Origin of the sequence: Sphingobium limneticum, assembly GCF_008710155.1 — a bacterium.
GTDB lineage: Bacteria > Pseudomonadota > Alphaproteobacteria > Sphingomonadales > Sphingomonadaceae > Sphingobium > Sphingobium limneticum.
Map to the genome: position 1 here is coordinate 1 of NZ_VYPZ01000015.1, position 54,320 is coordinate 54,320.

Annotated in this window: 61 protein-coding genes and 1 tRNA gene (1 of these 62 running past the window's edge); 20 read left to right on the forward strand and 42 right to left on the reverse strand. The window is 64.3% G+C overall.

The features are described from left to right. Positions 1-78 precede the first annotated feature (78 nt). From F4U94_RS16190 to truB, 5 genes are all read right to left on the reverse strand, one after another. Positions 79-867 (reverse strand): outer membrane protein assembly factor BamD, encoded by a 789-nt coding sequence (locus F4U94_RS16190; RefSeq protein WP_120250477.1) that lies wholly within the window; start codon positions 865-867, stop codon positions 79-81. Positions 868-933: 66 nt separating this feature from the next. Next, on the reverse strand, positions 934-1,947 hold the full coding sequence (locus F4U94_RS16195; protein WP_120252102.1) for a sensor histidine kinase: 1,014 nt from the start codon (positions 1,945-1,947) through the stop codon (positions 934-936). Positions 1,948-2,105: 158 nt separating this feature from the next. After that, positions 2,106-4,454: a polyribonucleotide nucleotidyltransferase gene (gene pnp / locus F4U94_RS16200; RefSeq protein WP_120250478.1), complete on the reverse strand. Its 2,349-nt coding sequence runs from the start codon at positions 4,452-4,454 to the stop codon at positions 2,106-2,108. Positions 4,455-4,724: 270 nt separating this feature from the next. Next, positions 4,725-4,994 (reverse strand): 30S ribosomal protein S15, encoded by a 270-nt coding sequence (rpsO, locus tag F4U94_RS16205; RefSeq protein WP_120250479.1) that lies wholly within the window; start codon positions 4,992-4,994, stop codon positions 4,725-4,727. Then, the gene (gene truB, locus F4U94_RS16210; protein ID WP_120250480.1) at positions 4,995-5,969 is read right to left on the reverse strand and encodes a tRNA pseudouridine(55) synthase TruB; all 975 of its coding nucleotides are present in this window, start codon (positions 5,967-5,969) and stop codon (positions 4,995-4,997) included. A gap of 62 nt (positions 5,970-6,031) precedes the next feature. Between truB and F4U94_RS16215 the strand changes: the two genes are divergently transcribed. Then, on the forward strand, positions 6,032-6,727 hold the full coding sequence (locus tag F4U94_RS16215) for an HAD family hydrolase (RefSeq protein WP_120250481.1): 696 nt from the start codon (positions 6,032-6,034) through the stop codon (positions 6,725-6,727). 50 nt (positions 6,728-6,777) lie between these two features. On the opposite strand, the gene F4U94_RS16220 is transcribed toward F4U94_RS16215, so the two are convergent. The 10 genes from F4U94_RS16220 to rimP form a co-directional block, all read right to left on the reverse strand. Beyond that, on the reverse strand, positions 6,778-7,326 hold the full coding sequence (locus tag F4U94_RS16220) for a GNAT family N-acetyltransferase (protein WP_172598768.1): 549 nt from the start codon (positions 7,324-7,326) through the stop codon (positions 6,778-6,780). Next, positions 7,323-7,901 carry a thymidine kinase gene (locus F4U94_RS16225; RefSeq protein WP_120250482.1) on the reverse strand — a complete coding sequence of 193 codons (579 nt, stop codon included), beginning with the start codon at positions 7,899-7,901 and terminating at the stop codon, positions 7,323-7,325. Before F4U94_RS16225 ends, F4U94_RS16220 begins: the two co-directional genes overlap by 4 nt. A 217-nt stretch (positions 7,902-8,118) precedes the next feature. Next, positions 8,119-9,015, reverse strand: a complete 897-nt coding sequence (locus F4U94_RS16230; RefSeq protein ID WP_120252104.1) for an alpha/beta hydrolase family protein — start codon at positions 9,013-9,015, stop codon at positions 8,119-8,121. Further along, positions 9,015-9,401 (reverse strand): type II toxin-antitoxin system VapC family toxin, encoded by a 387-nt coding sequence (locus F4U94_RS16235; protein WP_120250483.1) that lies wholly within the window; start codon positions 9,399-9,401, stop codon positions 9,015-9,017. The genes F4U94_RS16230 and F4U94_RS16235 overlap by 1 nt, the downstream gene beginning before the upstream one ends. After that, positions 9,398-9,679: an AbrB/MazE/SpoVT family DNA-binding domain-containing protein gene (locus F4U94_RS16240; RefSeq protein WP_120250484.1), complete on the reverse strand. Its 282-nt coding sequence runs from the start codon at positions 9,677-9,679 to the stop codon at positions 9,398-9,400. Before F4U94_RS16240 ends, F4U94_RS16235 begins: the two co-directional genes overlap by 4 nt. 31 nt (positions 9,680-9,710) lie before the next feature. Further along, the gene (gene rbfA / locus F4U94_RS16245; RefSeq protein WP_120250485.1) at positions 9,711-10,112 is read right to left on the reverse strand and encodes a 30S ribosome-binding factor RbfA; all 402 of its coding nucleotides are present in this window, start codon (positions 10,110-10,112) and stop codon (positions 9,711-9,713) included. A gap of 100 nt (positions 10,113-10,212) precedes the next feature. Then, positions 10,213-12,846, reverse strand: coding sequence for a translation initiation factor IF-2 (gene infB, locus F4U94_RS16250; RefSeq protein ID WP_120250486.1), 2,634 nt, complete (start codon positions 12,844-12,846; stop codon positions 10,213-10,215). 97 nt (positions 12,847-12,943) lie between these two features. Then, positions 12,944-13,606, reverse strand: coding sequence for a DUF448 domain-containing protein (locus tag F4U94_RS16255; RefSeq protein WP_120250487.1), 663 nt, complete (start codon positions 13,604-13,606; stop codon positions 12,944-12,946). A 198-nt stretch (positions 13,607-13,804) separates the two neighbouring features. After that, a complete protein-coding gene (gene nusA, locus F4U94_RS16260) occupies positions 13,805-15,376 on the reverse strand; it encodes a transcription termination factor NusA (RefSeq protein WP_120250488.1) in 1,572 nt (523 codons plus the stop codon). Positions 15,377-15,389: 13 nt separating this feature from the next. Next, entirely contained in the window at positions 15,390-15,914 is a 525-nt protein-coding gene (rimP, locus tag F4U94_RS16265; RefSeq protein ID WP_120250489.1) for a ribosome maturation protein RimP, read from the reverse strand. Between the two features lie 264 nt (positions 15,915-16,178). On the opposite strand from rimP, the gene F4U94_RS16270 reads away from it, so the two are divergent. From F4U94_RS16270 to F4U94_RS16280, 3 genes are all read left to right on the forward strand, one after another. Beyond that, positions 16,179-17,309: a PQQ-dependent sugar dehydrogenase gene (locus F4U94_RS16270; RefSeq protein ID WP_120252105.1), complete on the forward strand. Its 1,131-nt coding sequence runs from the start codon at positions 16,179-16,181 to the stop codon at positions 17,307-17,309. Positions 17,310-17,437: 128 nt separating this feature from the next. Continuing rightward, positions 17,438-18,550: an NADH:flavin oxidoreductase/NADH oxidase gene (locus F4U94_RS16275; RefSeq protein ID WP_120250490.1), complete on the forward strand. Its 1,113-nt coding sequence runs from the start codon at positions 17,438-17,440 to the stop codon at positions 18,548-18,550. Between the two features lie 114 nt (positions 18,551-18,664). Further along, on the forward strand, positions 18,665-19,408 hold the full coding sequence (locus tag F4U94_RS16280; protein WP_120250491.1) for a hypothetical protein: 744 nt from the start codon (positions 18,665-18,667) through the stop codon (positions 19,406-19,408). A gap of 34 nt (positions 19,409-19,442) precedes the next feature. Here the strand turns inward: F4U94_RS16280 and pyrG are convergent, their stop codons facing one another. From pyrG to tpiA, 3 genes are all read right to left on the reverse strand, one after another. Beyond that, positions 19,443-21,074, reverse strand: a complete 1,632-nt coding sequence (gene pyrG, locus F4U94_RS16285) for a CTP synthase (RefSeq protein WP_120250492.1) — start codon at positions 21,072-21,074, stop codon at positions 19,443-19,445. Positions 21,075-21,164: 90 nt separating this feature from the next. After that, entirely contained in the window at positions 21,165-21,551 is a 387-nt protein-coding gene (secG, locus tag F4U94_RS16290; protein ID WP_120252106.1) for a preprotein translocase subunit SecG, read from the reverse strand. A gap of 209 nt (positions 21,552-21,760) precedes the next feature. Beyond that, on the reverse strand, positions 21,761-22,522 hold the full coding sequence (gene tpiA, locus F4U94_RS16295; RefSeq protein ID WP_120250493.1) for a triose-phosphate isomerase: 762 nt from the start codon (positions 22,520-22,522) through the stop codon (positions 21,761-21,763). A gap of 201 nt (positions 22,523-22,723) precedes the next feature. Between tpiA and F4U94_RS16300 the strand changes: the two genes are divergently transcribed. Continuing rightward, a complete protein-coding gene (locus tag F4U94_RS16300; protein ID WP_120250494.1) occupies positions 22,724-24,673 on the forward strand; it encodes a SurA N-terminal domain-containing protein in 1,950 nt (649 codons plus the stop codon). A gap of 1 nt (position 24,674) precedes the next feature. Next, positions 24,675-26,198 (forward strand): anthranilate synthase component I, encoded by a 1,524-nt coding sequence (gene trpE / locus F4U94_RS16305; RefSeq protein ID WP_120250495.1) that lies wholly within the window; start codon positions 24,675-24,677, stop codon positions 26,196-26,198. Between the two features lie 47 nt (positions 26,199-26,245). Here the strand turns inward: trpE and F4U94_RS16310 are convergent, their stop codons facing one another. The 3 genes from F4U94_RS16310 to F4U94_RS16320 form a co-directional block, all read right to left on the reverse strand. Continuing rightward, positions 26,246-26,971: an extensin-like domain-containing protein gene (locus F4U94_RS16310; protein ID WP_120250496.1), complete on the reverse strand. Its 726-nt coding sequence runs from the start codon at positions 26,969-26,971 to the stop codon at positions 26,246-26,248. A 3-nt stretch (positions 26,972-26,974) separates the two neighbouring features. Continuing rightward, entirely contained in the window at positions 26,975-27,757 is a 783-nt protein-coding gene (locus F4U94_RS16315) for an NUDIX hydrolase (protein ID WP_120250497.1), read from the reverse strand. 66 nt (positions 27,758-27,823) lie between these two features. Beyond that, a tRNA-Ala gene (locus F4U94_RS16320) sits at positions 27,824-27,899 on the reverse strand. 235 nt (positions 27,900-28,134) lie between these two features. On the opposite strand from F4U94_RS16320, the gene F4U94_RS16325 reads away from it, so the two are divergent. Both F4U94_RS16325 and F4U94_RS16330 read left to right on the forward strand, forming a co-directional pair. Then, on the forward strand, positions 28,135-29,067 hold the full coding sequence (locus F4U94_RS16325; RefSeq protein ID WP_120250498.1) for a DUF2171 domain-containing protein: 933 nt from the start codon (positions 28,135-28,137) through the stop codon (positions 29,065-29,067). A gap of 121 nt (positions 29,068-29,188) precedes the next feature. Then, entirely contained in the window at positions 29,189-29,527 is a 339-nt protein-coding gene (locus F4U94_RS16330) for a DMT family protein (protein ID WP_120250499.1), read from the forward strand. Positions 29,528-29,530: 3 nt separating this feature from the next. Here F4U94_RS16330 and F4U94_RS16335 read toward each other — a convergent pair whose 3' ends face one another. Further along, positions 29,531-29,785 (reverse strand): hypothetical protein, encoded by a 255-nt coding sequence (locus tag F4U94_RS16335; RefSeq protein WP_120250500.1) that lies wholly within the window; start codon positions 29,783-29,785, stop codon positions 29,531-29,533. Positions 29,786-29,927: 142 nt separating this feature from the next. Between F4U94_RS16335 and F4U94_RS16340 the strand changes: the two genes are divergently transcribed. Further along, positions 29,928-30,113, forward strand: coding sequence for a hypothetical protein (locus tag F4U94_RS16340; RefSeq protein ID WP_120250501.1), 186 nt, complete (start codon positions 29,928-29,930; stop codon positions 30,111-30,113). Between the two features lie 157 nt (positions 30,114-30,270). On the opposite strand, the gene queA is transcribed toward F4U94_RS16340, so the two are convergent. From queA to F4U94_RS16365, 5 genes are all read right to left on the reverse strand, one after another. Then, positions 30,271-31,311 carry a tRNA preQ1(34) S-adenosylmethionine ribosyltransferase-isomerase QueA gene (gene queA, locus F4U94_RS16345; protein WP_120250502.1) on the reverse strand — a complete coding sequence of 347 codons (1,041 nt, stop codon included), beginning with the start codon at positions 31,309-31,311 and terminating at the stop codon, positions 30,271-30,273. A 93-nt stretch (positions 31,312-31,404) separates the two neighbouring features. Next, positions 31,405-32,190, reverse strand: a complete 786-nt coding sequence (locus F4U94_RS16350) for a peptidylprolyl isomerase (RefSeq protein ID WP_120250503.1) — start codon at positions 32,188-32,190, stop codon at positions 31,405-31,407. Between the two features lie 157 nt (positions 32,191-32,347). Continuing rightward, the gene (gene coaD / locus F4U94_RS16355) at positions 32,348-32,866 is read right to left on the reverse strand and encodes a pantetheine-phosphate adenylyltransferase (RefSeq protein WP_120250504.1); all 519 of its coding nucleotides are present in this window, start codon (positions 32,864-32,866) and stop codon (positions 32,348-32,350) included. A 5-nt stretch (positions 32,867-32,871) separates the two neighbouring features. Then, the gene (locus tag F4U94_RS16360) at positions 32,872-33,789 is read right to left on the reverse strand and encodes a polyprenyl synthetase family protein (protein WP_120250505.1); all 918 of its coding nucleotides are present in this window, start codon (positions 33,787-33,789) and stop codon (positions 32,872-32,874) included. Between the two features lie 5 nt (positions 33,790-33,794). Then, positions 33,795-34,049: an exodeoxyribonuclease VII small subunit gene (locus F4U94_RS16365; RefSeq protein ID WP_120252107.1), complete on the reverse strand. Its 255-nt coding sequence runs from the start codon at positions 34,047-34,049 to the stop codon at positions 33,795-33,797. Positions 34,050-34,217: 168 nt separating this feature from the next. Between F4U94_RS16365 and F4U94_RS16370 the strand changes: the two genes are divergently transcribed. Continuing rightward, complete coding sequence (locus F4U94_RS16370) at positions 34,218-34,601, forward strand: hypothetical protein (protein WP_120250506.1); 384 nt, start codon at positions 34,218-34,220, stop codon at positions 34,599-34,601. 213 nt (positions 34,602-34,814) lie between these two features. On the opposite strand, the gene F4U94_RS24405 is transcribed toward F4U94_RS16370, so the two are convergent. Then, on the reverse strand, positions 34,815-34,970 hold the full coding sequence (locus F4U94_RS24405; protein ID WP_161600394.1) for a hypothetical protein: 156 nt from the start codon (positions 34,968-34,970) through the stop codon (positions 34,815-34,817). Between the two features lie 437 nt (positions 34,971-35,407). On the opposite strand from F4U94_RS24405, the gene F4U94_RS16380 reads away from it, so the two are divergent. From F4U94_RS16380 to purT, 3 genes are all read left to right on the forward strand, one after another. Next, entirely contained in the window at positions 35,408-35,935 is a 528-nt protein-coding gene (locus F4U94_RS16380) for a DUF6683 family protein (RefSeq protein WP_331852621.1), read from the forward strand. A 65-nt stretch (positions 35,936-36,000) separates the two neighbouring features. Next, positions 36,001-38,178: a phosphoribosylformylglycinamidine synthase subunit PurL gene (gene purL, locus F4U94_RS16385; RefSeq protein WP_120250508.1), complete on the forward strand. Its 2,178-nt coding sequence runs from the start codon at positions 36,001-36,003 to the stop codon at positions 38,176-38,178. A 157-nt stretch (positions 38,179-38,335) separates the two neighbouring features. Then, complete coding sequence (purT, locus tag F4U94_RS16390; RefSeq protein ID WP_120250509.1) at positions 38,336-39,505, forward strand: formate-dependent phosphoribosylglycinamide formyltransferase; 1,170 nt, start codon at positions 38,336-38,338, stop codon at positions 39,503-39,505. 99 nt (positions 39,506-39,604) lie between these two features. Here the strand turns inward: purT and F4U94_RS16395 are convergent, their stop codons facing one another. Further along, a complete protein-coding gene (locus F4U94_RS16395) occupies positions 39,605-40,156 on the reverse strand; it encodes a GNAT family N-acetyltransferase (protein WP_120250510.1) in 552 nt (183 codons plus the stop codon). Positions 40,157-40,250: 94 nt separating this feature from the next. Continuing rightward, entirely contained in the window at positions 40,251-41,018 is a 768-nt protein-coding gene (locus F4U94_RS16400) for a methyltransferase domain-containing protein (protein ID WP_120250511.1), read from the reverse strand. A 171-nt stretch (positions 41,019-41,189) separates the two neighbouring features. Between F4U94_RS16400 and F4U94_RS16405 the strand changes: the two genes are divergently transcribed. From F4U94_RS16405 to bfr, 3 genes are all read left to right on the forward strand, one after another. Continuing rightward, positions 41,190-42,446: a DUF418 domain-containing protein gene (locus F4U94_RS16405; protein ID WP_120250512.1), complete on the forward strand. Its 1,257-nt coding sequence runs from the start codon at positions 41,190-41,192 to the stop codon at positions 42,444-42,446. A 59-nt stretch (positions 42,447-42,505) separates the two neighbouring features. Further along, entirely contained in the window at positions 42,506-42,676 is a 171-nt protein-coding gene (locus F4U94_RS16410) for a (2Fe-2S)-binding protein (RefSeq protein WP_120250513.1), read from the forward strand. Between the two features lie 159 nt (positions 42,677-42,835). Then, positions 42,836-43,315 carry a bacterioferritin gene (gene bfr / locus F4U94_RS16415; protein ID WP_120250514.1) on the forward strand — a complete coding sequence of 160 codons (480 nt, stop codon included), beginning with the start codon at positions 42,836-42,838 and terminating at the stop codon, positions 43,313-43,315. An 88-nt stretch (positions 43,316-43,403) separates the two neighbouring features. On the opposite strand, the gene F4U94_RS16420 is transcribed toward bfr, so the two are convergent. Beyond that, a complete protein-coding gene (locus F4U94_RS16420) occupies positions 43,404-43,811 on the reverse strand; it encodes a (deoxy)nucleoside triphosphate pyrophosphohydrolase (RefSeq protein ID WP_120250515.1) in 408 nt (135 codons plus the stop codon). An 82-nt stretch (positions 43,812-43,893) separates the two neighbouring features. Between F4U94_RS16420 and F4U94_RS16425 the strand changes: the two genes are divergently transcribed. Both F4U94_RS16425 and F4U94_RS16430 read left to right on the forward strand, forming a co-directional pair. Continuing rightward, a complete protein-coding gene (locus F4U94_RS16425; RefSeq protein ID WP_120250516.1) occupies positions 43,894-44,079 on the forward strand; it encodes a Flp family type IVb pilin in 186 nt (61 codons plus the stop codon). 139 nt (positions 44,080-44,218) lie between these two features. Further along, positions 44,219-44,380, forward strand: coding sequence for a Flp family type IVb pilin (locus F4U94_RS16430; protein WP_120250517.1), 162 nt, complete (start codon positions 44,219-44,221; stop codon positions 44,378-44,380). Between the two features lie 71 nt (positions 44,381-44,451). On the opposite strand, the gene F4U94_RS16435 is transcribed toward F4U94_RS16430, so the two are convergent. The 5 genes from F4U94_RS16435 to F4U94_RS16455 form a co-directional block, all read right to left on the reverse strand. Next, positions 44,452-45,930 carry a M48 family metalloprotease gene (locus tag F4U94_RS16435; protein WP_120250518.1) on the reverse strand — a complete coding sequence of 493 codons (1,479 nt, stop codon included), beginning with the start codon at positions 45,928-45,930 and terminating at the stop codon, positions 44,452-44,454. A gap of 127 nt (positions 45,931-46,057) precedes the next feature. Continuing rightward, complete coding sequence (locus tag F4U94_RS16440) at positions 46,058-47,002, reverse strand: acetyl-CoA carboxylase carboxyltransferase subunit alpha (RefSeq protein ID WP_120250519.1); 945 nt, start codon at positions 47,000-47,002, stop codon at positions 46,058-46,060. A gap of 10 nt (positions 47,003-47,012) precedes the next feature. Beyond that, the gene (locus F4U94_RS16445) at positions 47,013-47,945 is read right to left on the reverse strand and encodes a tyrosine recombinase (RefSeq protein ID WP_120250520.1); all 933 of its coding nucleotides are present in this window, start codon (positions 47,943-47,945) and stop codon (positions 47,013-47,015) included. Between the two features lie 2 nt (positions 47,946-47,947). Continuing rightward, the gene (locus F4U94_RS16450) at positions 47,948-49,783 is read right to left on the reverse strand and encodes a hypothetical protein (protein ID WP_120250521.1); all 1,836 of its coding nucleotides are present in this window, start codon (positions 49,781-49,783) and stop codon (positions 47,948-47,950) included. Between the two features lie 5 nt (positions 49,784-49,788). Then, positions 49,789-49,977, reverse strand: coding sequence for a hypothetical protein (locus F4U94_RS16455; RefSeq protein WP_120250522.1), 189 nt, complete (start codon positions 49,975-49,977; stop codon positions 49,789-49,791). Between the two features lie 95 nt (positions 49,978-50,072). On the opposite strand from F4U94_RS16455, the gene F4U94_RS16460 reads away from it, so the two are divergent. Beyond that, positions 50,073-50,621: a shikimate kinase gene (locus F4U94_RS16460; protein ID WP_120250523.1), complete on the forward strand. Its 549-nt coding sequence runs from the start codon at positions 50,073-50,075 to the stop codon at positions 50,619-50,621. Beyond that, positions 50,612-51,715, forward strand: coding sequence for a 3-dehydroquinate synthase (aroB, locus tag F4U94_RS16465; RefSeq protein WP_120250524.1), 1,104 nt, complete (start codon positions 50,612-50,614; stop codon positions 51,713-51,715). Before F4U94_RS16460 ends, aroB begins: the two co-directional genes overlap by 10 nt. 162 nt (positions 51,716-51,877) lie before the next feature. On the opposite strand, the gene F4U94_RS16470 is transcribed toward aroB, so the two are convergent. From F4U94_RS16470 to fabZ, 6 genes are all read right to left on the reverse strand, one after another. Then, positions 51,878-52,192 carry a hypothetical protein gene (locus F4U94_RS16470; RefSeq protein ID WP_172598825.1) on the reverse strand — a complete coding sequence of 105 codons (315 nt, stop codon included), beginning with the start codon at positions 52,190-52,192 and terminating at the stop codon, positions 51,878-51,880. A 70-nt stretch (positions 52,193-52,262) separates the two neighbouring features. Next, entirely contained in the window at positions 52,263-52,586 is a 324-nt protein-coding gene (locus F4U94_RS16475; protein WP_120252109.1) for a YnfA family protein, read from the reverse strand. 304 nt (positions 52,587-52,890) lie between these two features. Then, positions 52,891-53,115: a 50S ribosomal protein L31 gene (gene rpmE, locus F4U94_RS16480; protein WP_120250525.1), complete on the reverse strand. Its 225-nt coding sequence runs from the start codon at positions 53,113-53,115 to the stop codon at positions 52,891-52,893. A gap of 165 nt (positions 53,116-53,280) precedes the next feature. Beyond that, positions 53,281-53,550, reverse strand: coding sequence for a BrnA antitoxin family protein (locus tag F4U94_RS16485; protein WP_120250526.1), 270 nt, complete (start codon positions 53,548-53,550; stop codon positions 53,281-53,283). After that, on the reverse strand, positions 53,543-53,791 hold the full coding sequence (locus F4U94_RS16490; RefSeq protein WP_120250527.1) for a BrnT family toxin: 249 nt from the start codon (positions 53,789-53,791) through the stop codon (positions 53,543-53,545). The genes F4U94_RS16485 and F4U94_RS16490 overlap by 8 nt, the downstream gene beginning before the upstream one ends. 145 nt (positions 53,792-53,936) lie before the next feature. Beyond that, positions 53,937-54,320, reverse strand: the 3' portion of a protein-coding gene (gene fabZ, locus F4U94_RS16495) for a 3-hydroxyacyl-ACP dehydratase FabZ (protein ID WP_120250528.1). 93 nt of this gene lie beyond the right edge of the window; only the last 384 of its 477 coding nucleotides appear in the window; its start codon lies beyond the right edge, outside the window; it ends in the stop codon at positions 53,937-53,939.

The following is a 54,320-nucleotide window of genomic DNA, read 5'->3' on the forward strand; positions in this document are numbered from 1 at the left end:
GAAGGCCGGGGTCCAGTTGCCATGACGCCTGGACCCCGGCCTTCGCCGGGGAACAGATCAAGCCATGCCAGTGCTGAATTAAGCCTTGCCGCCATGTTGCTGCATCAGCTTGTAGCTGCGTTCATACCATTTGGTGCCGGGATAGTTGCGGCCCAGCACGGCGGCGGCCTTCTGCGCTTCGGCGGGGATGCCGAGCGAGAGGTAGGATTCCACCAGACGCTCCAGCGCTTCGGGCGCGTGGGTCGTGGTCTGATATTTGTCCACCACCGAACGGAAACGCAGCGTGGCGGCGAGCCACTGGCCACGGCGCTGATAGAAACGGCCGACTTCCATTTCCTTGCCGGCCAGATGGTCGTTGACCAGATCGACCTTCAACCGCGCATCGGCGGCGTAGCGCGTGTCGGGATAGCGGCGGATCAGCTCGCCCAGCGCGTCCAGGCCCTGCTGCGTGATCTTCTGGTCGCGGGTGACGTCGGCAATCTGCTCATAATAGCACAGCGCGATCAGATAATAAGCGTAGGGCGCGTCCTTGTTGCCGGTATGGATCGACAGGAAACGCTGCGACGCGGCGATGGACTCATTATAGTCCTGGTTCATATAATAGCTGAATGCGGACATGAGCTGCGCCCGGCGCGCCCAGGGCGAATAGGGATGCTGGCGCTCCACCTCGTCGAACAGGGCGGCGGCGAGCTTGTACTGACCACGATCGAGCCGGTCCTTACCGCTGTTATACAGGGTCGAAACGTCGCGGGCGACATATTGGGTGTCGGCCTTATTCTTCGATGTGGAGCAGCCGGTGAGCACGGGCGAGGCGATCAGGACCAAGGCGGTGGCCGCGCCGATGCGCGTCAGGGTTTTCGTCAGCATGGCCGGGTCATAGCCGAGCGGATCGCCGCCGCCAAGCGGCAGAATGCGCCTTCGTCAACAGGCCCTTCAACAGGCGATCGTGGCGGGCAGGTCGAGCCGGGCGATCGCCCCGCCCTGGGGCGCGGCGGACAGGGCGAAACGCCCGCCCAGCTGGGCCGCGAGCGCATGGGCGATGCGCAGGCCCAGCGATTGCCCCCCATCCCCGCCGGACGTCAGACCATGGCCGTCGTCGGCGACTTCCAGCGCCAGCGCGCCATCCGCCTGCGCCAAACTGACATGGATATGGCCGGCGCGATCGGGCAGGCCATGTTCGATCGCATTGCTGACCGATTCCGCCACGACCAGCGCCAGCGGCACGGTGATATTGGGGTCGAGCCGCAGGCCCACCGGCACCGCCACGGTCAGGGCAACGTCCTGCCGCCCGCTGGCGTCCATGATGTCGGTGGTCAGTTCCGTCAGGAAGCCGTGCATGTCCTGTCCCGCCCCCGACGGATCGTAGAGCGCCCGGCTGATCCGCCCGACCAGCGCCAGCCGTTCCGACGCATCGTCCAGCGCGCGGCGGGCGACCTCATGGTCGACATGGCGGCGCTGGAGCGAGAGCATGGCCGCCACGACCTGAAGATTGTTGGACACGCGATGCTGCAATTCCTGGAACAGCAATTCGCGATTGTCGGCCAGCGTGCGGCTACGTTCCCGCTCTACGGCCAGATTGAAATTGGCCCGCTGCATGAAATGAATGAGCGCGATGTCGACCACCACCACGCCGCTGTAGAACAGCATGGCGACGACCACCGCCGGATTGATCGCAAAGCCGTTATGCGGCGGGATGAAGACATACCAGGAGATGATCCCGCACAGCAGGCCCGCGAAGATGCCGGGCCGCACGCCGAACAGGAAAGACGCGAGGATGACCGCCGGGAAGAAGGTGACGAAGGGATAGCCAACGGGCAGCAACGGGTCCGCCGCGATGCGCAGCAGTAGCGCCGACGCGCAGAAGATGGTCGTGAGCACATAGGCGTAAAGCGGCCGATCGAGCACGAGCGGCAGCCGTTCGACAAAGCGCTCATTTCCTCGCTGCACCATCAACCCCCATCAGACCGTCATTACACTATCAGAACTTTGCCCCGGTTCTTTGATCGAAATTAACATATGGAAAGGCAAACGCAAAAACGGGGCGCCCGGCTGACCGGACACCCCGTTTTCATTCCATCATCCAGCCTTTCGGCTGAATAGACGCTTTAGTCCTGGGTCAGGAAGTCGGGCAGACCGCCCGGTGCCGGGCCGTCATCATTGCCGCCTTCGCTGCGTTCGCGACGCGGGCCACGATCACCGCCATCACGGCGCGGACCACGATCGCCACGGCCTTCGCCGCGACCGCCACGGTCGCCGCCGTCACGGCGCGGGCCACGGCCACGATCGCCACGGCCTTCACCACCACGGTCGCTGCGCGGTTCACGCGGTTCGCGGGCGGGACGGGTGTCCTCCAGTTCTTCGCCGGTTTCCTGATCGACGACGCGCATGGACAGGCGAACCTTGCCGCGCGGGTCGATTTCGAGAACCTTGACCTTCACTTCCTGGCCTTCCGACACGACGTCGGTCGGCTTTTCGACGCGCTCATTCTTCATTTCGGAAACGTGGACGAGGCCGTCCTTGCCACCCATGAAGTTCACGAACGCACCGAAGTCAACGATGTTGACGACCTTGCCGGTGTAGACCTTGCCGACTTCCGCTTCCTCGACGATGCCCAGAATCCACTTCTTGGCGGCTTCGATCTGGGCGGTGTCGGACGACGAAATCTTGATGATGCCTTCGTCGTCGATGTCGACCTTCGCGCCGGTTTCGGCGACGATTTCGCGGATGACCTTGCCACCGGTGCCGATGACGTCACGGATCTTCGACTTGTCGATCTGGATCGTCTCGATGCGCGGGGCATGGGCCGACAGCTCGGTGCGGGTCGAGGACAGCGCCTTGCTCATCTCACCCAGAATGTGGGCGCGGCCTTCCTTGGCCTGGGTCAGAGCGGCTTCGAAGATTTCGCGCGTGATGCCCGCAATCTTGATGTCCATCTGCATCGTGGTGATGCCGACTTCGGTACCCGCGACCTTGAAGTCCATGTCGCCGAGGTGATCTTCGTCACCCAGGATGTCGGACAGGACGGCGAAGTCCTTGCCTTCCAGGATCAGGCCCATGGCGATGCCCGACACGGGGCGCTTCAGGGGCACACCGGCGTCCATCATCGACAGCGAACCGCCGCAAACAGTCGCCATCGACGACGAGCCGTTGGACTCGGTGATGTCGGACAGAACGCGGATGGTGTAGGGGAACTCGTCCTTGCTGGGCAGCACGGGGTGCAGCGCACGCCATGCGAGCTTGCCATGACCCACTTCACGACGACCCGGCGCACCGAAGCGACCGACTTCACCGACCGAATAGGGCGGGAAGTTATAGTGCAGCATGAAGTTTTCATAATGCAGGCCGGTCAGGCCGTCGATCATCTGCTCGGCGTCCTTGGTGCCCAGCGTGGTGGTGCAGATCGACTGCGTTTCACCGCGCGTGAACAGGGCCGAACCATGGGTGCGGGGCAGGAAGCCGACCATCGCTTCGATCGGGCGGATCTGCGTGGTTGTACGACCGTCGATGCGCTTGCCGTCCTTCAGGATGGCGCCGCGCACGATTTCCGCTTCCAGCTTCTTGGTCAGCTTGATGCCGGCCATCACGGTCTGGGCGTCCAGACCTTCGGCTGCGAAGGAAGCCTTCGCCTTGGCGCGGGCTTCGTTCAGCGCGTTCGAGCGGGCCGACTTGTCGGTCAGCTTGTAGGCGGCCGTGATGTCCTTGCCGATCAGCTTCTTCAGCTTCTTCTTCAGGTCTTCGACATTGTCGCCCTTGGCGATGTCCCACGGATCCTTGGCGGCCTTTTCGGCCAGGTCGATGATCGCGTTGGCGATCTTCTTGCTGGCTTCATGGGCGAACAGGACCGCGCCCAGCATGATCTCTTCCGACAGTTCCTTGGCTTCGGATTCGACCATCATCACCGCGTTGCCGGTGGCGGCGACGACCAGGTCGAGTTCGCCCGTCTTCACTTCTTCCAGGCTCGGGTTCAGCTGATATTCGCCGTCCTTGTAACCGACGCGCGCGGCGCCGATCGGGCCCATGAAGGGCACGCCCGACAGGGTCAGCGCGGCCGACGCGGCGATCATCGCCACGATATCGGGCTCGCTTTCGCCGTCGAACGACAGAACCTGCGCGATCACGTTGATTTCGTTATAGAAACCTTCGGGGAACAGCGGGCGGATCGGGCGGTCGATCAGGCGGGAAACCAGCGTTTCCTTTTCCGTCGCGCCACGTTCACGCTTGAAGAAGCCACCCGGAATGCGACCGGCGGCCGAATATTTTTCCTGATAGTGGACGGTCAGCGGGAAGAAGTCCTGGCCTTCCTTCACGCTCTTGGCGGCGGTCACGGCGCACAGCACCACGGTTTCGCCATAGGTCGCCAGCACGGCGGCGTCGGCCTGGCGCGCGATACGGCCGGTTTCGAGGGTCAGCGTCTTGCCGGCCAGCTCGATCGAAACTTTCTTTACATCGAACATAGAGTTTTCCTTCGCCCACCTGGCCCTATTGCCGGGCGGGGCCTGTCATGCGGACTAAACCGGCCCGCATCGGTTTTGGGACATCATCTGGTCCCTGGGTCGGATCGGGATCACCGGATTGCGATCCCTTCCCTTCGTTCCCCGGCATGAAGGCCGGGGTTCAGTTGCGCCTTGTCGGGCCTGGGCATCGTGCCCTTCCCGCTGGACCCCGACCTTCGTCGGCGTAACCCAATACGTAATCGGCCCGCCGAAGCGGGCCGAACGACTGGGTTACTTGCGCAGGCCCAGCTTACCGATCAGGTCGACATAGCGAGCCTGATCCTTCTTCTTGAGATAGTCCAGAAGCGAACGACGCTTGTTGACCATCATCAGGAGACCACGGCGGCTATGATTGTCCTTGTGGTGACCCTTGAAATGCTCGGTCAGGTTGGTGATGCGTTCCGTCAGGATCGCAACCTGGACTTCCGGCGAACCGGTGTCACCCTCGACGCGGGCATGTTCCTTGATAAGCGCTTCCTTGCGCTCGGCAGTGATCGTCATCTAGTCTTCTTCCTTCGGCATCAGGTTAAATCCGCGCACGACCCGGATCTCTCCGTCCAGCATTTCAACCAGCGCCACGGGAATGACCCCGTCGAACGCCAGATGAAGGCCGGTGGCAATGTCGGACCCCGACAGCACCTTCCCCTGACGGAGAGCGAGCGCTTGATCGGGAGAGACTGCGAGAGCCGGGATGTCGTCCAGCCCCGCCATCAACGGGAGCATAAGCCCACCGATGGTGCCGCCCCTAGCAGCTTCATCCAATTTGTCCAGCGAAATTGCCGATTCCAGCGCGAACGGCCCCGCCTTGATCCGGCGCAACATGGTGACATGGCCGACCGTGCCAAGCGCGATCGCGATGTCGCGGGCAAGGCTGCGGATATAGGTGCCCTTGGACACATGGGCGGTCAGGGTAATCGAAGCCAGTCTCCTATCTTCCGTTCGGTTCGAGCTTGTCGAGAACCCTTCCACGTCGTTCTCGACAAGCTCGAACCGAACGGGGGTCAGTGCGCGAATAGTGACGCTTCGCAGCTTCATCTCCACCGCCTCCCCCTTGCGGGCGAGGTCGTAGGCGCGCTGGCCGTCGATCAGGATGGCGCTATAGGCAGGCGGCGCCTGCTCGATCGGTCCAGTAAAGCCCGGCAGCACCGCCTCCACCTGCGCCAACGTGGGCAGATGATCGCTCTGCGCAATCACTTTCCCTTCCAGATCCAGCGTATCGGTCTGGCTGCCGAACCGAACCGTGAAGTCGTAAATCTTGTCGCTGTCGAGCATCCGCCCGGCCAGTTTCGTCGCCTCCCCCACCGCGATCGGCAGCACGCCTGTCGCCAGCGGATCGAGCGTGCCGCCATGGCCGACCTTCCACTTTTCCGTGCCGCCCAGCAATTCCCGCTGGGTCCACAATGCGCGCTTGACCGCGCTGACCGCCTGCGTGGAACCCAGGCCATGGGGTTTGTCGAGAATGATCCAACCGTGCATGGCGGCGGGCCTTATATGTCCCGTCTTGGCCTGTCAGCCTTTAATGCGCTATCCGGGCGCCCATGACCATCAAGCTCATCTGCCTCGATGCCGACGATACGCTCTGGCACAATATGCGTCATTTCCATGAGACGGAGGACGCGCTGATCGACATGCTGCGCCCCTTTGCGCAGGTTGACATCACCCGCGAACGCATGATCGCGTGCGAGATCCGCAACCTGCCGCTCTATGGCTATGGCGCCAAGGGCTTCACCCTCTCCATGATCGAGACGGCGGTGGAGGTGGCGGGCGAGAGGCTGTCTGCCGGGATGATCGCGGGGATATTGGCGGCGGGCCGCGCGCTGCTGGCGCATCCGGTCCTGCTGTTCGACGGGGTGCAGGATACGCTGGAGCGGCTGGCCCATATCGCGCCGCTGGTGCTGGTGACGAAGGGCGACCTGCTGCATCAGGAAAGCAAGCTGGCCGCATCGGGCCTGGGCGAGCTGTTTTCCGGCATCGAAATCGTCAGCGACAAGAAGGCGGACACATTCCGCGCACTCTTTTCACGTATGAATATCGACCCACAAGAGGCTGTAATGGCGGGCGATTCCATGCGGTCCGACATTTTGCCCGCGCTGGAGGCCGGCGCCTGGGCGGCCTTCATCCCGCAGGAGGGCGCCTGGGTCCATGAAAGCGCCGCCGCGCCGTGGGACCATCCCTGCTTCACGCAATTGCAACGCCTAGCCGACCTGCCGGACTGGATTACGACGATCGACTGACCTGAACGGAGGGCATGTTCCCCGGCGCAGGCCGGGGCCCAGCCCCACGCTCAGACCTTCCCTCGCCACTCATCGGTCAGGATCGAATAGATCACCGTGTCGCGCACATGCCCGGTCCAGGTGATGCGCTGCTTGCGCAGCACGCCCTCGCGCACCGCCCCCAATTTCTCCACCGCCTTTTGCGACCGGACATTGCGCTGGTCGATGCAGAATTCGATCCGGGTGAAGCCACAGTCCAGCGCCCGGCCGATCAGCAGCGGCTTGATCCGGCCATTGAGGCCCGTGCCACGCGCAGCCGGCGTCATATAGGTGCCGCCCAGTTCCAGCCAATTGTCGGCGGCCGCCACCCGCAGAAAGCCGGACATGCCGACCGCCACGCCATCCGCGACGATCAGGAAGGGGAAGCGGTCCGCATTGGCGATGGTCGCGTCGAAAATGGCGTCGAAATGGTCGCCCGACCAGTTGGCCGGGAAAATCTCCCACACCGGATCATCCACCGGGCACAACGCGCGCAGCGTTTCGCGATGGCCTTCCTGCAGTTGCTCCAGATACAGGCCCGGCGCATCGATCGGCGCCAGCAATCGTTCCATCCGGGTCATCGCTGCATCTGCTCCACAAAATGGCGGCGGCACAGCGCCACATAACGGTCGTTGCCGCCAATTTCCGTCTGGTCGCCCTGCCGGATCGCCCTGCCCTGCTCATCCATGCGCAGGTTCATGATTGCCTTGCGCCCGCATTCGCAGATCGTCTTGATCTCGCTCAGCGAATCGGCCAGCCCCAGCAAGGCGGCACTACCGGGAAACAGCTGCCCCTGAAAATCGGTGCGGATGCCGTAGCACAGGACCGGGATGCCGAGGCGATCGCACACCGCGCCCAATTGCCATACCTGCGCCTCGGTCAGGAACTGCGCTTCGTCCAGCAGCACGCAGGATAGCGGCGTCGCCTGATGCTGCGCGGCGATGGCGGCGAAGATATCGACTTGCGGATCGAACAGATGCGTCTGCGCCTCCAGCCCGATGCGCGACACGATCCGGCCATGGCCATAGCGATCGTCCAGCGCGGCGGTCCACAACATCGTGTCCATGCCGCGCTCGCGATAGTTGAAGTCCGATTGCAGCAGGGTCGTCGATTTCCCCGCATTCATCGAGCTATAATAGAAATAGAGTTTCGCCATGCTCCTGCGCATAGAGCGATTTCACGACGGATGGAAATAGGTGCTGGCGGAGTGGTGCCCGCGCCCTCCCCACCGTTCGCTTCGAGCCCTTCGACTGCCCGCTTGCAGCGGGCGCTCAGGATAAACTTCATCGCCCAAGGCGATGAAGTCGAGAAGCACGTAGCCCCGCATTCCCGTTTCTCGACATACTCGAAACGAACGGGTCTTGTCTTGAGCCTTACCGGATGCTCGGCGCCACACCCGCCAGGAACCGCACCAGCGCATCGGCCAGCGCGATCCGGCTGTCGGAAAAACTATGATCGGTCGGCCACACCATCAGCCGCGAATCCGGGTTGGCGCCCTGTGCATCGGCGGCAACCTTGCGCGCCATCGCGCCGATCCCGCGCTCCGCACCGATGATCGTCAGCGGCCGGCGCGCATAGGCCGCCAGACGCCGGCCAAGATCGAATTTCTGCCCGTCCGCCTTGATCTCGCCGGTCAGGCTTTCATAGGTCGCGCCGTTCAGCGGCGGCAGGTCGCTCGCCACTTCCGCTTTCCACCCGGCCTCACCCTGCGCACTCGCCAGCGACGCGACGGTCTGCGCCGGATCCCACGGGTCGATCAGAAAAAGCCCCGCGACGCGCGGATCGGCGGCGGCGGCATCGGCGGCCATGAATCCGCCCATGCTGTGCCCCGCGACCACGATCGCGCTGGTGTCGATCCGATATTTGGCGACCACCGAAGCCTGTTGCAGATATTGGAGCGCAGCAAAGCCGTCCTCCGACGCATGGCCGAAGGAGAAGGTGCCGGGGCTACCCCAACTGCCGCGATAATGGAGCGTCAGCACATTCCACCCCGCCCGTCGCGCGGCCTGCGCCAGATCCAGATTCTGCTCATTGCCCGGAAAGCCATGGAGCAGCAGCAGCGTGGGATGCAGGCCCGATCCGGCAGCCGTGTACATCACCGCATTCATCGCTCCATCCTCAACCGGAATGACGAAGGCAGCCATGCTGGCGGGATTGGCGGCGTCGGGCTTCGGGTCGGCAATGACGGCGTGATGGATGGCGGGCTCTTTGGCGATGGCGGACGTCGTGACCATGCCACAGAGAAAAATGCTGACCCAAATAGCACGCATCATTTCAGGACCTCGATCGGCAAGGGAGGATCGCTGAGTTTTCTGGAAACTCCACGATCAAAAGTAACGAAGCTTTCCGCCCGAACTGACGCGACGATATGGAGTGCATCGGCAATATCGCCCCCCGTCCGAAAGCAGTCGATCGCCCAGCAGACCGTATCTGCTTCTTCGACGGAGACATTAGGCAAATCCAGTATGTCCATCAGCGTATCCGCTACGACGGATCGAGGCTGTCGATAACGACTGGTCAGCAGCCATGCCGTTTCCAGAAACACCGTCAAAGGCACATAAGCGCCGCTCGCCAAAACCGCGTCCGCAACGCTAGCCTGGCCGGCATCGTCTCTTATCATCGCCCGGGCGAGAATATTGGTATCGACGGCTTTCACCAGTCGCCTTGGTTCCCACTACGTGCCCAATGTTCGGCGATGGTTTCGTTCATTTCTTCGATACTGACGGGCGGGCCCTTATAGTCGATACGCGCCCGGATACCCGCCATGATCTCGTCGAAACTGCGGCCGGATTTCTTGTGCTGCGGCTTGAGCAATACCCCGCCACCCATCGGCACCACGTCCAACACCTGCCCCGGCGCAAAGCCAAGCTGGTCGCGCACATCCTTGGGGATGACGACCTGTCCTTTTGCCGACAATGTGGTCTTGGCGTTCATGGCGGTAAGATGCGTCTTACCGCAGGCCGAGTCAATCCTCGCCCTCATCCTTGACCAGATCCTGCGCAACCTTGGGATCGCGCAGCAGCTTGTCGATATGGCTGCCCTCGTCGAAACTCTCGTCGGCCAGGAATTTCAGCTTCGCGGCATATTTGAGCGCGATGCGATGGGCGACTTCGCGTTGCAGATAGGCGGTGTTGGTGCGCAGCGCCTTCAGCACCGCTTCCTCATCCTGCCCCAGCAGCGACTTGATGAAGACGGTCGCGTGGCGCAGGTCGGGCGACATGCGCACTTCGGTGACGCTCACCACATGCTTGGCCAGCACATCATCATGCACGTCGCCGCGCTGAAGAATGTCCGACAGGACATGGCGCACCTGTTCACCCACGCGCAGCAGGCGGACGGAGGGGCCTTCGGATTGTTGTTGAGCCATAATTAATCCTCGTCACCCCAGCGCAGGCTGGAGTCTCAAGCGACGGCAGAGCCAGGATCGCACGAGACCCCAGCTTTCGCTGGGGTGACGCACTTTCCTGTTACAGCGTGCGCTGACGCTCTTCGACCTCGAACAGTTCCAGCGTATCGCCGGCCTTGATGTCGTTCGTGTCCTGCAACACCGCACCGCACTCCATGCCGGCGCGCACTTCGGACACATCGTCCTTGAAGCGACGCAGCGAGTGGATGACCGTCTTCGACACGATGACGTCCGACCGGGTGAGGCGCGCATTGAGCCCCTTGCGGATGATACCGTCCAGAACCAGCAGACCGGCCGCCTTGTCCTTCTTGCCCGCCGGGAACACCTGAAGCACTTCGGCCCGACCCACGATCGTTTCGATGCGCTCGGGCGCCAACTGGCCCGCCATTTCGCCACGGACTTCCTCAAGAAGGTCGTAGATCACGTCATAATAACGCAGCGAGATCTTCTCGCGGATCGCCATCGGACGCGCCTTGGCATTGGGGCGGACGTTGAAGCCGATCAGCGGCGCGCGGCTGGCGGCTGCCAGCGTAACGTCGCTTTCGGTGATCGCGCCGACGCCGGAGCTGAGGATCCGCACCTTGATCTCGTCGGTCGAGATACGGTTCAGCGCCGTGACGATCGCTTCGACAGACCCCTGCACGTCGCCACGGATGACGACCGGATATTCGATCATCGTCGTGTTGAGTGCCGAGAACATGCTCTCGAAATTGGTCGGCACCGACGCCGTCCGCTTGAGCGTGATCTGCTCCTGGCGATAGGCGGCGACTTCGCGCGCACGGGCTTCGTTTTCGACGACGGTGAGCTGATCGCCCGCCTTCGGCACGCCCGACAGACCCAGCACCTCGACCGGGGTCGATGGACCGGCAACCTTCACCTGCTGCCCCTTGTCATTGACGAGCGCGCGCACCTTGCCGCTTTCCGCGCCGATGACGAAGGTATCGCCGATCTTGAGCGTACCCTTGCGCACCAGCACGGTGGCAACGGCGCCACGGCCCTTGTCCAGCTGCGCCTCGATCACATTGCCTTCGGCAGCGCGATCGGGGTTGGCGGTCAGTTCCATGACTTCGGCCTGAAGCAGGATCTTCTCGATCAGTTCGTCGAGGCCGGTCTTCTTGAGAGCCGAAACCTCCACGTCCTGCACGTCGCCGCCCATATCCTCGACGACGATTTCCTCGCTCAACAGGCGCTCGCGCACCTTTTGCGGGTTCGCATCGGGCTTGTCGCACTTGTTGATCGCAACGATCATCGGCACGCCGGCCGCCTTGGTATGGTTGATGGCTTCGATCGTCTGCGGCATCAGGCCGTCGTCCGCCGCCACCACCAGGATGACGATGTCAGTGACGTTGGCACCACGGGCACGCATTTCGGAGAAAGCTTCATGGCCCGGCGTGTCGAGGAAGGTGATGACATCGCCCTTCTTCGTCGTCACCTGATAGGCGCCGATATGCTGGGTGATGCCGCCGCTTTCGCCGGCAACCACGTCGGTTCCGCGCAGCGCGTCGAGCAGCGAGGTCTTGCCGTGGTCGACATGGCCCATGATCGTGACGACGGGCGCCCGCGGCTTGAGCGTTTCGACCGCGTCGACATCGCCTTCGATACCGATTTCAACGTCGGCGTCGGACACGCGCTGGATGCGGTGGCCGAATTCCTCGACCAGCAGTTCGGCCGTATCCTGATCGATCGGCTGGTTGAGCGTAACCGCCTGCCCCATCTTGAACAGCGACTTGACCAAGTCCGCGCCCTTTTCGGCCATACGGTTGGCCAGTTCCTGCACGGTGATGACTTCAGGCACCACGACATCGCGAACCTGCTTGTCACGCGGCTGGGCACCGCCGGCATAATGGGCGCGACGTTCCTTTTCACGCGCACGCTTGAGCGCGGCCAGGCTGCGGGCGCGGGCGCTGTCGTCATCGGCCAGGGCCTTGGTGACGGTCAGCTTGCCGGACTGGCGACGATTATCTTCGCCCTTCTTGGCGCGATCGGGCTTGGCCGGCTCGGGGCGCTTGACCGGCGTGACCGGGGTGAAGCGACGCGGCGGCGGCGTGGCAGCAGCCGGGGCGGCCGTGGTCGCAGCAGGGCGTTCCTGTGCGTTGGCCGGCGCAGCGGCCGCAGCAGCGACCTCCGCCTTGGCGGGTTCAGCCGCAGGCGCGACAGGTGCTTCCGCAACCGGCTGCGGCGCAGGCTCTTCCGCCGGCGCAGGCGCAGCGGCAGCCGCTTCGGCGGCTAGGCGATTTTCCTCGGCGCGGCGCTTTTCTTCCTCGCTGGCGGCGAGACGAGCGGCATCCTCACGACGGCGCGCATCTTCCAGCGCGGTCATGCGGGCTTCTTCCGCCTCGCGCAGCAGCTTGGCCTGCAATTCCTGACGCGACATCAGGCTTTGCGGCGGCGACTGACGCACCGGCGCGGGCTGCGGCGCGCGGGTCTGCTGCGGCGCAGGGGCCGGGGCGGCCGGACGCGGCGCAGGGGCCTGCGCAACGGGTGCCGGCGCGGGTTCGGCCTGGGGCGCAGCCGCAGGGGCGCCACCGGTCGTCTCACCGGGCTTGCCCAGGACGCGGCGCCGCTTCACCTCAACCACGACCGTATTCTTGCGGCCATGGCTGAACTGCTGCTGCACCTGACCGGATTCCACGGTCCGCTTGATGCCCAGCGGCTTGCGACCCAGAACCGGCTTGTCTTCCTTGCTGTCACTCATAAGTTCGAACTTAACCCTTCACTTCCGCTTCGGCCGGATAGGCCCGCCGACGCCTTTATTCTTCGATGCTTCCGGCCTGCACCCGCACGAACAATGCCTAATCGGGAACGCCCGGCGCATCAGCGGAGACATGCTCCCCATGCACGGACGCCCCGTTAGCGCAACCCAGATAGCTTTCCAAGCGGCCTATGGCCGCGCGCAGGCGCGAAGCTGCCCGCGAGTCGGTCACCGCGATATGGACGACATTATCGCGCCCCATTGCCATAGATAGGGCGTCGCGGTCCACAGGCAAGGTGATGCCTGCCAAATCCGTGCCTTCCGCTTCCTGCCCGACGCGCAGCGCCTGGTCCAGCTTGCGGTTGCCGTCCGCCGCCGCATCGGCGGCATGGAGCAGCAATTGCACCTGCCCCTTGCGACAGGCGACGTCGATTTTTTCAGAGCCGGTCAGCAACATGGACGCCCGCGCCTCCAGCCCCAGCCGGTCGAGCAGCGTCTTGCGCAGCCCCGACTCGATCATGGCGGGCAGGTCGGCGGGAATATCCAGCGTGCCGTCCTTGAAGGAACGGGCGAGCGCGGCTTTCAGCTTGCCCTTGGCCAGCGCGACGTCGAGTTCGGCGCGCGACACGCCGATCCACGCGCCCCGCCCCGGCGCCTTGGCGCGGATGTCGGGCAGCACCTGACCCTCCGGGCCGATCGCCAGACGGATCAGCGTTTCGGGATCGGCGCGTTCGCCGTTCAATATGCATTTGCGTTCGGTCATGCGCGCCCCTCCGCCAAAACGGATGAAAGGGCAAGTCCAACGCTGTCGAGAAGCGCTATTCTCTCATCGGGGAGTGTCCGCAACATTGGCGTCCTCCCTTGTTAGAGACATAGAAACGACAGCCGTCAGCATGCCCGGCCGCTGCATGCGCGACCGGGTGCAATATGCTGACAGGATGCCGTCAAAAGTCATGGAGACTTACGCTTCCTCTTCGAACCAGTGGGCGCGCGCGGCCATGATGATCTCATTGCCCTGCTCGTCGCTCAGACCATAGGCCGCCAGGATGCCGCCCTTGTCGTCGCTGTTGCTGTCCGTCTTGCGACGGCGCTGGTCGATGCGCTTCTTCTGCACCAGCTCGTCGGTGGCGAGGTCGGCCAGATCGTCCAGCGTCTTGATGCCCGCCTTGCCCAGCGTGACCAGCATCGCTTCGGTCAGATGCGGGATGTCGGCCAGCGCGTCCTCGACGCCCAGATTGGTACGCTCTTCACGCGCAGCCTGTTCGCGACGCTCCAGCGCCTCGAGCGCACGATTCTGCAATTCGCCGGCCAGCTCCTCGTCGAACCCTTCGATCGCGGCCAGCTCGTCGATTTCGACATAGGCGACTTCTTCCAGCTCGCCAAAGCCTTCGGCGACCAGCAGCTGCGACAGCGTCTCGTCCACGTCCAGTTCGTTCTGGAACAGTTCGGAGCGGGCGACGAATTCCTTCTGGCGCTTCTCGCTGGCGTCGGCTTCGGTCATGATGTCGATCGCCTTGCCGGTCAGCTGGCTGGCGAGGCGGACATTCTGACCGCGACGACCGATGGCGAGCGACAGCTGGTCGTCGGGAACGACGACTTCGATACGCTCTTCTTCTTCATCGATGACCACGCGGGCGACCTGGGCCGGCTGCAACGCGTTGACCACGAAGGTCGCGGTATCTTCCGACCAGGGGATGATGTCGATCTTTTCGCCCTGCATTTCCTGCACGACGGCCTGTACGCGGCTGCCCTTCATGCCGACGCAGGCGCCGACCGGATCGATGCTGCCGTCACGGCTGATGACGCCGATCTTGGCGCGACTGCCCGGATCGCGGGCGGCGGCCATGATGGTGATGACGCCGTCGTAGATTTCCGGGACTTCCTGCGCGAACAGCTTCTTCATGAATTCGGGGTGCGCGCGGCTCAGGAAAATCTGCGGACCGCGATTTTCGCGGCGCACGTTCAGCACGACCGAACGAATGCGATCGCCGACGCGAACGACTTCGCGCGGGATCTGCTGATCGCGGCGGATCACGCCTTCGGCGCGGCCGAGATTGACGACGACATGGCCGAATTCGACCGACTTGACGACGCCGGTGATGATCTCACCCACGCGGTCCTTATATTCTTCATGCTGGCGCTCGCGCTCGGCGTCGCGGACCTTCTGGAAGATCACCTGCTTGGCCGACTGGGCGTCGATGCGGCCCAGGTCGATCGCGGGCAGCGGATCGACGATGAAGTCGCCGACCACGGCGTCCTTCTTCAGCTTCTGGCCCTGCTTGAGGTCCACCTGCTTGAAATAATCTTCGACGACCTCGACCACTTCGACGACGCGCCACAGGCGCAGGTCGCCGCTGTCCGGGTCCAGCTTGGCACGGATATCATTCTCGGCGCCGTAGCGGGCACGCGCCGCGCGCTGGATCGCGTCTTCCATCGCCTCGATGACGATGGCCTTGTCGATCATCTTTTCGCTGGCCACCGAATTGGCGATGGCGATCAGTTCGGCCCGATTGGCGGAAATGGCGTTGGCCATGACTTATGAACCCTTATTCTTCGGTTTCAAATTCATCCGCCCCATCGGAGGAAAGCGGCATGCTAGCAGAAATCAGCCTGTCGGTCAGCACCAGCTTGGCGTCACTGACGAGCGAAAACGGAATGACGACGTCGCCGGCCTTGGCGTCGGTGAAGAGGATATCCTCCCCCTCCACGCCATTGAGGACGCCGCGAAAACTCTTGCGACCCTCGACGATTTCGGTCGCGCTGATCTTGGCCTCATGGCTGGCCCATTCCATGAAGTCGGACAGGCGGGTCAGCGGCCGGTCGATGCCGGGCGAGCTGACTTCCAGCCGATAGGCTTCCTCGATCGGATCGACCTCATCCATCACGTCCGAAATGCGGCGCGAAATGGCAGCGCAATCTTCGATCACGAGCTGCTTGGTCTTGGGATTTTCGGCCATGATCTGGAGCGTATATTCGTCGCCCGACCCGAAAAGCTTGATGCGCACAAGGTCGAAGCCCAAAGCCTTCACCTCAGGTTCGATCAGCGCGGTCAGTTCGGCGATGTCCGCCATGCAGTCTCCGACAATAAAATATCCGTGCTTCCGCCCATGCGGCATTTGCCGCCGCGAGCAATCTGCCCGCGACCCTGACATGTTTGACGATGTAAGGAAGCAAGAGCGATATAGGCATGGTGCGGGAAATCTGCAACATTATTCGTGCCCGATCATTCTATCGGAAATTTTCACATTCCCCGTTCGCCCTGCGCTTGTCGAAGGGCCGCTCTTTCTTCCAAGAAGGACGGGGCCTCGACCAGCGCAGCCCGAATGGAGGATAATATGTCCCGCACCTTGATTTCCGCCCTGCCCCTCCTCCTGATCGCCTGCTCGGGCGAAGGCGCCAATAGCCAGACGACGACCACGGCCGACAAGCCGTTCAAGACCTCCGTCATCGCCGATTTCGATTCGCCCTGGGCGATGACCTTCCTGCCCGACGGCCGCGCGCTGGTGACGGAAAAGGCGGGCGACATGATCCTGTTCGATCCGAAGAACGGCACCAAGATCCCGGTTGCCGGCATCCCCAAGGTCGATAGCGCGGGGCAAGGCGCGCTGATGGACGTCGTCCTTTCGCCCCGCTTCGCAAAGGACAAGGCGGTCTATTTCAGTTTTTCCGAAGAACGCGATGGCCTCAAGGGCGTGGCGCTGGCCAAGGGCGCGTTCAACCAGGCGAGCGACGGCACCACGAAGCTGGACGGCGTGACCATCCTCTTCCGCGCCAGCCCCTATGTCGAGGGCGACGGCCATTATTCCGGCCGCATCGCCTTCTCGCCCGACGGCAAATATCTCTTCTTCACCAATGGCGAGCGGCAGAAGTTCGATCCGGCCCAAGATCCCAAGTCCACGCTGGGCAAGGTGCTGCGCCTCAACCTCGACGGCACGCCCGCCGCGAATAACCCGCTCAGCGCCAAGGGCTTCAACCCCGCCATCTGGTCCTATGGCCATCGCAACCTGCTAGGCATCGCCTTCGACAAGGACGGGCGCCTGTGGGAACAGGAAATGGGGCCGAAGGGCGGGGACGAGGTGAATCTCATCAAGCCCGGCCTCAATTATGGATATCCCAAAGTGTCGAACGGCAGCCATTATGACGGCCGCGACATTCCCGACCATGCGCCGGGCGACGGCTTCGAAGCGCCGAAGGTCTGGTGGAACCCGGTCATCTCGCCGGGCGGCCTGCTTTATTATTCGGGCGACCTCTTCCCGCAGTGGAAAAACTCGCTGTTCATCGGCGGCCTGTCCAGCCAGAGCCTAGTCCGCGTAAAGCTGAACGGCGAAAAGGCGGAAAAGGCCGATCAATGGGACATGGGCGCCCGCATCCGCGAAGTGGAACAGGGGCCGGACGGCGCGCTGTGGCTGCTGGAGGATGGCGGCAAATCGCAGGGCCGGATGCTCAAACTGACGCCCGCAGGCTGATCGGACGCCTTTCAGGACATGGACGGCGCCCTATATAGGGCGCTTATCGTTCCCCGGCGAAGGCCGGGGCCCAGTTCGACGCACGAAACTGGCCCCCGCTTTCGTCTCCATAAAAAGCCGGAGATATCATGAGCGGACCCAAGCTGTTCGAGCCTTTCCACGTCGGCGACCTGAGCCTCGATAATCGCATCGTCATCGCCCCCATGTGCCAATATTCGGCGGTCGATGGCGAAATGACCGACTGGCACCTCATCCATCTGGGCCAGCTTGCCCTGTCCGGCGCAGCCTTGCTGACGATCGAGGCGAGCGCCGTCCTCCCCGACGGCCGGATCAGTCATGCCGATGTCGGCCTGTGGGACGACCGGACCGAAGCCGCGATGAAGCGGGTGCTGGACGGCGTGCGCGCCCATAGCGACATGCCCATCGCGATCCAGCTCGGCCATGCCGGGCGCAAGGCATCGACCCATGTTCCATGGGAAGGCGGGGCGCAGATCGCCCCCGATTCGCCCAATGGCTGGCAGACGGTCGCCCCATCCGCCCTGCCCTTCACGCCGGGCACTCATGCGCCGACGGCGCTGGACAAGGCCGGTATCGACCGGCTGCGCGATGCCTGCGTCGCGGCGGCCAAGCGCGCCGATAATCTGGGCATCGACGCGGTCCAGCTCCATGGCGCGCATGGCTATCTGCTGCACCAGTTCCTCTCCCCCCTCTCCAACCGGCGCGACGATGATTATGGCGGCAGCCTGGAAAAGCGGATGCGCCTGCCGCTGGAGATTTTCGACGCGGTGCGGGCGGCCTTCCCCGCGGACAAGCCGGTGACGATGCGCGTATCGGGCACCGACTGGGTCGACGGCGGCTGGGATATCGACCAGACGATCGCCTTCGCTCAGGCACTGGAGGCGCGCGGTTGCAGCGCCATCCATGTGTCGAGCGGTGGCCTCGACCCGCGGCAGGACATCCCCGTCGGCCCCAGCTATCAGGTGCCACTGGCCCGCGCGGTGAAGCAGGCGGTATCGATCCCGGTGATCGCCGTCGGCCTCATCACCGACTATGAACAGGCCGAAGCCATCGTGGGCACGGGCGACGCGGACCTGATCGCGATCGCGCGCACCATCCTCTACGATCCGCGCTGGCCCTGGCACGCAGCCGCCCATCTGGGCGCATCGGTAAAGGCCGCGCCGCAATATCTGCGCTGTCAGCCACGCCAATATCGGCATCTGTTCGATCAAACCGGCAAGTAAATCGCCGTGTCGTTCCGTCTCAGAGAATGGGACGGAACGATACAACAGCATTTCAAGAACTGTTAACGCCTGTCTTCTACATCTCCCGGCAGTAAAATCTGGGGGAAATCATCGATGTGGAAACTGTTGGTGCCAGTCGGCCTGATCGCGGCCGCCGTAATATATTTCAGTGGCGCATTTAATTCAGGCTATTCGCGCGACGTCGAGCGTCCGGTCGCTGACGTCATGGCGACACTCGAAGGACTGGACGTGCGCAACGAGCCGGGATCGCCGGGCACCGATCCGTCGCGGTCGGGCGGCGTGCTGCCGGACTTCAAGCTGGAACGGGAGCCGGGCAAGATGACATGGCTGGTCATGGCGGGTGACAAGGTCGCGACCCGCATGATCGCCACGCTGGAGCCGATCAAGGATGGCGCGGCGACCCGGATCAAGGCGTCGGTCGAGCGGGGCGACGCACCCGACGATATCACCTCGCCCGCCTTCCGATCGGAAAAGATCACGCTCGGGCTGTTCGCCGCCGCGCTGGAAACGCAGGTCAACAAGCTGACGATGGCCTGGGGGCCGCATTGCGACGAACTGGCGGAGCAGTTGTTGAGCGGAGGCCCTGCCCCCGGATCGGACGACCGCAGTTCGCTGGGCGCCGCCATCGGATCGACCTCACGCGATATCATGCGTCTGGGCGCGATGGATACGAAGATGCGCGCAGCGGGCTGCGACCCGTCGCAACGCCCTGCCGGCTCTGCCCCGCTCCAGGTCATGCCTTCGCTGCCGGAACCCACCATGCAGGACGGACCGCCCGCGCCGGACGCGCCGCGCTTCGAACCGGGCAAGCCGATGCTCGATCCCACCGTGCGCTGAAACGAAAAACGGGGCCATCTGGCCCCGTTTTCTTTTATACCAACCGGCTCTGCTTCACCGCCGCCGCGATGAAGCTGGCGAAGAGCGGATGCGGATCGAAGGGCTTGGACTTCAATTCCGGGTGGAACTGCACGCCCACGAACCAGGGATGGTCGGGCCGCTCGACGATTTCGGGCAGCGTGCCGTCCGGCGACATGCCCGAGAAGATCAGGCCGCCCTTTTCCAGCGGTTCGCGATAACCGGCATTGACCTCATAGCGATGGCGGTGCCGCTCGCTGATGTCGTTGCTGCCGTAAATGCCCGCGACCACGCTGTTGCCGTCCAGCTTCGCCGGATAGGCGCCGAGACGCATCGTGCCGCCCAGATCGGTGTCGGCCGTGCGCTTCTGCAGGCCTTCCTTGCCCATCCATTCGGTGATGAGGCCGACGACCGGCTCGGACGTCTCCCCAAATTCCGTGGTGGAGGCTTCGGCGATGCCCGCCGTATTCCGCGCGCCTTCGATGCAGGCCATCTGCATGCCAAGGCAGATGCCGAAGAAGGGCACATTGCGTTCGCGCGCGAACTTGACCGATTCGATCTTGCCTTCCGACCCGCGTACGCCAAAGCCGCCGGGGACCAAGATGCCGTGCATCGGTTCCAGACTGGCGACGATATCGTCCCCCTTCTCGAACAGCTCCGCGTCGATCCACTTGACGTTGACCTTCACCCGGTTCGCCAGGCCACCATGGCTGAGCGCTTCGAAGAGCGACTTGTAGGCGTCGAGCAAGCCGACATATTTGCCGACCACGCCGATCGTCACTTCGCCTTCCGGGTTCTGGCGACGATCCATGATGTCGTCCCAGCGATCCATCTGGGGCGCGGGCGCATCGCTGATGCCGAATGCGCGCAGCACTTCCTTGTCCAGCCCTTCGGCATGGTACTGATGCGGCACGGCATAGATGCTGCTGGCGTCGAGCGCGGGGATGACCGCTTCGGGGCGCACGTTGCAGAACAGGGCTATCTTCTTGCGCTCGCTGTCGGGCAATGGATGCTCGCAGCGGCACAGAAGAATGTCGGGCTGGATGCCGAGCGAGGTCAGGTCGCGCACGCTGCGCTGGGTCGGCTTGGTCTTCAGCTCGCCGGCCGCCGCGATGTACGGCACCAGCGTCACATGGACGAAGATCGACTGGCCGCGATCCAGATCATTATGCAGCTGGCGAATCGCTTCCATGAAGGGCAGCGATTCGATGTCGCCCACCGTGCCGCCGATTTCGCACAGCACGAAGTCCAGGTCTTCGGTATCGGCGGTGGCGAACGCCTTGATCTCGTCGGTGACGTGCGGAATGACCTGCACCGTCGCGCCCAGATAATCGCCGCGCCGTTCGCGCTGGATGATCGTCTGGTAGACGCGGCCCTGCGTCACATTGTCCGACTGGCGCGCAGAAACGCCGGTAAACCGCTCATAATGGCCAAGGTCGAGGTCGGTTTCCGCCCCGTCGTCCGTCACATAGACTTCGCCATGCTGATAGGGCGACATCGTGCCCGGATCGACGTTGAGATAGGGGTCGAATTTCCGGATTCGCACACGGAAACCTCGCGCTTGCAGCAGCGCTGCGAGCGAAGCGGCCATAAGGCCCTTGCCAAGCGAGGAGACCACGCCGCCGGTGATGAAAATATACCGCGTCATGGGAAGAGAGGCTTAGCCTTTCGGAACAACAAAGGGCAAGCGCGCGAATCCACGCGCGCTTGAAAAAAGATCGAAAGATCGACGGAAAGTTTAGTTGGCGAGCGGAACCGCGCCATTGGCGGCCGCAGCCGGCGGCGTTGCGGACGCCGCATTGCTCGCCGCACCGGCCAGCGGATCGGCATTGGGGGCCGCCGGGGCGCCCTGCGTGGCCGGGGCCTGCTTCACCAGAGAGGTGTCGATGTCGCTCGGCGCATGACGCACGGCGGCGATCACTGCCATCACGACCGACAGCAGCACGAAGATGCTGGCCAGTACCGTGGTCGAACGGGTCAGGAAATCCGCCGCGCCGCGCGCCGACATCAGGCCCGCCGGGCTGCCGCCCACGCCCAGACCGCCGCCTTCCGACTTCTGCATCAGGATGACGGTAACCAGCAGGGCGGCGACGATCGCCTGAACGACGAGGAGGAAGGTGAACATGGCGACGATGGTCCGGTACAATAGGGTGCGTTGGCGCGCACATAGCGACGATGGCGCGCGGGGGCAACCGCGCCTTTGCTCCCCTCCCTCCCAGGGAGGGGTCGGGGGTGGGTCGCGAGCGCAGCGAGCGCTGAAACGGAGACAGGCTTGTAAGCGATTGCTTTCGCAATCGCACCCACCCCCCCCTGGGAGGGACGGGCTTTTCTATATCAAGCCGCAGCCGCCAGCTTGCTGTCGGCCGCCTCGATGATCGGCGCGAATTTCGCGGCGGTCAGGCTTGCGCCGCCCACCAGCCCGCCGTCGACGTCCGCGATCCCCATCAGGTCGGCCGCATTGTCGCCATTCATCGACCCGCCATAGAGCATGCGCACCTTGTCCGCTTCCGCGCCGATCCGGCTGGCCAGCGCCGCGCGCAGGGCCGCGTGCATGGTGGCCACCGCCTCGATCGTCGGGATGCGGCCGGTGCCGATCGCCCAGATGGGTTCGTAGGCGACCGCCAGCCAATCGGCCGCAGCCCCTTCGGGCAGGGATGCGAGCAACTGGTCGGCCACCACCTGTTCCGCCCGCCCGGCATCGCGCACGGCCAGCGTTTCGCCCACGCACAGGATCACATTGATGCCCGCATTATGCGCGGCGACCGATTTGGCGGCGATGTCGGCATTGGTTTCGCCCCGCGCCTCGCGCCGTTCGCTATGGCCGGTGATGACCCAGCTGGCGCCGGCTTCGGCCAGCATCTCGGCCGACAGCGATCCGGTATAGGCACCGCTGAAATCCATGTGGCAATTTTGCGCGCCGATGAAGGCGGCGCCCCGCCGTTCGAACCCTGCCATGATGAGCGTCGCGGGCAGGCACAGACCCACCTCCACGTCCGGATGCGCCGCCGCGACCGCGCCGATCGCCTCGACCTCGTCCAGATGCGCGCGCATCCCGTTCATCTTCCAATTGCCGACAACCAGCTTGCGCCTGCCCATCAAAGCGTTCCTTGTGATTATTGCTGCACGTCGCCCCCTGCCCCTTCGCCGCCGGGTCTTTACCCGCACGTCTCCTCGAAGAAAGCCGGATGCTGCCACAGCCGATGAACGGCGCTCACGCATTTGTCCAGTCCAAGCCTTGCCGCCGCGCGCATCCGCCCTTAAAGCGGGCCGCCACACAGCCGCAGTTCCGGAACCCCCATGCTTTCTGTCTTTCGCAGCTTCATCCGCTCCAAGTTCGGCGCGCTCTTCGCCATCCTCTTCCTGGGGGTGATCGCCGCAGCCTTCATCATGGGGGACATTTCGAGCGGCAAGTTCGGCGGTTCCATCGGTGGCGGCGGGACCGCGGCCAAGGCGGGCGGCTATAAATTGTCCGAATCCGAATTGCAGGATCGCGTCCAGCGCGTGTTCGAAAATGCGCGCCGGTCCAATCCGGGCCTCCAGATCGGCGACTTCTTCGCGCAGGGCGGCGGCAAGCAGGTCTATGACCAGTTGGTAGCCTCGCTGACGCTGCGCGCCTTTGCCGACGATCAGGGCGTGCATATCTCCAAGCGGCTGGTCGATGCGCAGATCGCGCAGATCCCCGCCTTCCAGGATGCGGCCGGCAATTTCAGCAACGACAGTTTCCGCGCCCTGCTGGCCCGCGAACGGCTGACCGAACAGGCGCTACGCGACGATATCAGCCGCGAAATCCTCCAGCGTCAGCTGCTCGCGCCCGTGGGCCTTGGCGTCAAGCTGACCGACAGCCTGGTCCTGCCCTATGCCTCGCTGCTGCTGGAAGCGCGCCAAGGCACGGTCGCAGCCATCCCGGCCTTCGCTTTCCTCGAAGAAAAGAACCCGACCGACGCGCAGCTGGCCGATTTCTACAAGAAGAACGCCAGCCGCTACACCATCCCCGAACAGCGTCGCATCCGCTATGCCGTGATCGACGCCGAACGCTTCGCCCAGGCCGCGCAGCCGACCGATGCGGAGATCGGCACTTATTATAACCAGAACAAGGCCGCCTACGCCGCCAAGCAGACGCGCAGCATCGAACAGCTGGTGCTGCCCACGCAGGCAGGCGCCAAGGCGATCGACGATCAGGTAAAGGCCGGCAAGAGCCTCGCCGACGCCGCCAAGAGCGCCGGCCTCGCCGTATCGACCGCCAACGACCAGAGCCGCGAAGCGCTGACTGGTTCGGCCGGCAAGACCGTCGCCGACGCCGTTTTCGCAGCCAAGCAGGGCGACCTGATCGGCCCGGTGCGCGGATCGCTCGGCTGGTTGCTGGTGCGCGTCACCGCTGCCAAGGAAACCCCGGCCCGTCCGATCGCCGCCGTGCGTGAAGAGATCGTCGCCGCCTTGCGCGTGCAGAAGGAAAAGCAGCTGCTGACCGACTTCACCGGCAAGATCGAGGATGCGATCGGCGACGGCGGCACCTTCGACGAAGTGGTGAAGGATAACGGCCTGAAGCTGGAAACCAGCCCGCTGGTGCTGGCCACCGGCAAGCAGGTGAAGGATTCCGCCTTCACCGCCGGTCCGGACCTGCAACCGCTGCTCGCCCCGGTCTTCTCGATGAGCGCGGACGACGATGCGCAGCTGATCCCGATCACCGCCGACAAGCGCTATGCGCTGGCCGCACCGGGCGAGATCGTCGCCGCCGCCCCGCCGCCACTGGCAGAGGTCAAGCAGCTGGTGCTGGCGCAATATAAGCTGAACGCGGGCAACCAGAAGGCCAAGGCCCTGGCCGAGCAGATCCAGGCGAAGGTCGCCAAGGGCGCGAAGCTGGCCGACGCCATCGCGCAGGCCGGCGTCAAGCTGCCCGCGCCGCAGACGCTGGGCGGCCGCCGCGCCGACATCATGCGCGGCGAACAGCGCCCGCCGGCCGAAGTCGCCATTCTCTTCTCGATGGCGGCCAATACGGTCAAGACCCTGCCGATCGGCCAGGATCGCGGTTACTTCGTCGTGCAGCTCAACAAGATCGAGCGCGGCGATGCCAAGGGCCAGCCGGAATTGCTCAATCAGGTCCGCACCCAGCTGTCCGAAGTGGTCGGCCAGGAATATGGCCAGCAGTTCGAACGCGCGATCGAAAAGGATCTGGGCGTGACCCGCAATGCCAAGGCGGTTGATCAGGTCCGCAACGCGCTGGCCGCCACCAACAGCGGCGAACAGTAAGATGGTCGCGATGGGTGGGATGACGGACGGCATCGAGACCGCGCGCGCCGCGCTGGCTCGGGGCGAATCCGCGCTGGTGTGGAAACGGCAGATTGCGGACACCGACACGCCCATCTCCGCCGCGCTCAAATTGTTCGAGCCGGACCGGGGCGACTATCTGCTGGAATCGGTAGAGGGCGGCGCCGTGCGCGGCCGCCACAGCCTGATCGGCCTCGCCCCCGACCTCGTCTTCCGCGCCGATGGCCAGACTGCGGAAATCAACCGCCACTGGGCCACCGACCGCTACGCCTTCGTGGCGCAAGACAAGGGCGCGCTCGACGCGCTGCGCGATCTGGTCGCCGAATGCCGCGCCCCTATGGACCCGGCCCTACCTGCCGCGCTCGCCTGCCTCGTTGGCTATTTCGGCTATGAAACGGTCGGGCTGGTGGAAAAACTGCCCCGCCCGGCCGCCAACGATATCGGCGTGCCCGACATGCTGTTCGTTCGCCCGACCGTGATCCTGGTCTTCGATCGGCTGGCCGACGCCCTCTATCTGGTCGCGCCGGTGTGGAAGGGCAGCTTCATCGACGCGGACAAGGCGATCGACGCCGCGCTGGAACGGATCGACGCCACCGCCGCCCGCCTCGCCGCGCCCCTGCCCGCCGTTCCCGCGCCCGCCGACATTGCGGACGTGGATGTCACCCCGGTGCTGAAACCGGGCCGCTATGCGCAGATGGTGGAAAAGGCGAAGGACTATATCGTCGCCGGCGACATCTTTCAGGTCGTCCTGGCGCAACGCTTCACCAGCCCCTTCACTTTGCCGCCCATCGCCCTCTATCGCGCGCTGCGGCGGATCAATCCCTCGCCCTTCCTCTATTATCTCGACCTGCCCGGCTTCGCGCTGATCGGTTCGTCGCCGGAAATTCTCGTGCGCGCCCGCAATGGCGAAGTCACGATCCGACCGATCGCCGGCACCCGCCCGCGCGGCAAGAACGCCGTCGAGGATGCCGCCAATCGCGAAAGCCTGCTCTCCGATCCCAAGGAACGGGCCGAACATCTGATGCTGCTGGATCTGGGCCGCAACGATGTCGGCCGGGTCGCGTCCGCCGGATCGGTGACCGTGACGGAAAGCTATACCGTCGAATTTTACAGCCATGTCATGCACATCGTGTCGAACGTCGTCGGCCGCCTGAGCGATGACAAGGATGCGATCGACGCCCTGTTCGCAGGCTTCCCGGCCGGCACCGTGTCGGGCGCGCCCAAGGTCCGCGCCTGCGAGATCATCGCCGAGCTGGAACCCGAAACGCGCGGCGCCTATGCTGGCGGGGTCGGCTATTTCGGGCCGGACGGCAATATGGACAGTTGCATCGTCCTGCGCACCGCCGTGCTGAAGGATGGCGTCATGCACGTTCAGGCCGGCGCCGGCATCGTCGCCGATTCGACCGCCGAATATGAACAGCGCGAATGCGAGGCGAAGAGCGGCGCCCTGCTGGCGGCGGCGCGCGAAGCGGTAAGTCTAGCACGGGAAAGCAGCTTCGGGCAGTAACTGCCATTGATTAACCCCTCCCTTTCAAGGGAGGGGAGCCATCTATGTCACCGACACGCCCGTCCCCCCATCGCGCCGCGCTCCGCCTGATCCAGATGGAAATGGTCGCGATGCGCGGCGTTATAATCGGGCGACAGAACGGTCGAAAACAGCCCGCACGCCCCATCCCGCACCGCGCGCAGGAAGTCCGCGTCCTTGCCCGTCCCCTTCCAATCCTTCAGCACGCTCACCTGCCGCCCGTCCTTCAACACGAAGGCCGCGACGTCGATCGCATCGGCCGTCGCATGTTCGCTGAAATCGCCCTGACCGCGCCCATATATGCGCCGACAGCTATAGCTGCCGAAATGGCGGATCGACCGAACGGGCTGGCCATAGACGCGCTCCGCCGCCGGCTGCACCATCTGCCATTCCCATAGCTTCAACGCCGCGATTACCGGGCAGGACGGCGCCACCGCTGCCGGCACCAGCCCGATCGCACCCGCCTCCGCCCGCAGCCGCACCGCATCGGCATAGCGGCACTGGTCCGCCCCGCCCGCTTTCATCGCGACATAATCCACCCCCGCCCGGTCGAGCAGCGCCCGGCACCCGGCTGCATCGCCGGTCAACGCCGCCAGCTTGCGCCCGGTAAACAGGCCGACCGGCTGATCCAGATCCAATGGCGTCCAGGGCATATCCTGCGGCCGCTGCCGCATCGCGCCATAGGCCAGCAGGGCAAGACAAGCGAAGGCGGCGAGCCAGAGCAGGCGGCGCAGGGTCAGATGCAATCGTCGCACATGCTATACACGCCGAACGCGGGTCATCGGTTCCGTTACGACCGGATAACCCAGATGATCGGGGATGCACAAATGCACCTCCCCGTCCCGCTCCTCCTGCCACGGCCGTATCTTCTCGACCGGATAAGCGCCCGCATCCGCAATCAGCGCCGCATAGCCATCATGCAGCGCCAGCCGCTCCAGATTGCGCCGCGTCGGAAACACCAGTTGCGCCTCTCCTGCCGCAGCCTTGGCCAGCGTGTCGGCCGCGCTGCTCCAGAACAGCCGCACATTCTCGGTCGTATCGACGCTCGCCACCTGCCCCTCGGGCGCGCGGGCGATATAGAAGCGCGTATCGAACACCCGCCGCGCCTGCTCGAACCGTGCGGGGTGCCATCGCGCAAAGGGCGTCAGTGCCTCCAGCGCCACCCCCAGCGCCAGCTGCTCCAGCATCTCGCCCAGCGTGCGCCCGTCATGCAACCCATCGCGCAGCCGCAGCACCGACGCCGCATCCACCGCGCCCGTCAGGCCGATCCCCAGCCCCGCTTCCTCGATCGTCTCGCGAATGGCGGCGATCCGCCCCGCCGCCTCGTCCGGCTCCAGCCCATGGTCGATCCGCGCGGCCAAATCATGATCCGCCTCGTCCACCGCGCCGCCGGGAAAGACCAGCGCGCCGGCAGCAAAGGCCATGCTCGACGCGCGCTCCACCATCAGCAGTTCGGGCGGCCCGTCATGCCGGTCGCGCACGATAACGACCGTGGCGGCGGGCCGGCCCTTATCCTCGGCCGCGTCATTCTCATCTGTCATGGAAACCGCTCTACGCGCATCCGGCGCTGGCGGTAAAGTCCTTCGGATCAACCCCGTGAAAGGGGTTGGTGGAGCCTAGCGGGATCGAACCGCTGACCTCGTCATTGCGAACGACGCGCTCTCCCAGCTGAGCTAAGGCCCCCGAAGGTGCGCTGGCTATAGGATAGCGTTTTGGCCCTTGCAACAGCATTTTGCGCAAAAAGCAGGGCACGCGACTGATCTGGATCAAGCCGCAGAAAAAGCGACTATTTCCGACGCGACAGGACGCCCGATGGGCAGGACATTACCCCTGCGTAACGCCCGGAACGATGCCACCGCCCACTCATTGAACCCTTCGTGGACGCCGCACTGGCGTCATCCATAGAAGGAGAAGGACGATGGGTTACCAAGGCGGACGCCGCTATGGTGGCGAAGACCGATATTCCGGCAATCTGGACCGTAGCGGCGATCGCTATCGCGGTCAGCGTGACTATGGCCGCAGCGATCAAGGCTATCGTTATGGCACGCGCGGCCAGTTTGGCGGCCCCGACTATCGCCGCCCCCCCAGCGACTATGATTATGACGATCGCGGCTTTTTCGACCGCGCCGGCGACGAGATCCGCAGCTGGTTCGGCGATGAAGAAGCCGAACGCCGCCGGGAATATGACGAATATTATAACCGCCCTTATGGCGACCCGCGCGACCAGTCGAGCCGCCTGGGCTATGCCAGCGCCGCGCGCAGCGAATATCTGCCCAATCGCGGTTTCACCCCTTATACGGGCGAACGCAGCGGCTATGCCAGCGAGGATCACCGCGTCCGCGCCTTTGGTCCCCAAGAGGATTATGGCGCCCATCACGACAGCAATTATCACAGCTGGCGCCAGCAGCGGATCGAGGAACTCGACCGCGACTATGCGGAATATCAGCGCGACAATCGCGACCGCTTCAACAGCGAATTCGGCACATGGCGCAGCCGGCGCGGCGAACAGCGCCAGGCGATCACCCAGGTGCGCGAACATCATGAAGTGGTCGGCAGCGACGGCGAGCATGTCGGCACCGTCGACAAGCTGCGCGGCGACCGCATCATCCTGACCAAGAGCGACAGCGATGCCGGCGGCGTCCACCATTCCATCCCGTCGAGCTGGATCAAGTCCGTCGACGCGACCAAGGTGACGCTGGAAAAGACCGCAGAACAGGCGCAGGACGCCTGGCGCACCGAACGCGAACAGAACGCCCTGTTCGGCGACCGTGACCGCGACCAGAACAGCTGGAACGGCGAAGGCACCGCCGGCAGCAGTAGCAGCAGCTACAGCAGCACGCGCTATCGCTGATCTGCATTTCTAGGAATAAGAAGGCCCGGCGCATCGACGCCGGGCCTTTTTGCATGCCCGCTTGCGCAACCGCCATCTGCAATGCCAAAGCATCGCACCCTCCCCGCGCGAGCCTGGTGCCATGCCGACCATCATTCTGCTGATCATATCCAACATCTTCATGACCATCGCCTGGTACTGGCATCTGAAAGGCGGAATGGACAAACCGATCCTGCTGGTCATCCTGATCAGCTGGGGCATCGCCCTGTTCGAATATTGCTTGGCCGTCCCCGCCAACCGCATCGGCTTTGCCAGCGGCTGGAGCGCGGGCCAGCTCAAGGTCGCACAGGAAGCGATCGCGCTCATCATCTTCGGCGGGTTCATGGTGACGGTGCTAGGCGAACCGCTCCACTGGCGCCACCTCGCCGCCTTCGCCTGCATCATGGGCGCGGTCGGCTTCCTGTTCGTGGGGAAGGCGTGAAAGTCAGGACACCGGGCGCAATGCCTCGGGCACCTCGTCGCCGCTTGGCCCATGGCAGGCGAAGCGCGGGCTGGCGCTATAAGTGCTGAACTGCTCCAGCGGCAACGCGGTGCCGCAAAAGGCGCATTCGGCGACCATCCGCCCGACGATCCAGTGCTGGCGCGTGCAGGACGGACAATGATTGGCCGTGTCGGCATGATAAAGCGGGCTGAAGCCGGTCGTGAAGGGCGGCTGCGCCGTGCGGGAAGCGGTCTGCATGGGCCTTGTCCTCATATTGCTCCTGAAAACAACGCATGAGATTCAAAAGGTTTCACTCGCGAACCGAATGACCGCCGCATGCCAGCCGGCGGAACTTTCGCCGCCACGAAACGCTCCCCTCCCGCAACAGCGGAGATGCTTCATGAAGAATATTGTAGGCACAGTCATCGGCGCAGCCATCGATCGCAAGGATGGCGACAGTGGCGTAAAGGGCGCGATCCTGGGCTATGTCACGTCCGGCGCGATCAAGACGGTCGCCAAACTCGGCACCCTGGCCGCCGTCGGCTATGGCGTCTTCAGCCTCGCCCGCAACCGCGCCCGCGGCTAAACCGACCGTTCGGAAGGGGGCGTAGGCTGCACCGAAAACATTGGTGCGGCCCTTCCCCTCTCCGTTCCCCGGCGCAGGCCGGGGCCCAGCGCAGAGCGTTGGGAGACTGGACCCCGGCCTGCGCCGGGGAACGCTCCATATGGGTCGCTATCTCGCTCTAAACCGACCGGTCGGGCAGCAGCAGGCTGCTGTCCCCATAGCTGTAGAAACGATAGCCCGTCCCGATCGCATGGCCATAGACGGCCTGCATCCGCTCCGTTCCCATCAACGCACTGACCAGCATGAACAGCGTCGATTTGGGCAGATGGAAATTGGTCATCAGCCCATCGACCGCCTTGAACCGATAGCCCGGCGTGATGAAGATCCGCGTTTCATCGGCAAAGGGACGGATGACGTCATCCTCGCCCGCCGCGCTTTCCAGCAGACGCAATGATGTGGTGCCCACCGCGATCAGCCGACCGCCAGCCGCCCGCGCCGCGTTCAGCCGATCCGCCGTCGCGGCGTCGATCCGCCCCCATTCGGCATGCATGCGATGGTCGTCGGTATCGTCCGCCTTGACCGGCAGGAACGTGCCCGCCCCGACGTGCAGCGTCAGCGTCTCGGTCGCGATGCCGGCGTCGGCGATGGCCGCCATCAGTTCCGGCGTGAAATGCAGCGCAGCGGTGGGGGCGGCGACCGCTCCATCCTCCCGCGCGAACATCGTCTGATAATCGCTGCGATCGCGCTCGTCGGTCGGGCGCTTGCTCGCGATATAGGGCGGCAGCGGCATCCGCCCCGCCCGCTCCAGCAGCACCTCGACCGGCTCGTCGCCTTCGAAATCCAGCGTCACGCCGCCATCATCGTCGCGCGGCCCGGCGATCGCCGTCACGCCCGCGCCGAAATCGATCCGGTCGCCCGCGCGCACCCGCTTGGCGTTGCGCAGAAAGGCCTGCCATTGCCGCAGACCCTGCCTCTTGTGCAACGTCGCGCCGATCCGCGCCTCCCCCCGCATCCCTTCCAGCTGGGCAGGAATGACCTTGGTATCGTTGAAGACCAGCACGTCGCCCGCGCGCAGCATGGAGGGCAGGTCGCGCACGATCCGATCCTGCATCGCCCCGTCGCCCGGCACCAGCAGCATCCGCGCACTGTCGCGCGGCGACGCGGGCCGCAATGCGATATTCTCGGGCGGCAGGTCGAAATCGAACAGGTCTACGCGCATGGCTCGGGACGTTTCATCCAAACGGCGTGGCCCCGGCAGCTTCGAAAGAAGCGACCGGGGCCTTTCTATGACAGCAAAAGCCGGACCGGCTTGTTATTTCTTCGGCGCGACCTTATTGAGCGCCGGCTTGGCCGCCGGAGCCTTGGGCTTGGGCTTTGCCTTGGCCGTGTCGACGATCGACACCGGCGGTGCGGGCGGCGTGGGCGCGACCGTCACCGGCGGCTTGCCGTCGCTCTCGATCGATGCCTGCAGGATCACGCTCGGGTCGGCCGGCGGCTCGCCTTCATGGATCGCGTCGACATATTGCATGCCTTCGATCACGCGGCCGAACACGGTATATTTCTTGTCCAGTTGCATGCGCGGCAGCAGCACGATGAAGAACTGGCTGTTCGCGCTATCCTCGCTCTGGGCGCGCGCCATCGACAGCGTACCGCGCAGATGCGGCATCGGATTGAACTCGGCCTTCAGGTCGGGCAGCGTCGAACCGCCGGTACCATCACCCTTGGGATCGCCGCCCTGCGCCATGAAGCCGGGAATGACGCGATGGAATTTCAGGCCGTTGTAGAAGCCCTGACGCGTCAATTCCTTGATCCGCTCGACATGCGCCGGCGCGATGTCGGGGCGCAGCTGGATGCGCACGCGGCCGCCGCTCGACAGGTCCAGATCCCAGATATTCTGCGGATCGGCAGGAATGGTGGCCGGTGGCAGCTTGGGCGTCAGGTCATGACCCAGCGACTTGGCATTGTCCTGCGCGCGTACGGCGGCTTCGGCCTTCTTCATGTCTTCGCCCTTGCCGCCGCCCCCTTGGGCCAGGGCCACACCGGACGCGGTAAGGGCGAAACCGATCGCCACAGTCTTGAGCGCGCTAGTAAAACGCATGGAGCAGAAGTTCCTTGATCTCGTAAAAGCCATGGGGCCAAGCCGCCCTGATAGCGCCCTGATCGCGATTGGCAACTGAACGAAGGCTGAAACGGTCGAGTCCTTGGTAAAATGCGCGGCAGAGCGCATTTTGATGCGGCACCAGTGCGGTTCTCCCCTAAAGACTCACCGTCCCTTTTCGCCCGATCTTTTCCACCCGCGCGGCGACCTCGTCGCGCACCACCGGGCTGACGAATTTGTGGATCGGCCCGCCATAGAGGGCGATTTCCTTGACCAGCCGCGACGCGATCGGCTGCAACGATACGTCCGCCATCAGGAAAACCGTCTCGATCCGGCCGTTGATCTGCTGGTTCATGCCCGCCATCTGATATTCATATTCGAAGTCCGCGACCGCGCGCAGACCCCGAATGATGACGCTGGCCTGTTGCGACTCGGCAAAGTCCATCAAGAGCGAATTGAAGCCGGTGACGACGATGTCCGTGTCGATCCCCGCACATTCGCGGCGCACCATCTCCAGCCGCTCTTCGTCGGAGAACATCGGCGACTTGGCGATGTTGGTGGTCACGCCGATCACCAGCTTGTCGACCAGCTTCGCGCCGCGCCGGATGATGTCCATATGGCCAAGCGTGATGGGATCGAAAGTGCCGGGATAGACGCCGATACGCGGTTTGCTCATGACTTTTAGCGATCCCTCTCCACGATATAGTCGGCAATGGCGCGCAGCAGGTCCGCTTCGGGACCATGGCCATGCAGATGCGCCTTGGCCTGCGCCACCAGCATATGCGCCTGCTCGCGCGCCCGTTCCACGCCCATCAGCGACAGGAAGGTTTCCTTGCCCGCCGCGGCATCCTTGCCCAACGCCTTGCCCGCCAGCGCCGCGTCGCCCTCTACGTCCAGCAGGTCGTCGGCAATCTGGAAGGCCAGGCCGATGTCGCGGGCATAGCCGTGCAGGCCCGTGCGCGCCTCATGCGGCAAACGCGCCATGATCGCGGCCGCCTCGACACAGAAAGCGATCAGCGCCCCGGTCTTCAAATTCTGGAGCCGCGTGACGGTGGCCAGGTCGAAGCGGGTCTTTTCCGCTTCCAGATCCATCATCTGCCCGCCCGCCATGCCAGCCGGGCCACTGGCGGCGGCCAGCGCGCGCACCAGTTCGATCCGCACGAACGGATCGGGATGCGTCTCCTCGTCGGCCAATATCTCGAACGCCAGATCGTGCAGGCAATCGCCCGCCAGGATCGCCGTCGCCTCGTCGAACGCCTTGTGGACGGTCGGCTTGCCGCGCCGCATATCGTCATCGTCCATCGCCGGCAGATCGTCGTGGATCAGCGAATAGACATGGATGCATTCGACCGCCAGCCCAACGCGCAGCGCCGAGTCGCGGGAAATGTTGAACAGATCGCTGGTCGCCTGCACCAGCAGCGGGCGCAGCCGCTTGCCGCCACCGATCGCGGCATGCCGCATCGCATCATAGAGGCGGACGCGCGCATCCTGCGGCAAGGGCAGCAACCGGTCGAACGCGGCGTCGATCGCCTGCGCGACCTCGCCCGCCCGCGCCGTGACCAGCGCCGTTGCGGAGGCGCTCTCTCCTCCCCCCGTCATGCGGATCAATCCGCGCCGAAGGGCTGGGCGCCGGTCACCGCGCCATTGGCGTCGACCGTCAGCTTGGCGATGCGCGCTTCGGCCGCCTGCAACCGTTCGGTGCATCGCTTGCGCAATTCTTCGCCCTTCGCATAGAGCGAAATGGACTCGTCCAGCGGCACGTCGCCGCTTTCCAGTCGCCGGACGATCGTTTCGAGCGCACGCAGCGCATCCTCGAACGACAATGTTTCGGTGTCGGGGGTGGAAATATCCTCAGCCATTCCCTTGCATTGGCCGCCGTCACGCGCCCGGTCAAGCCCGCCCCGGCAATAAGCAAGCATAGCGCCCGCTGTCATCAAAAGGTCATGACGTCATTTCAGGGGGCATAGCGGGAACGTCGTAGTTTTGCGTTGACGCACCATGTTGCGCATGCACATAAAAGGATCGCTATGAAACATTATCTCCCCCTTATCGCCGTCGCCAGCGTCGCTTTGCTGTCGGCTTGCAACAAGAATGACGAACCCGAAGTCGTGGGCGGCCCCGCCGACCCGATGGCGGCTCAGCTTGCCAACGCCGCGCCGGTCGAATTGCCGCCGTCGGTGAAGGCGAACAAGCAGTTCCGTTGCAAGGACAACAGCCTGATCTTCGTCGACTATATGAGCGACGACAAGAGCGCGCTGCTGCGCACCGAAAAGGGCGGCACCGCCACCGCGCTCAAGGCGGCCGAAGCCGGCCAGCCCTTCACCGCCGAGGGCGGCTATGAAGTCAAGGGTTCGGGCAACGACGTGACCATCACCGTGCCGGGCAAGAGCGCTCAGGCCTGCCACGTCTGAGTCGCACGACTATCCTGATTGCCAGGCCGGGCCTTCCCTGAAGGTCCGGCCTTTTTATTGCGCCTGATAAACCTGCACCGTTCGTCCTGAGTAGCTGTTGAGCGAAGTCGAAATGGTGTATCGAAGGATGTGCGCGGCGCATGATGCTTCGATACGGGGCTTCCAAAGGCTCAGCCTCTCAGCACGAACGGGTGCATCATATGCGATCACCCATCACTCATTGTTGAACATCGCCAGCGCGGCGCGATCGGCATAGGCGTTGGCCAGCCGCCGGTGCGCGGCTCTGGCGCGTTCCGATGTGGACGCCTGCTCCATCAGACGCTGCTTTTTGCAACGGCTGGAAAAATAAAAGAAGTCACTCCCCTTCATGGAAAACCTCTCTGTGGCCTCAATCTCCGTCGAATCGCCACCCCGCTCCACCCATGAACTTTAGGGAAGGCCGTTAACGAAAGGTTGCCGCCGCGACGAACGGTTGACGCGGCCGGATGATCGGCCCGCCGCACCGGCATGCAACTTTCCCGATTCCCAGGTATTTGCTTCTCAGCAAAATCGACGGGGGATTGCATGAGCCTTGGACGCCGTTTTCTCGCGACGGGCATGACGCTGTTGCTGGCAACGAGCATCACCGCCGCGCCCGCCCGCGCCGACGATACGTTCAGCGGTTTTGGCAACAGCGCCTTCATGAGTTCCATGATGGACAATGTCCGCATGGATAGCCTGCACCGCCACATGCAGGATCCCCATGATGGCGACCAGCCGCGCGCGCCCGATCGCAAGGCCGGCCCGATCAAGCCCGCTCGCCCGGCATCGCCCCGGCCAAGGCGCATCCCACCCGCTATGTCGCCTCCCCCGCCGTCACCGCGCGGGTGCGCGAACAATTTCTCGCCTGGATCAGGCAGACCTCCGGCGCGCAGGGCGAAGCCGCCATGCGGCAGGTGATGCAGCAGCATGACATTTTCGCGCTCTGGACCAAGCAGATGCAATCCGACGGTCTGAGGCCCGGCGATCTGGCGGATGCCTTCGCGGCCTATTGGGTCCAGAACTGGCAGATGGCCAATGGCGTCGAAACCACCCGGCCGGCGCAGGTCATGGCCGTGCGGCGACAGGTCGCGGCCAGCATGGCCGGCTTCACCGAAGCGCAGCGGCAGGAACTGGCCGAAGTTTTCATGTATAATCAATTCGTTCAGGGCACAGCCTGGATCGAAGCCGGGCAACGTGGCGACGCCGCCATGAAGCGCAAACTGGGCGACGCCGCCGTCGTCCGCTTTCGCAACGACATGAAACTGGACCTGCGCGCCCTGAAATTGACCGATCGGGGGTTCGTTACGGCCTGATCCCATCGCCTCGCCCCGCACGCCCACCATTGCCCTTCGCCCTCGCCCTCGCTAAAGGCGCGGGCATGTCCAGCACATCGCCCCAGATCACCCCGGAAGTCGTCGCCGAACATGGCCTCAGCCCGGAAGAATATGACCGCGTACTAAAGGCGATCGGCCGTGAGCCGAACCTGACGGAACTGGGCATATTCTCGGTCATGTGGTCGGAGCATTGCTCATATAAATCCTCCAAGATCCACTTGATGAAGCTGCCGACCAAAGGGCCTCAGGTCATTTGCGGCCCCGGCGAGAATGCCGGCGTAGTCGACATCGGCGATGGTCAGGCCGCGATCTTCAAGATGGAAAGCCACAACCACCCGTCCTACATCGAACCCTATCAGGGCGCGGCGACCGGCGTCGGCGGCATCCTGCGCGACGTCTTCACCATGGGCGCGCGTCCGGTGGCGAACATGAACGCGCTGCGTTTCGGTCGCCCCGACCACCCCAAGATGAAGCATCTGATCGCGGGCGTCGTGCATGGCATCGGCGGCTACGGCAATTGCGTGGGCGTGCCGACCGTGGGTGGAGAGGTGAATTTCCACCCCGCCTATGACGGCAATATCCTGGTGAACGCGATGACCGTGGGCGTCGCGGACACCGACAAGATCTTCTATTCGGCCGCCAGCGGCGTCGGCAACCCGATCGTCTATGTCGGCTCCAAGACCGGCCGTGACGGCATCCATGGCGCAACCATGGCGAGCGCGGATTTCGGCGACGACGCCGACGCCAAGCGCCCGACCGTGCAGGTGGGCGACCCCTTCACCGAAAAGCTGCTGATCGAGGCGTGCCTTGAACTGATGGCATCCGACGCGATCGTCGCCATTCAGGATATGGGCGCGGCGGGCCTCACCTCCTCCAGCGTCGAAATGGCGTCGAAGGGCGGCGTGGGCCTCCACCTCAAGATGGACGACGTGCCGCAGCGCGAAACCGGCATGACCACTTATGAAATGATGCTGTCGGAAAGCCAGGAGCGCATGCTCATGGTGCTCAAGCCCGGCCGCGAGGATTTCGCCGAAGCGATCTTCAAAAAGTGGGAACTCGACTTCGCCGTCATCGGCCATGTCACCGACAGCGGCCGCATGGTGCTGGAGCATAAGGGCGAGATCGTCTGCGACATCCCGCTCGCCCCGCTGGCCGACGACGCCCCGCTCTACGACCGTCCTTCCATGCCCAAGGACGAGTATAAGATCTGGTCGAAGGTCGAACCGCTGGGCGACATCACGGAAAGCGCGGATATCGGCGCGGACCTCGTCACCCTGCTGGGCAGCCCAGACATCGCCAGCCGCCGCTGGATCTGGGAACAGTACGACCATATGGTCGGCGCCGACACGGTACAGCGCCCCGGCGGCGACGCCGCGGTCGTGCGCGTCCATGGCGCGCAAAAGGGCATCGCGATCAGCACCGACTGCACGCCGCGCTATTGCTATGCCGACCCCTATGAAGGCGGCAAGCAGGCGATCGCCGAATGCTATCGTAACCTGAGCGCCGTCGGCTCCACCCCGCTCGCCGTCACCAACTGCCTCAACTTCGCCAACCCGCAGCGCCCCGAAATCATGGCGCAGCTGACCGGCTGCCTTGAGGGCATGGGCGACGCCTGCCGTGCATTGGACTTCCCGATCGTGTCGGGCAACGTCTCGCTCTACAATGAATCGAAGGCGACCGGCGGTGGCTCGGCCATCCTGCCGACCCCGGCGATCGGCGGCATCGGCCTGCTGGCGGATGTGGACGTCATGGCGACGGTCGCGTTCAAGAATGCAGGCGACGCGATCTGGCTGATCGGCGGAGAGGGTTCGCACCTCGGCCAGACCATCTGGCTGCGCGAAATCGCCGGCCGTGAAGCCGGTGAAGCCCCCAAGGTCGATCTGGCCGCAGAGCGCGCCAATGCCGACATCGTCCGAGCCCTGATCACGGATGGCAAGGCGACCGCCGTGCATGATATCGCGGACGGCGGCCTGATCGTCACGGTCGCGGAAATGGCGCTGGCGGGCAAGGTCGGCGCGACGCTGGACATCGCCCTCACCACCGCATCGGCCTTTGGCGAAGATCAGGGCCGCTATGTCGTCACCACGGCGGCGGGCATCGATATTCCCGGCGCGGTGAAGATCGGCACCGTGGGCGGCAGCATGGTCGCAGGCGTCGCCCTCGACACGCTGCGCACCGCGCATGAAGGCTTCTTCCCCGCCCTCATGGACAGCGAACTGTAAAAACCGACCGTCACCCCGGCCTCGCGCCGGGGTCCAGCTGCCTTTTTGCAGCGACGGCGACGAGAAAAGCGGGATCCCGGCTCAAGGCCGGGATGACGGGAGAGGATGGGTCTTGCCCTTGTTGTCAGGGGCTTTGTCACGTCACAGGAGTCTCCCCATGCCCTTCACCGCCAAGATCCTCCTCCTGGGTTCGGGTGAACTGGGCCGCGAATTCACCATCTCCGCCAAGCGCCTGGGCGCGCAGGTCATCGCCTGCGACAGCTATGCGGGCGCCCCCGCCATGCAGGTGGCGGACAGCTTCGAAATCTTCTCCATGCTGGACGCGGATCTGCTCGCCGCCGCGATCGAAAAGCATCAGCCCGATTTCGTCGTCCCCGAAGTCGAAGCGATCCGCACCGAAGTCCTCGCCGATTTCGAGAGCAAGGGCATCACCATCGTCCCCTCCGCCCGTGCGACCATCATGACCATGAACCGCGACCGCATCCGCGAAGTCGCCGCCGTGGATCTTGGCCTGCGCACGTCACGCTATCGCTATGCCGAAAGCCTGGACGAGGTGATCGCCGGCGCCGACCACACCGGCTTTCCCTGCGTCATCAAACCGGTCATGTCCTCTTCCGGCAAGGGGCAAAGCACGGTCCGCAGCGCCGCCGAACTGGAGGCCGCCTGGACCTACGCCGTCGCCAACATGCGCGGCGACCGCAGCCGCGTGATCGTCGAGGAATTTATCGCCTTCGACTATGAAATCACCCTGCTCACCATCCGCACCCGCGACGGTGTCCATTTCTGCCCGCCGATCGGCCACCGGCAGGAACGGGGCGATTATCAGGAAAGCTGGCAGCCCACCCCCATGTCCGACACCGCCCTTGCCGCCGCGCAGGATATGGCGCGCAAGGTAGTCGACGATCTGGGCGGCTACGGCATTTTCGGCGTGGAATATTTCGTGAAGGGCGAAGACGTCATCTTCTCCGAACTGTCGCCCCGTCCGCACGACACCGGCATGGTGACGCTCCTCTCGCAAAATCTGAGCGAATTCGATCTGCATGCCCGCGCGATCCTGGGCCTGCCCATTCCGGACATTACCCTGCGCGGCCCCTCCGCCTCCGCCGTCATCCTGGCCGATCGCGACTCCGCCGACTTCCGTTATGAAGGTCTAGCCGACGCGCTCGCGACGCCGGGCGGCGAAGTCGACGTCCGCCTGTTCGGCAAACCGACCACCCGCCCCTATCGCCGCATGGGCGTGGCCATCGCCCGCGCCGACACCGCCGACGCAGCCCGCGCCCTGGCAAAGGCCGCCGCCGACAAGGTGAAGATCGTCTACAAGGACTGATGCCAAGGCACGACGTTCCCCGGCGCAGGCCGGGGTCCAGTGCCACAGTCTCAACTTGCCCCCGACCTGCACCGGGAAAGCCATTGTCATCCGTTCACATCATCGCTTGTCGGGATGATCCGCACCGTCGCGGCGGAAGATATATTCATGGTCGGTCCAGCTGCCGACCCGAAAGCCATATTCGCCGACCTTCATGAAACCGGCCCGGCCATAAATGGCCTGCGCCCGGTGATTGCCCGACCATACGCCCAGCCACACCGGCCCCGGCATGGCCGCCGCCAGCCAATCCATCGCCACGCGCATCAGCGCGCCGCCCATGCCCTGCCCCTGCGCGGCGTTCAGCGCATAGAGTTGATATAATTCCCCCTGATCCGCCGACGCGTCCGGATGCGGCAATTTGCACGGCCCCACATGCGCATAGGCCAGCAAAGCGCCATCCGCGTCCTGCGCCACCCATGTCGCATGGGTCGGATCGGCCAGCTCCGCCGCGACCCGATCGACGCCATAACTCTCCTGCTCGAACTGCGCGAGGTCAGCCGGCGGATAGGGCACGGCAAAACCATCGATGAAGGTCTGCCGGAACGCCGTCAGCTTGAGGATGGACAGGGCTTCCACGTCGGATGAAAGCGCGGGGCGGATGGTCAGCGTCATGCCCCGGACATGCCATGCCACAACCGCCCGCACCAGCCCGTGCTGCCCGGCGATCGCCGCTTTCCGGTGCGCAAACAAGCGGAGGCGGCAGCACTCAGGCCGACCGCGTCACCCGGCCGAACAACACCTGATAGCCATCCTCGCCGCCCTCCGCCTCGAACGCGGCCATCACCCGGCGCAGGTCGGTCGGCCCCAACGGCTTGCGCCCCTCGACCGGCACTACCGCCCCGATGCCTTTCAAATGCGCGATCAGCCCGCGCGCGCCGCCACAGCCCAGCGCATAATCCTCGTCGAAGGCAAATGCGTCCGCATGGCGCCCCAGCATGCCCCGCAACGCATCCAGCGATGGATAGTCCGGCACGCCCGCCACCAGCCCGCAGGCCGCATGCGCCGCGCGCCAGTGCGCGAAGCTCCCCTGCCCCATGGTGGAGAAGATCAGGCTCCCGCCCGGCCGCAACAACCCCACCAGCCGCGCGATGCCGCCTTCCAGATCGTCGAACCATTGGAATGCCAGGCTGGACAGGATCAGGTCGAACCAAGGCCCGTCGAAAACCGGCGCCTCTCCATCCATCGTCATGAACCGGCCCGCGACCCGCCCATTGGCCGCCGCCTGCTCCAGCATGCCGGGCGAAATATCGGTCGCGATCAACTCCGCGCCGGGCCAGCGCGCCTGAATGTCGCGCGTCAAAAAGCCGGTGCCGCACCCGACCTCCAATATCCGCGTCACCCCATCTGGCCGCTGCCGCCGGGCGATATCCGCAACCAGGCTCGCCGCGAGCCGCTGCGGCCCGGCATGCCCGTCATAATGCGCCGCCGCCGCGCCGAATGTGTCGCTTATCCGTTGCTTGCGGGCATCGTTCATGGACGGAGCATTTTCGGTTGATCAGTCATGGTTCACGCCTTGGAGCCGCAGGCCAGCGCAGCTAAAATGCGACTGCAAGAAACAAGAACCTTTCCACCGATTGGGGAAAGGCTCTAGGCGCATGGCAGAGCTTTGCCCATTTGGCCAGTATCAGCAGGGACCATCCGCTTCATGACCGCCTCCCCCCGCAACCCCGCCCCTCGTATCCGGGCCATGGACGTGCTGCGCGGCTGCGCGGTGCTGGGTATCTTGTGGATGAACATCACCGCCTTCGCCCTGCCGCAAAACGCCTATTTCAACCCGGCGGTGGCCGGCACGCCTTCGGCCGCCGACATCGCCGCCTGGGCGGTCAGCCTGATCTTCATCGATGGCAAGATGCGCGGCCTTTTCGCCCTGCTGTTCGGCGCGTCGATGCTGTTGCTGATCGACCGGGAGGAAATGGCCGGGCGCGACGGCCGCCGCGCACAGATGATCCGCGCGGGCTGGCTCTTCGTCCTTGGCTGCGCCCATTTCTTCCTGCTCTGGTGGGGCGACATCTTGCGCGTCTATGCGCTGGTCAGCCTGTTCGCGCTGCTGTTCGTGAACCTGGAACCCTTTGCCCTGGTCAAACGCGCGCTGCTTTTCTTCTTCTTCCAGTTCCTGCTGTGCGCCACTTTCATCGCCAGCCTCTATCTGTGGGGCCATGCCGCCGCAGACCCCGGCGCGACCGGTATGATGCGCGACGGCTATCTGACGTTCATGGCCGCCCTGTCCGATCCCGCCAGCCCCTCCACCCAGGCGGAAATCGCCACCTATCGCGGCGGCTTCGCCACGATCCTCCAGCATAAGCTGATCGGCGTGCCGGGCGACTGGCTCTGGGGCTTCCTCTTCACCGCCTTCGAAACCATGGGCTTCATGCTGCTGGGCATGGCGATGCTGAAGGGCGGCTTTCTCACCGGTCATTGGGACGCGGACCAATATCGCCGCACCGCCCGCCATTGCTTCCTGATCGGCGTGCCGCCCATGGCCGCACTGGCGCTCTGGGTCGCGCTCAGCGGCTTTGCGCCGCTCCCCGCTTATGGCGTGGCGCTGGCCTGGTCGCTCCCGTTCCGCATCCCGCTCACCGTGGGCTGGGCCGCCCTCATCCTCTGGCTTGCCGCCCGCCATCGCGACCACCCCCTGGTCGCCCGCCTCGCCGCCGCCGGCCGGCTGACGCTCAGCAACTATCTCGCCACCAGCCTCGTCATGACCGCGCTTTTCTATGGCTGGGGCCTTGGCCTCTTCGCCAAATTGCCACCGGCCGCGCTGCCGCTGTTCGTGCTGGCCGGCTGGGCGGCGATGCTGGTCTGGTCGAAACCCTATGCCGACCGATTCGCGCTCGGCCCCGCCGAATGGCTGTGGCGCAGCCTGATCAACGGCCGGTCGCAAAAGATTCGCAAAAGCGACTGAATACTATTGCGACCCATTATCAGACACGCTATTCCCGATTCGTCAGGAGAGTGTCTTCGATGGTCGTCTGCGTTTGTAATGCCATTCGTGAAAAGGATGTACGGGAAGCTGCGCGCAACGGCGCGGATACGCCGTGCAGCGCCTATGCCCAATATGGCCGCCGCCCCAAATGCGGGCAGTGCGTCCCCTTCGCGCGGACGCTGATCGCGGCGGAACGCGCATCGGCGTGAAGTCGCGCTGACTGGAATGCGAATCAACTGCACGCTACAGTTGCGAGCATGAAGCAATAGCGCACTGAAAAACCGCGATTTTCTGCGGTTTTTGGCCTTAACAGCCTATGCCTTAAACGTTATAAGCCGGCCGTTCCCCAATTGCCGGAGTATAGCGCCATGAAAGGCGACGCGAAAGTCATCGAATATTTCAACGAGGTGCTCAAGAACGAGCTGACCGCGATCAACCAGTACTTCCTCCACTATCGTATCCTCAACCATTGGGGCATCGATAAGCTGGCGAAGTTCGAATATGAAGAATCCATCGACGAGATGAAGCACGCCGACAAGGTGGCGGAACGCATTCTCTTCCTTGATGGCCTGCCCAATTTCCAGCTGCTCGGCCGCCTCAAGATCGGCGAAACGGTCGAAGAAATTCTCAAGGCCGACCTCGAACTGGAATATGAAGCGCTGCCGGTCCTGCGCGAAGCGATCGCCTATTGCGAATCCATCAAGGATTTCGTCAGCCGCGACCTGTTCCAGTATATCCTCGAAAGCGAGGAAGAGCATGTGGACACGCTGGAAACTCAGTTCGAAATGATCGAGCGCATGGGCATCCAGAATTATGTCCAGCTTCAGAGCAAGGCGAAGGAAGACTGATTCCTTGCCCTGCTCCCCGGCGCAGGCCGGGGAACGAAAATCTTGTGACTCACCGAAAGGGGCGCTCCATCGGAGTGCCCCTTTTGCGTTATAGCAGCGCTTCGAGCAGCCCGATCAGCGGCAGGTCCGCCGGCGGCAGGTCCAACGCATACATCTGCGCGGGCTTCAACCATTTGAGCGCGGTCGCATGGCGCGCTTCGGGCACACCCTTCCACTTGCGGCAGACATAGAGCAGCAGCAGCAGATGCCGGTCGCCCAGCGGCTCGCTGGCGAATGTCGCAGGCGCCAGGCAGCTGGCATGCGTCTCGATCCCCAGCTCCTCCTCCAGCTCGCGCACCAGCGCCGCCTCCGGCGTTTCGCCCGGCTCCACCTTGCCGCCGGGGAATTCCCACAGGTCGGCCATCGCCTTGCCGGGCGGCCGTTGTTGCAGCAGCACGCGGCCATCGGCGTCCACCAACGCTACGGCAACTACCATCAGGGGAGAAAAAGAGGCCATGTCGGTCCAGTCGGGAGGGCTTTGTTAACCCTGCTTCCTTTACACGACGACCGGGGACTGTCTGTAGCGAAACGGGGTTAATATGCGTGCGCTTGTCGAAATGCTGGCCCGTTTGCGCCTGCTCCGCTGCGAGCGCGGCGCCACGGCGGTGGAATATGGGTTGATCATCGCGATGATCGTTCTCGCCATGCTTTTGGCGCTCAACAATGTCGCCAGGAAGACATCCGGCATGTGGAACAACGTCGCGACGGAAGTTACCAAACATTAACCATCAATATTTGACAGTGTTTTCCCGCATTAAGATTTTCTCAACCGCCATTGTCTAATTCGATCCTCGCTGACCACGAATTACCATGCGGGGCGGCCGGGTAGTTAAACGTAGTAATCCATTTCCAAGGAGACATCACATGCAGTTCATCCGTAAGATGCTGAAGAACGAAAAGGGTGCCACCGCGATCGAATACGGCCTGATCGCCGCTCTGATCGCCGTCGCTGCCATCGGCGCGATGACCAGCCTGGGCACCAAGCTCGGCGGCACCTTCAACAACGTTTCGAGCAACCTGAAGTAAGCTCTGCGACGTTAGTCGAATTGAGAAAGAGGCGGCGGACGAAAGTTCGCCGCCTCTTTTCGTTTACAGGCCTACCAGGTGACGATCTTCACCCGCTGCCCGGCCCGCAACGCGCTATTTTCTTCCAGCGCGTTGATCGTCAGGAACCGGTCCAGCTGATAGTCGGTATATGCCATCCGCTTGGCCAAAGACTGCACCGTGTCTCCGGCCTTCACTGTCACCACATCGACGCGGCGCGGCTTGATCGCAGCCGCCTCCTGCGCACTCAGGCGCTGGACCGATTGCAACATTGCGCTGAACGGGCCAATCCCCTGCCCTGCCTGCGTCAACAGCAGGAAATGATAGGCCTTCCCGCCCCCGAAATCATAAGCGAAGACGGTCGCATCCACCTGGCTCGACTGGGTCGACGCCCGGACGGTGCGGTAGGCGACCGGCAGGCCGTTGATCGTCGTGCGGCTGATCTCGCCTGCCGGCACGCCGCCCTTGCCGTCGCCCAGCTTGGCGAAGACGCTGTTGATATAGGCGTCCAGATTACCTGAATAGGGTGCCGCGCTGAACTGCGCCTGTCCGCCCGATCCGGTGATCGACACTGCGTTGGCGCCATTTTCCATGCCGAAACCGCTGGGTATGGTGAAGCTCAGCCGCAGGTCGGGATGGCGGAAGCGATTGCCGTCGATCACCCCCTGCTTGGGATCGTCGCCGTACAGCACGCCGTCCACCGCATTCAGGAAGGCATCGCGATTGCGCACCGTGCTGGTCGCCCGCGTCGCTTCCGCCGCCTTGGCGGCTCGCTCCACGCGCGCGCCGGGATCAGGGTGGGTGCTCGCCCAGGCCGGCGTCGATCGGGCATTGCCCGTCACCTGCGCATCCAGGTCGCTCTGCGCCGCCAGCGATGCCAGCATGTCGGACAGGGCGCGCGGATCATATCCGCCGCTCGCCAGATAGCGGATGCCGAGGTCATCCGCCTCATACTCCTGCGTGCGCGAAAATTTGAGCGTCAACAACTGGCTGCCCGTGCCGATCCCTTTCTGGATCAGCCCCGAAAAGCCCGAATCGCCCAGCAACGCGCCCGCCAGCGCACCCAGCAACGCGCCACCCACCGCATTGCGCTGCGCCGCCTGTTGCCGCCGCTGGCCATGCTGGGCCGCGACATGGCCCACTTCATGGCCCAGCACGCCGGCCAGTTCCGCCTCGTCGTTCATCAACGCCATCAACTGGCGCGTGACGTAGACATAGCCGCCCGGAATGGCGAAGGCGTTGTTCACCGGTGAATTGAGCAGGGTGACGGTAAAGTCCCCCTGCGCGTTGGACAGGCCCGATTGCACCGCGATGCGGCGTCCCACGCCCTCTACATATTTGGCCTGTGGCCCCACATAGGCGCCGCCAAATTCCTTCATCAATTCAGGATGCTGCTTGGCGCCGCTCGCCCTGTCCTGCGCACTGATGTTCGACACCGTGCGAATCGCCCGCTGCTGCCCGATCACCACAGGCGCGCTCGCCGCCATCGCCAGCACCGCGCCGGCGCAGCCCAGCTTCCACTTCCAGTCCATGTCTCTCCACCCTCGACGTTACCCCAACGTAACGACGGAAATGGCGGCCCGTTCCAGAAAAAGCCAGTAGTTAAACGGTCAATGGAGCCTGTTCCCCGGCGAAGGCCGGGGTCCAGCTAAAACTCCGTTAAGCGCCGATGGCCAGAAATTTGTCGGCGCGGTCGGTGCGCAGCGCATCGGCCGACAACCCATCGAGCGCACCCAGTTCCGCCTCGATCGCACTACCCAGATTGGCGATCGCCTGCACCGGATCGCGATGGGCGCCGCCCACCGGTTCCGCCACGATGCGATCTATCACGCCCAGCGCCTTCAAATGCTGCGCCGTCACCTGCATCGCGGTCGCCGCGTCGCTCGCCTTGTCAGCGGTGCGCCACAGGATCGACGCGCAGCCCTCGGGCGAAATCACCGAATAGATGGCATGTTCGAACATCAGCACGCGGTTGGCCGCCGCCAGCGCGATCGCGCCGCCCGACCCGCCTTCGCCCACCACCGCCGCGACCATCGGTACGCCCAGCTTCAGGCAGGCTTCGGTCGAACGCGCAATGGCCTCGGCCTGACCGCGTTCTTCCGCCTGTACGCCCGGAAAGGCGCCCGACGTATCGACCAGGCTGACGACCGGCAGGCCGAACCGGTCGGCCAATTCCATCAGGCGGATCGCCTTGCGATAGCCTTCGGGCTTGGCCATGCCGAAATTGTGGCGCACGCGGCTGGCGGTATCGTCGCCCTTTTCATGGCCAATCACCATCACCTTGCGCTCGCCCAGCGTCGCGAAACCGCCGATGATCGCCTGATCATCGGCAAAGGCGCGGTCGCCGGCCAGCGGCATGAAATTGTCGAACATGCCCGCGACATAGTCCTTGAAGTGCGGGCGTTCGGCATGCCGCGCCACCTGCGTCTTCTGCCAGGGCGTCAACTTGCCATAGGTGTCGGACAACAGCTTGGCCGCGCGCTGTTCCAGCGTCGCGATCTCGCCGTCGATGTTGATGTCGCCCACACTGGCGGTGGCGCGCAATTCAACGATGCGCGCTTCCAGCTCAGCGATCGGCTTTTCGAATTCCAGAAAGCTTACCATGGCCCGTGCGTTACGGCGCTGGCGCGTCGTCGTCAACGCGCTGATGCGGCTTCTTCGCGCGCATCCCCGCCAGCGGATGCCGCTGGTTGACCAGTTCGACCAGCTGCCGGCTATCGACATGGGTGTAGATTTGCGTCGTGCCGATATCCGCATGGCCCAGCATGGATTGCAACGCGCGCAGATCCGCGCCCCCTTCCAGCAGATGCGTGGCAAAGGCATGGCGCAACACATGCGGGCTGACCCGCTCGGGCGCGATGCCGCTCGCCGCCGCCAATGTCTTGACCAGCTGGTATAGCCTTATGCGGCTCAAATGGCTCTTGCCCGAGGGAAACAGCCACATACTGTCCCCCGGCACATGCAGCAGCCAGGCGGCGACCGCGGCCCGCGCCCGGTCCGAAATCGGCACCAGCCGCTCGCGCGCGCCCTTCCCCTTCAAAATCAGGAACGGCCGGTCATGCGACAACGCCCGGCGCGGCAACGACACCAGTTCGGTCGCGCGCAAGCCCGACCCATAAAGCAGCTCGATCAGCGCCGCGAGCCGCAGGTCCGCCGGCACAGGATGCTCTACGTCCAACTTTTCGGCGATCGTCGCGAAGAATCGATCCACTTCCGCCACCGACAAGATCTTCGGCAAGGCACGCTGCGTCACCGGGCGCGGCAGCGCGGCGGAGGGATTGTCGGCGCGCAGCCCCTCTTCCTCCAGAAAGCCGTAAAAGGCCCGCAATGCCGACGCCTTGCGCGCCACGGACGACGCCGCCAGCGTCGCCCAGGCAACAGCCAGCGTCCCCAGCCCATCCTTGCTCGCCCCGGCCAACCCGCCCAGCAGCTCGCCCGCGCCGTTCAGGTCGGCCCGATAGGCCAGCAGCGTATTGCGTGACGCACCGCGTTCCGCCGCCATCATTTCCAGAAAGCGGTCGATCAGGCCGGCGTCATCTGCTGTCATGATCAGGCCCGGCTGATCGCCTCGGCCGCAATCATCCGCGCCTCGGGGTCCAGCCCCACGCGATGCAGCGCGGCCACGACATGATAGAGGTGCCCGGCCGGCAAGCGGCTCCAGTCATTGCCCTGCATGCCGACAGCCGCGAGCAATGCGACCGTGCCCTTCTCGCCCCGCTGCGCCGCCGCACCGATGGCGCGCGCCCAACGGCTGTTGGCACTGAGCGCAAAGCCATTATCCTGCGCCAGCGTGGCGGCATCCTGCGCGGGCAGGCGCGACAGACCCGCCAGCGCCGCAATCAGCATCCGCCCCTTGTCCGCGCCGACATCGCCGACATAGCCGGACACGCGGCTGCTGTTGATCTCGACCACCGCGCTCGGCGCCCCGACGGCCAGCAGCGCCCAGAATTGCGAAGCACCCGCCCCGTCCAGCTGCCCCAGCGCCCGCGCCCAGCGCGCCGCGTTGCGGTCATAACCGGCGGTCAGCATGGAACCGACCAGATTGGCCGCATCCTGCGCATCGGCCTGCGCCACCGGCAGCGCGGCGGCAGCCCGCGCCGTCGCGATCAGGCCCAGATAGTCGGGCTTGCCATTATCGCCCCACCAATTGTGCATCGCGCCGATCCGGTCGCCCACCGTCGCCCCGGAAAAGGCGGTGCGCAGCGAATCGATCCGGTCGGCGGCATCGGCCGGCGCATCGCCATCCGTCCCCATCTGACCGTAAAAACCGACCAGCGCCGCGCTGGACAATACCCCCAGCCGCGCCGCAATATCGACGCCCGGCCGGCGCTTCACCGCGCTCAACGCCGGCGCGCGCGCTTCCCACGCCCGCACATGCGGGCCAACGGTGCCGTACAGCGTATCGGGGATTTCGACATTCAGCGCCGTCGCCAGGCCAAAGCGCCAGGCGGTCAGGCGGTCGACGCCATCCCATTCGATCTTCACCGACCGACGCGCGTTGAACCCGGTGCCCACGATCTTCTCGGCCAGCCGATAGTCGATGCCGCGCACCACGCCCTTGCGCTGCGCCTGATTGAGCGCACCGCTCGACGTGCCCTGATCGCCCGACAGCGCCGGGCAGATCGCCCGCGTCATGTCCCAACCGGGCGCCTTGCTGAAGCGCAGCGCGCCGGCCGACAGCGGACACAGCCCTGCCGGATCGGCCGCCGCCAGATAGGTTTCCATCGCCACGGCATAGAGGCGCGGCGAATAGCGATCCGCATCCACGCTCTGCACCATCAACCGGGCATTGTCCGCCTCGCCCATGCGCAGCAGCAACCAGGCGCGTTCCGCCGCCCAGTCGGCCCCGTCGATGTCGCGCGGCGTATCGACCGTGCTCAGCAACGCCCGGCGCAACAGGATGGAGGCCCAGCGCGACACGATCGGCGCATGGGTCTGCTTCATCAGTGCGGCCAGATATTTGCCGGATTCGCCCCCAAAGGCGTCCGGCTCGAACCCGCGCGTCTGCGGCGTCAGCGGCCCGATCCGGTCCAGCGACCGGCGCGCCGTTTCGGGCAGGTCATATTTCGCCTTCTGCGCCGCGATTTCCTCGGGCGTCAGCGCGTCTTCGGCCGCATTCTGCGCCTGGATCAGCGACAGGTCGGGCGGCGTGGCCGGATTGAGCGGCTGCACCATCGGTGTGGATGGCGTCGCGGCCGGCGGCCGGATGACGACCGGCGCGCCCTGCGCCGGCTGGGCAGGACGCGGCGCGGCCGGCGCTTCGGGCGCATCGCCGAAACCGGGCGGCAGCAGCGATTCGGGCGCCTGCTGCGCGACGACCGGCAGGGTCAGCGCCAGCGCAAAGCTGCCCAGCGCCCATTTCGCATTAGCGCGCGGCCAGCGCATCCGCCTTACTGGCCCAGCTTCTCTGCGGGGATGACCTTTTCGACGCGCTGCTGCGGCTGCTCGCCACCGCGCGACCAGAAAAAGGCCAGCAGTGCGACAAGCAACAGGACCAAAGCGATAGGGATGATCGGCAAGCTGGTGCCACGGCGACGCTGGCCACCTTCGAAACTGCTGAAGTTGCGATTATTCTTCATAAGTCCTTGGCTATGACTGGCCCGGAAACTTGGCCGGGGGAAAGAAAAAGATGCGATTTGCCTCTGTGACGGCTGGCTGTATAGCCCCGCAAGCCATGCAGCGAAACAGCAAAATCCCCCACAGCCCGGCGCGACGCGGTCCCATCGTCTTGGTAGGGATGATGGGCGTGGGCAAATCCACGGTCGGCCGCCGTCTCGCGGCCCGCCTCGGCCTCAACTTCGTCGATGCCGACGAAGAGATTGAAAAGGCCGCCGGCATGACCGTGACGGAGATTTTCGAACGCTATGGCGAATCCTATTTCCGCGACGGCGAACGGCGGGTCATCGCCCGGCTGATGGACGGCGTGCCAAAGGTGATCGCCACCGGCGGCGGCGCCTTCATGCAGGATGAAACGCGCAAACTGATTCTCGACGCCGCGACCGCCATCTGGCTGGACGCCGATATCGAGATATTGGTCGATCGCGTCGCCCGGCGCGAAAGCCGCCCGCTGCTCAAAAATCGCGATCCCCGCATCGTCCTCACGGAATTGGCGGCGGTGCGCAACCCCGTCTACGCGCTCGCGCCCATTCATGTGAAAAGCATCGCCGCCCCGCATGAAGTCGCGGTCGACAGCATCATGGAGCAACTGACCGCATGGCATTAGTCCGCGTCGCGCTGGGTGCGCGCAGCTATGATATCCTGATCGAACAGGGCGCGCTCGACCGCGCCGGCACCATCCTCGCCCCCTATGCGCGCAAAGGGCGCCTGGTCGTCGTCACCGACGCCAATGTGGCCAAGGCTCAACTACCCCGCCTCGACGCCAGCCTGCGCGCCGCCGACATCGCGGTCGAACCGATCATCCTGCCACCGGGCGAACAGACCAAGAGCTGGCGCCATCTGGAACAGCTGCTCGACGCGCTGCTGGCACTGGAAATCGAACGCGGCGACCATATCGTCGCATTGGGCGGCGGCGTGATCGGTGATCTGGTCGGCTTTGCCGCCTCCATCCTCAAGCGCGGCTGCCACTTCATCCAGGTGCCCACCACTTTGCTGGCGCAGGTCGATTCGTCGGTCGGTGGCAAGACCGCGATCAATGCGAAGGCCGGCAAGAATCTGATCGGCAGCTTCTACCAGCCTGCCCTGGTCCTCATCGACCCCTCGACGCTCGACAGTCTGCCCTTGCGCGAAACCCGCGCCGGCTATGCCGAAGTCGTCAAATATGGCCTGATCGACGATCCCGCCTTCTTCGCCTGGTGCGACGCCAACGCCGCCGCGCTGCTGGCCGGCGATCCGGACGCGCGCACCTATGCGATCGAGCGCAGCGTTCAGGCGAAGGCCGCGATCGTCGCCGATGATGAGCGCGAAACCTCCGGCCGCCGCGCCCTGCTCAACCTCGGCCACACCTTCGGCCATGCGCTGGAGGCCGATACCGGCTTTTCCGACACGCTGCTCCATGGTGAGGGCGTCGCCGCCGGCATGGCGCTCGCCTTCCGCTATTCCGCCCGCCTTGGCCTGTGCCCAGCGGACGAAGCCGACCGCGTGACCGCGCATCTTCAGGCCGTGGGCCTGCCCCACGACCTCGCCAGCGCGCATGTGCAGGCGGACGGCGCCGAACTGGTCGGCCATATGCTGCATGACAAGAAGATGGCGGCCGGCACCCTCCCCTTCCTGCTCGCCCGCGGCATCGGCCAGACCTTCCTGTCGAAGGACGTCGTACTGGACGACGTCGCCACCTTCCTCGACACGGATCGCGCCTAAAGGCATCACTAGCCTCACTCACTAACATGTTCCCTGGCGTAGGCCGGGGCCCAGTTCCACGGTCGCAACTGGACCCCGGCCTACGCCGGGGAACGCTGAGCTATATATTCACGTCATCATAAAGGTCCGACCTCACCCCCCTACCCACGCAAGTAAAACCCCTCAATAAGTCCGGCTGGTCACCTTCGCCGTCCCGTCGGGCAATATCTGGATCAGGTGCGCACTCTCATTATTGCACTGCGCCTTCCACCCGCGCACGCCATGGCGGATCTCCGCACGCTCCGACCCCGTCACTTCCGGGCAAGCCGCGCCGCTATCTCGGATCGCCTTGGCAAAGACGCCATTGCGCAAATCCTCGTCCAGCTTGGCGACCTGCGCCGTCGCGCCGGTTTCCGGCTCGATCCGATTGTCGCTCACCACCCGGTCCGCGCCACTATCGCCACAGCCGGCCAGCGCGCAGGCCAGGCCCAATATCATCAGCATCCGCACATATCGTCTCCCACTCACCGGACCGTCTCTGCCCGCTGCCGTCATTCAGCGCAAATCCTCACGCTGATCGCGGCCCCCACAGGATGACCGCACCACCCATCAAACAAATGGCCATGCCGATCAGATCCCATCTGTCGGGCCGTACGCCTTCGGCCGCCCACAGCCAGCCGACCGCCGCCAGAATATAGATCGACCCATAGGCCGCATAGGCCCGCCCGGCATTGTCCGCCTCGACCAGCGTCAGCAGCCATGCGAACAGGCATAGCGATGCGACGCCGGGCACCAGCCACGCGATCGACCGCCCCATGCGCAGCCACGCCCAAAAGGCGAAGCAGCCCGCAATCTCCGCCAGCGCGGCCCCGATATAGACAAGCACAGCCATGCCCATCGCCTGACAGGATCGCGAACGGATCGCAAGATGGCCGTCCGCCAAGGCGACCCATGCCGAACATTTCACCCCCGCGCGAATCCCGCAACAAGCCGGACATTCCCCTGCATCATTGCACGCCTAGACAAGTCCCTGTCAGCGGCACCCCCACAGACCCCCTTCTGTCGCCGTTGACTCTCCCCTGAACCTCGGCCTCCAGCTTTTAGCTGGAGGCCCTTTTTTTTGCCCGGTGGCCCGCCCGGACAGGCATAAAAAAAGGCGCCCGCGGGCGCCCTTTTCTTCAACCATCGAAGGCCGATTACTTCTTCAGCGTCAGACCGCCGAAACGCTTGTTGAAGCGCGCCACCTGGCCACCGGTGTCCAGCTGACGGTTGCCGCCGGTCCATGCCGGATGCGACTTGGGATCGATGTCGAGCGCCAGCGTGTCGCCTTCCTTGCCCCAGGTCGAACGGGTCTGGAACGTGGTACCGTCGGTCATCTGAACGGTGATGACGTGATAGTCGGGGTGGGTATTGGCCTTCATGGCGACTTTGCTCCGTTAAAAGGCCGGTTCCGACCGGCCATGGATGCTGAAAAATAGCGAAGGCGCGCCGTTAGCCGGTTCGGCGCGCCTTGGCAAGATATTCTGCGCAGTCATGTCAAATGAAGCCTATGACATATCTTCCGCGGCCACCACATAGAGTCACTCTCAGACGCCAAGCGCCCTGCGCAAAACATCATTCAGCCGCGTTTGCCACCCGGGGCCGCCTGCTTTCAACTTTGCCAGCACGTCCTGATCCAGACGCACCGTCGTACTCACCTTCGTCGGTGTCTTTTGCGCGCCGCGACGGCGGATCGTCGCCGCCAAGTCCGGAAATGCCTCGTTGAAAGGCACCGCGCGCGCAAAATCCTCTTTCGTCCATTCCGGATTATCCGCGACAGCATCGGCATCGGCTTGCGTATAGGCCTGATCACCCATTGAAGAGCATCCTTTCCATCTTGCTGGCCGGACGCGCGGAGATGATGGAAATCCCTTCGCTGCCCAATCCTGCGAAAATAACGGCTATGACCCCATTCAGCCGCCCGATCGCAGCATAGCGATCCTGCTTGGCCTCACGAATGATGGCAGAAGCGAAGAAACTCTCATCAATATCGGCAAAATCGATGCCATGTTTGACGATGTTCGCCCGTCGCTTCGGCTCATCCCATATGATGATCATGGGTGAAGAATAGCAGAAATCGGCTGCTCAGGCACGCAAATTGTTGTTACGGAATAGGTCGCCCAAGTCGGAAACCGCCTGCAACAGAAAAAGGGCGGCCAATGACCGCCCTTCTCTTCATGTCGCGCGCCTCGATGGGCTCAACTTAATCCTTCGGCGGATCGCTGATCATCGCGACGAAATTGGCTTCCGCCGCCAGCTTGCCGTCCATCATCGCCTTGCCGCTGAACTTGCAGACCGCGCCACGCATCTGCGTGATTTCCACGTGCAGGTCGAGCAGGCAGCCCGGCTCCACCGGGGTGCGGAATTTCGCGCCGTCGATGCTCATGAAATAGACGAGCTTGCCCGAATCGGCCAGGTTCATCGATTCCACCGCCAGCACGCCCGCCGCCTGTGCCATCGCTTCCACGATGAGCACGCCGGGCATGATCGGCCGCGTGGGGAAATGCCCCTGGAAAAACGGCTCGTTCACCGACACCGCCTTGATCGCGTGGATCGACTGGTTGGGCACCAGCGTCACCACACGATC

Coding starts and splice junctions, on each gene's coding strand:
- rpmE (WP_120250525.1), bottom strand. CDS start 53,115: ATGAAGGCCAATACCCACCCCGACTATCACGTCATCACCGTTCAGATG.
- F4U94_RS16365 (WP_120252107.1), bottom strand. CDS start 34,049: ATGGCTGAGGATATTTCCACCCCCGACACCGAAACATTGTCGTTCGAG.
- F4U94_RS16275 (WP_120250490.1), top strand. CDS start 17,438: ATGAGCGGACCCAAGCTGTTCGAGCCTTTCCACGTCGGCGACCTGAGC.
- F4U94_RS24405 (WP_161600394.1), bottom strand. CDS start 34,970: ATGAAGGGGAGTGACTTCTTTTATTTTTCCAGCCGTTGCAAAAAGCAG.
- rimP (WP_120250489.1), bottom strand. CDS start 15,914: ATGGCGGACATCGCCGAACTGACCGCGCTGATCGAACCTGAGGTGAAG.
- F4U94_RS16470 (WP_172598825.1), bottom strand. CDS start 52,192: ATGATATTGGGCCTGGCCTGCGCGCTGGCCGGCTGTGGCGATAGTGGC.
- F4U94_RS16315 (WP_120250497.1), bottom strand. CDS start 27,757: ATGACAGATGAGAATGACGCGGCCGAGGATAAGGGCCGGCCCGCCGCC.
- F4U94_RS16490 (WP_120250527.1), bottom strand. CDS start 53,791: ATGATCATCATATGGGATGAGCCGAAGCGACGGGCGAACATCGTCAAA.
- F4U94_RS16360 (WP_120250505.1), bottom strand. CDS start 33,789: ATGACGGGGGGAGGAGAGAGCGCCTCCGCAACGGCGCTGGTCACGGCG.
- infB (WP_120250486.1), bottom strand. CDS start 12,846: ATGAGTGACAGCAAGGAAGACAAGCCGGTTCTGGGTCGCAAGCCGCTG.
- rbfA (WP_120250485.1), bottom strand. CDS start 10,112: ATGGCTCAACAACAATCCGAAGGCCCCTCCGTCCGCCTGCTGCGCGTG.
- F4U94_RS16460 (WP_120250523.1), top strand. CDS start 50,073: ATGCAGCGAAACAGCAAAATCCCCCACAGCCCGGCGCGACGCGGTCCC.
- F4U94_RS16405 (WP_120250512.1), top strand. CDS start 41,190: ATGACCGCCTCCCCCCGCAACCCCGCCCCTCGTATCCGGGCCATGGAC.
- F4U94_RS16425 (WP_120250516.1), top strand. CDS start 43,894: ATGCGTGCGCTTGTCGAAATGCTGGCCCGTTTGCGCCTGCTCCGCTGC.
- secG (WP_120252106.1), bottom strand. CDS start 21,551: ATGTTCACCTTCCTCCTCGTCGTTCAGGCGATCGTCGCCGCCCTGCTG.
- F4U94_RS16240 (WP_120250484.1), bottom strand. CDS start 9,679: ATGAACGCCAAGACCACATTGTCGGCAAAAGGACAGGTCGTCATCCCC.
- F4U94_RS16350 (WP_120250503.1), bottom strand. CDS start 32,190: ATGCGTTTTACTAGCGCGCTCAAGACTGTGGCGATCGGTTTCGCCCTT.
- F4U94_RS16335 (WP_120250500.1), bottom strand. CDS start 29,785: ATGCAGACCGCTTCCCGCACGGCGCAGCCGCCCTTCACGACCGGCTTC.
- F4U94_RS16435 (WP_120250518.1), bottom strand. CDS start 45,930: ATGGACTGGAAGTGGAAGCTGGGCTGCGCCGGCGCGGTGCTGGCGATG.
- F4U94_RS16420 (WP_120250515.1), bottom strand. CDS start 43,811: ATGGCCTCTTTTTCTCCCCTGATGGTAGTTGCCGTAGCGTTGGTGGAC.
- purT (WP_120250509.1), top strand. CDS start 38,336: ATGCCCTTCACCGCCAAGATCCTCCTCCTGGGTTCGGGTGAACTGGGC.
- F4U94_RS16410 (WP_120250513.1), top strand. CDS start 42,506: ATGGTCGTCTGCGTTTGTAATGCCATTCGTGAAAAGGATGTACGGGAA.
- coaD (WP_120250504.1), bottom strand. CDS start 32,866: ATGAGCAAACCGCGTATCGGCGTCTATCCCGGCACTTTCGATCCCATC.
- bfr (WP_120250514.1), top strand. CDS start 42,836: ATGAAAGGCGACGCGAAAGTCATCGAATATTTCAACGAGGTGCTCAAG.
- F4U94_RS16370 (WP_120250506.1), top strand. CDS start 34,218: ATGAAACATTATCTCCCCCTTATCGCCGTCGCCAGCGTCGCTTTGCTG.
- F4U94_RS16190 (WP_120250477.1), bottom strand. CDS start 867: ATGCTGACGAAAACCCTGACGCGCATCGGCGCGGCCACCGCCTTGGTC.
- aroB (WP_120250524.1), top strand. CDS start 50,612: ATGGCATTAGTCCGCGTCGCGCTGGGTGCGCGCAGCTATGATATCCTG.
- tpiA (WP_120250493.1), bottom strand. CDS start 22,522: ATGGGCAGGCGCAAGCTGGTTGTCGGCAATTGGAAGATGAACGGGATG.
- F4U94_RS16225 (WP_120250482.1), bottom strand. CDS start 7,901: ATGGCGAAACTCTATTTCTATTATAGCTCGATGAATGCGGGGAAATCG.
- F4U94_RS16215 (WP_120250481.1), top strand. CDS start 6,032: ATGACCATCAAGCTCATCTGCCTCGATGCCGACGATACGCTCTGGCAC.
- F4U94_RS16400 (WP_120250511.1), bottom strand. CDS start 41,018: ATGAACGATGCCCGCAAGCAACGGATAAGCGACACATTCGGCGCGGCG.
- F4U94_RS16395 (WP_120250510.1), bottom strand. CDS start 40,156: ATGACGCTGACCATCCGCCCCGCGCTTTCATCCGACGTGGAAGCCCTG.
- F4U94_RS16430 (WP_120250517.1), top strand. CDS start 44,219: ATGCAGTTCATCCGTAAGATGCTGAAGAACGAAAAGGGTGCCACCGCG.
- F4U94_RS16230 (WP_120252104.1), bottom strand. CDS start 9,015: ATGCGTGCTATTTGGGTCAGCATTTTTCTCTGTGGCATGGTCACGACG.
- queA (WP_120250502.1), bottom strand. CDS start 31,311: ATGCGCGTAGACCTGTTCGATTTCGACCTGCCGCCCGAGAATATCGCA.
- F4U94_RS16475 (WP_120252109.1), bottom strand. CDS start 52,586: ATGGCTGTGCTTGTCTATATCGGGGCCGCGCTGGCGGAGATTGCGGGC.
- F4U94_RS16445 (WP_120250520.1), bottom strand. CDS start 47,945: ATGACAGCAGATGACGCCGGCCTGATCGACCGCTTTCTGGAAATGATG.
- truB (WP_120250480.1), bottom strand. CDS start 5,969: ATGCACGGTTGGATCATTCTCGACAAACCCCATGGCCTGGGTTCCACG.
- F4U94_RS16455 (WP_120250522.1), bottom strand. CDS start 49,977: ATGAAGAATAATCGCAACTTCAGCAGTTTCGAAGGTGGCCAGCGTCGC.
- F4U94_RS16270 (WP_120252105.1), top strand. CDS start 16,179: ATGTCCCGCACCTTGATTTCCGCCCTGCCCCTCCTCCTGATCGCCTGC.
- F4U94_RS16485 (WP_120250526.1), bottom strand. CDS start 53,550: ATGGGTGATCAGGCCTATACGCAAGCCGATGCCGATGCTGTCGCGGAT.
- F4U94_RS16325 (WP_120250498.1), top strand. CDS start 28,135: ATGGGTTACCAAGGCGGACGCCGCTATGGTGGCGAAGACCGATATTCC.
- F4U94_RS16440 (WP_120250519.1), bottom strand. CDS start 47,002: ATGGTAAGCTTTCTGGAATTCGAAAAGCCGATCGCTGAGCTGGAAGCG.
- F4U94_RS16330 (WP_120250499.1), top strand. CDS start 29,189: ATGCCGACCATCATTCTGCTGATCATATCCAACATCTTCATGACCATC.
- nusA (WP_120250488.1), bottom strand. CDS start 15,376: ATGGCCAACGCCATTTCCGCCAATCGGGCCGAACTGATCGCCATCGCC.
- F4U94_RS16280 (WP_120250491.1), top strand. CDS start 18,665: ATGTGGAAACTGTTGGTGCCAGTCGGCCTGATCGCGGCCGCCGTAATA.
- F4U94_RS16340 (WP_120250501.1), top strand. CDS start 29,928: ATGAAGAATATTGTAGGCACAGTCATCGGCGCAGCCATCGATCGCAAG.
- F4U94_RS16450 (WP_120250521.1), bottom strand. CDS start 49,783: ATGCGCTGGCCGCGCGCTAATGCGAAATGGGCGCTGGGCAGCTTTGCG.
- F4U94_RS16220 (WP_172598768.1), bottom strand. CDS start 7,326: ATGACCCGGATGGAACGATTGCTGGCGCCGATCGATGCGCCGGGCCTG.
- pyrG (WP_120250492.1), bottom strand. CDS start 21,074: ATGACGCGGTATATTTTCATCACCGGCGGCGTGGTCTCCTCGCTTGGC.
- pnp (WP_120250478.1), bottom strand. CDS start 4,454: ATGTTCGATGTAAAGAAAGTTTCGATCGAGCTGGCCGGCAAGACGCTG.
- trpE (WP_120250495.1), top strand. CDS start 24,675: ATGGTCGCGATGGGTGGGATGACGGACGGCATCGAGACCGCGCGCGCC.
- F4U94_RS16300 (WP_120250494.1), top strand. CDS start 22,724: ATGCTTTCTGTCTTTCGCAGCTTCATCCGCTCCAAGTTCGGCGCGCTC.
- purL (WP_120250508.1), top strand. CDS start 36,001: ATGTCCAGCACATCGCCCCAGATCACCCCGGAAGTCGTCGCCGAACAT.
- F4U94_RS16255 (WP_120250487.1), bottom strand. CDS start 13,606: ATGACCGAACGCAAATGCATATTGAACGGCGAACGCGCCGATCCCGAA.
- rpsO (WP_120250479.1), bottom strand. CDS start 4,994: ATGACGATCACTGCCGAGCGCAAGGAAGCGCTTATCAAGGAACATGCC.